The organism is uncultured Treponema sp. (genome assembly GCF_946187725.1).
Classification (GTDB): domain Bacteria; phylum Spirochaetota; class Spirochaetia; order Treponematales; family Treponemataceae; genus Treponema_D.
The window spans coordinates 1-57,671 of record NZ_CAMHSK010000008.1; the positions used below are offsets into that span (position 1 = coordinate 1).

Annotated in this window: 50 protein-coding genes, 1 tRNA gene and 1 pseudogene (1 of these 52 running past the window's edge); 44 read left to right on the forward strand and 8 right to left on the reverse strand. The window is 41.7% G+C overall.

Annotated elements, in window-relative coordinates; all coding sequences use genetic code 11:
* The 24 genes from Q0Q74_RS04850 to Q0Q74_RS04965 form a co-directional block, all read left to right on the forward strand.
* On the forward strand, positions 1 to 223 hold a 223-nt coding region (locus Q0Q74_RS04850), incomplete at its 5' end, for a PD-(D/E)XK motif protein (protein WP_294429077.1).
* Positions 217 to 1,473, forward strand: a complete 1,257-nt coding sequence (gene dcm, locus Q0Q74_RS04855; protein ID WP_294429079.1) for a DNA (cytosine-5-)-methyltransferase — start codon at positions 217 to 219, stop codon at positions 1,471 to 1,473. The genes Q0Q74_RS04850 and dcm, both read left to right, overlap by 7 nt.
* 10 nt (positions 1,474 to 1,483) lie before the next feature.
* The gene (locus Q0Q74_RS04860; protein ID WP_294429081.1) at positions 1,484 to 1,993 is read left to right on the forward strand and encodes a hypothetical protein; all 510 of its coding nucleotides are present in this window, start codon (positions 1,484 to 1,486) and stop codon (positions 1,991 to 1,993) included.
* A gap of 113 nt (positions 1,994 to 2,106) precedes the next feature.
* Positions 2,107 to 2,256, forward strand: coding sequence for a hypothetical protein (locus Q0Q74_RS04865; protein WP_294429083.1), 150 nt, complete (start codon positions 2,107 to 2,109; stop codon positions 2,254 to 2,256).
* 84 nt (positions 2,257 to 2,340) lie between these two features.
* Positions 2,341 to 4,992, forward strand: a complete 2,652-nt coding sequence (locus Q0Q74_RS04870; protein WP_294429085.1) for a TrlF family AAA-like ATPase — start codon at positions 2,341 to 2,343, stop codon at positions 4,990 to 4,992.
* Positions 4,980 to 6,128: an RNA-binding domain-containing protein gene (locus Q0Q74_RS04875; protein WP_294429087.1), complete on the forward strand. Its 1,149-nt coding sequence runs from the start codon at positions 4,980 to 4,982 to the stop codon at positions 6,126 to 6,128. The genes Q0Q74_RS04870 and Q0Q74_RS04875 overlap by 13 nt, the downstream gene beginning before the upstream one ends.
* 261 nt (positions 6,129 to 6,389) lie before the next feature.
* The gene (locus tag Q0Q74_RS04880) at positions 6,390 to 7,784 is read left to right on the forward strand and encodes an OmpA family protein (protein ID WP_294429089.1); all 1,395 of its coding nucleotides are present in this window, start codon (positions 6,390 to 6,392) and stop codon (positions 7,782 to 7,784) included.
* 3 nt (positions 7,785 to 7,787) lie between these two features.
* Complete coding sequence (locus Q0Q74_RS04885; RefSeq protein WP_294429090.1) at positions 7,788 to 8,690, forward strand: InlB B-repeat-containing protein; 903 nt, start codon at positions 7,788 to 7,790, stop codon at positions 8,688 to 8,690.
* An 11-nt stretch (positions 8,691 to 8,701) separates the two neighbouring features.
* Positions 8,702 to 12,073 (forward strand): InlB B-repeat-containing protein, encoded by a 3,372-nt coding sequence (locus tag Q0Q74_RS04890; RefSeq protein WP_294429092.1) that lies wholly within the window; start codon positions 8,702 to 8,704, stop codon positions 12,071 to 12,073.
* A gap of 18 nt (positions 12,074 to 12,091) precedes the next feature.
* The gene (locus Q0Q74_RS04895; protein WP_294429094.1) at positions 12,092 to 16,126 is read left to right on the forward strand and encodes a hypothetical protein; all 4,035 of its coding nucleotides are present in this window, start codon (positions 12,092 to 12,094) and stop codon (positions 16,124 to 16,126) included.
* Positions 16,127 to 16,305: 179 nt separating this feature from the next.
* Positions 16,306 to 16,542 (forward strand): hypothetical protein, encoded by a 237-nt coding sequence (locus Q0Q74_RS04900; protein WP_294429095.1) that lies wholly within the window; start codon positions 16,306 to 16,308, stop codon positions 16,540 to 16,542.
* A 12-nt stretch (positions 16,543 to 16,554) separates the two neighbouring features.
* Complete coding sequence (locus Q0Q74_RS04905; protein WP_294429097.1) at positions 16,555 to 17,874, forward strand: HAD hydrolase-like protein; 1,320 nt, start codon at positions 16,555 to 16,557, stop codon at positions 17,872 to 17,874.
* 31 nt (positions 17,875 to 17,905) lie between these two features.
* Positions 17,906 to 19,756: a hypothetical protein gene (locus Q0Q74_RS04910; RefSeq protein ID WP_294429099.1), complete on the forward strand. Its 1,851-nt coding sequence runs from the start codon at positions 17,906 to 17,908 to the stop codon at positions 19,754 to 19,756.
* A gap of 39 nt (positions 19,757 to 19,795) precedes the next feature.
* Positions 19,796 to 20,962, forward strand: a complete 1,167-nt coding sequence (gene thiI, locus Q0Q74_RS04915) for a tRNA uracil 4-sulfurtransferase ThiI (protein WP_294429101.1) — start codon at positions 19,796 to 19,798, stop codon at positions 20,960 to 20,962.
* A 150-nt stretch (positions 20,963 to 21,112) separates the two neighbouring features.
* A complete protein-coding gene (locus Q0Q74_RS04920) occupies positions 21,113 to 22,123 on the forward strand; it encodes a LacI family DNA-binding transcriptional regulator (RefSeq protein WP_294429102.1) in 1,011 nt (336 codons plus the stop codon).
* A gap of 32 nt (positions 22,124 to 22,155) precedes the next feature.
* The gene (locus Q0Q74_RS04925) at positions 22,156 to 23,370 is read left to right on the forward strand and encodes a maltose ABC transporter substrate-binding protein (protein ID WP_294429103.1); all 1,215 of its coding nucleotides are present in this window, start codon (positions 22,156 to 22,158) and stop codon (positions 23,368 to 23,370) included.
* A gap of 1 nt (position 23,371) precedes the next feature.
* Positions 23,372 to 24,688 (forward strand): carbohydrate ABC transporter permease, encoded by a 1,317-nt coding sequence (locus tag Q0Q74_RS04930; RefSeq protein ID WP_294429105.1) that lies wholly within the window; start codon positions 23,372 to 23,374, stop codon positions 24,686 to 24,688.
* Positions 24,685 to 25,527: a sugar ABC transporter permease gene (locus Q0Q74_RS04935; RefSeq protein WP_294429106.1), complete on the forward strand. Its 843-nt coding sequence runs from the start codon at positions 24,685 to 24,687 to the stop codon at positions 25,525 to 25,527. The genes Q0Q74_RS04930 and Q0Q74_RS04935 overlap by 4 nt, the downstream gene beginning before the upstream one ends.
* Positions 25,528 to 25,600: 73 nt before the next feature.
* Positions 25,601 to 27,799 carry a beta-galactosidase gene (locus tag Q0Q74_RS04940; protein ID WP_294429107.1) on the forward strand — a complete coding sequence of 733 codons (2,199 nt, stop codon included), beginning with the start codon at positions 25,601 to 25,603 and terminating at the stop codon, positions 27,797 to 27,799.
* A 24-nt stretch (positions 27,800 to 27,823) separates the two neighbouring features.
* Positions 27,824 to 29,782, forward strand: coding sequence for a glycosyl hydrolase 53 family protein (locus tag Q0Q74_RS04945; protein ID WP_294429108.1), 1,959 nt, complete (start codon positions 27,824 to 27,826; stop codon positions 29,780 to 29,782).
* Positions 29,783 to 29,797: 15 nt separating this feature from the next.
* Entirely contained in the window at positions 29,798 to 31,621 is a 1,824-nt protein-coding gene (locus Q0Q74_RS04950; protein ID WP_294429109.1) for a hypothetical protein, read from the forward strand.
* Between the two features lie 14 nt (positions 31,622 to 31,635).
* Positions 31,636 to 32,157 carry a hypothetical protein gene (locus tag Q0Q74_RS04955; protein WP_294429110.1) on the forward strand — a complete coding sequence of 174 codons (522 nt, stop codon included), beginning with the start codon at positions 31,636 to 31,638 and terminating at the stop codon, positions 32,155 to 32,157.
* 64 nt (positions 32,158 to 32,221) lie between these two features.
* A complete protein-coding gene (locus Q0Q74_RS04960; RefSeq protein ID WP_294429114.1) occupies positions 32,222 to 32,986 on the forward strand; it encodes a hypothetical protein in 765 nt (254 codons plus the stop codon).
* 129 nt (positions 32,987 to 33,115) lie between these two features.
* Positions 33,116 to 34,663, forward strand: a complete 1,548-nt coding sequence (locus Q0Q74_RS04965; RefSeq protein WP_294429115.1) for a glycosyl hydrolase 53 family protein — start codon at positions 33,116 to 33,118, stop codon at positions 34,661 to 34,663.
* 12 nt (positions 34,664 to 34,675) lie between these two features.
* Here the strand turns inward: Q0Q74_RS04965 and Q0Q74_RS04970 are convergent, their stop codons facing one another.
* From Q0Q74_RS04970 to Q0Q74_RS04985, 4 genes are all read right to left on the reverse strand, one after another.
* Positions 34,676 to 36,604: a hypothetical protein gene (locus tag Q0Q74_RS04970; RefSeq protein WP_294429116.1), complete on the reverse strand. Its 1,929-nt coding sequence runs from the start codon at positions 36,602 to 36,604 to the stop codon at positions 34,676 to 34,678.
* 186 nt (positions 36,605 to 36,790) lie between these two features.
* Positions 36,791 to 37,867: an ABC transporter ATP-binding protein gene (locus Q0Q74_RS04975; protein WP_294429117.1), complete on the reverse strand. Its 1,077-nt coding sequence runs from the start codon at positions 37,865 to 37,867 to the stop codon at positions 36,791 to 36,793.
* Between the two features lie 9 nt (positions 37,868 to 37,876).
* The gene (locus Q0Q74_RS04980) at positions 37,877 to 39,583 is read right to left on the reverse strand and encodes an iron ABC transporter permease (RefSeq protein ID WP_294429119.1); all 1,707 of its coding nucleotides are present in this window, start codon (positions 39,581 to 39,583) and stop codon (positions 37,877 to 37,879) included.
* A gap of 154 nt (positions 39,584 to 39,737) precedes the next feature.
* The gene (locus Q0Q74_RS04985; protein ID WP_294429121.1) at positions 39,738 to 40,844 is read right to left on the reverse strand and encodes an ABC transporter substrate-binding protein; all 1,107 of its coding nucleotides are present in this window, start codon (positions 40,842 to 40,844) and stop codon (positions 39,738 to 39,740) included.
* A gap of 176 nt (positions 40,845 to 41,020) precedes the next feature.
* Here Q0Q74_RS04985 and dut point away from each other — a divergent pair, with 176 nt between their 5' ends.
* From dut to Q0Q74_RS05000, 3 genes are all read left to right on the forward strand, one after another.
* Positions 41,021 to 41,464 (forward strand): dUTP diphosphatase, encoded by a 444-nt coding sequence (gene dut / locus Q0Q74_RS04990; protein ID WP_294429122.1) that lies wholly within the window; start codon positions 41,021 to 41,023, stop codon positions 41,462 to 41,464.
* A gap of 100 nt (positions 41,465 to 41,564) precedes the next feature.
* Positions 41,565 to 42,989 (forward strand): LptF/LptG family permease, encoded by a 1,425-nt coding sequence (locus Q0Q74_RS04995; RefSeq protein ID WP_294429123.1) that lies wholly within the window; start codon positions 41,565 to 41,567, stop codon positions 42,987 to 42,989.
* Positions 42,986 to 44,056, forward strand: a complete 1,071-nt coding sequence (locus Q0Q74_RS05000) for an LptF/LptG family permease (RefSeq protein ID WP_294429125.1) — start codon at positions 42,986 to 42,988, stop codon at positions 44,054 to 44,056. The genes Q0Q74_RS04995 and Q0Q74_RS05000 overlap by 4 nt, the downstream gene beginning before the upstream one ends.
* A 29-nt stretch (positions 44,057 to 44,085) precedes the next feature.
* On the opposite strand, the pseudogene Q0Q74_RS05005 reads toward Q0Q74_RS05000, so the two are convergent.
* Positions 44,086 to 44,817 (reverse strand): annotated as a pseudogene (locus Q0Q74_RS05005) (Fic family protein); the annotation flags it as partial.
* Between the two features lie 723 nt (positions 44,818 to 45,540).
* Here Q0Q74_RS05005 and Q0Q74_RS05010 point away from each other — a divergent pair.
* Positions 45,541 to 46,782, forward strand: coding sequence for a site-specific integrase (locus tag Q0Q74_RS05010; protein WP_294429126.1), 1,242 nt, complete (start codon positions 45,541 to 45,543; stop codon positions 46,780 to 46,782).
* A gap of 346 nt (positions 46,783 to 47,128) precedes the next feature.
* Here the strand turns inward: Q0Q74_RS05010 and Q0Q74_RS05015 are convergent, their stop codons facing one another.
* The gene (locus Q0Q74_RS05015) at positions 47,129 to 47,767 is read right to left on the reverse strand and encodes an XRE family transcriptional regulator (RefSeq protein ID WP_294429127.1); all 639 of its coding nucleotides are present in this window, start codon (positions 47,765 to 47,767) and stop codon (positions 47,129 to 47,131) included.
* Between the two features lie 266 nt (positions 47,768 to 48,033).
* On the opposite strand from Q0Q74_RS05015, the gene Q0Q74_RS05020 reads away from it, so the two are divergent.
* From Q0Q74_RS05020 to Q0Q74_RS05045, 6 genes are all read left to right on the forward strand, one after another.
* A complete protein-coding gene (locus Q0Q74_RS05020) occupies positions 48,034 to 48,246 on the forward strand; it encodes a hypothetical protein (protein ID WP_294429128.1) in 213 nt (70 codons plus the stop codon).
* A 7-nt stretch (positions 48,247 to 48,253) separates the two neighbouring features.
* A tRNA-OTHER gene (locus tag Q0Q74_RS05025) sits at positions 48,254 to 48,350 on the forward strand.
* Positions 48,351 to 48,619: 269 nt separating this feature from the next.
* Positions 48,620 to 49,420: a hypothetical protein gene (locus tag Q0Q74_RS05030; RefSeq protein WP_294429129.1), complete on the forward strand. Its 801-nt coding sequence runs from the start codon at positions 48,620 to 48,622 to the stop codon at positions 49,418 to 49,420.
* Positions 49,413 to 49,646 (forward strand): helix-turn-helix domain-containing protein, encoded by a 234-nt coding sequence (locus Q0Q74_RS05035; RefSeq protein ID WP_294429130.1) that lies wholly within the window; start codon positions 49,413 to 49,415, stop codon positions 49,644 to 49,646. The genes Q0Q74_RS05030 and Q0Q74_RS05035 overlap by 8 nt, the downstream gene beginning before the upstream one ends.
* A 19-nt stretch (positions 49,647 to 49,665) precedes the next feature.
* On the forward strand, positions 49,666 to 50,106 hold the full coding sequence (locus Q0Q74_RS05040; RefSeq protein WP_294429131.1) for a hypothetical protein: 441 nt from the start codon (positions 49,666 to 49,668) through the stop codon (positions 50,104 to 50,106).
* Positions 50,107 to 50,137: 31 nt separating this feature from the next.
* Entirely contained in the window at positions 50,138 to 50,281 is a 144-nt protein-coding gene (locus tag Q0Q74_RS05045) for a hypothetical protein (RefSeq protein WP_294429132.1), read from the forward strand.
* Here Q0Q74_RS05045 and Q0Q74_RS05050 read toward each other — a convergent pair.
* Both Q0Q74_RS05050 and Q0Q74_RS05055 read right to left on the reverse strand, forming a co-directional pair.
* Positions 50,278 to 50,619 (reverse strand): helix-turn-helix transcriptional regulator, encoded by a 342-nt coding sequence (locus Q0Q74_RS05050; protein ID WP_294429133.1) that lies wholly within the window; start codon positions 50,617 to 50,619, stop codon positions 50,278 to 50,280. The two genes, Q0Q74_RS05045 and Q0Q74_RS05050, sit on opposite strands and share 4 nt — an antisense overlap.
* A 79-nt stretch (positions 50,620 to 50,698) precedes the next feature.
* A complete protein-coding gene (locus Q0Q74_RS05055) occupies positions 50,699 to 50,971 on the reverse strand; it encodes a helix-turn-helix transcriptional regulator (protein ID WP_294429135.1) in 273 nt (90 codons plus the stop codon).
* Between the two features lie 310 nt (positions 50,972 to 51,281).
* Here Q0Q74_RS05055 and Q0Q74_RS05060 point away from each other — a divergent pair, with 310 nt between their 5' ends.
* From Q0Q74_RS05060 to Q0Q74_RS05105, 10 genes are all read left to right on the forward strand, one after another.
* Positions 51,282 to 52,169, forward strand: coding sequence for a BRO family protein (locus tag Q0Q74_RS05060; RefSeq protein ID WP_294429137.1), 888 nt, complete (start codon positions 51,282 to 51,284; stop codon positions 52,167 to 52,169).
* Positions 52,166 to 52,516: a hypothetical protein gene (locus tag Q0Q74_RS05065; RefSeq protein ID WP_294429138.1), complete on the forward strand. Its 351-nt coding sequence runs from the start codon at positions 52,166 to 52,168 to the stop codon at positions 52,514 to 52,516. The genes Q0Q74_RS05060 and Q0Q74_RS05065 overlap by 4 nt, the downstream gene beginning before the upstream one ends.
* Positions 52,513 to 52,710, forward strand: coding sequence for a hypothetical protein (locus Q0Q74_RS05070; protein WP_294429139.1), 198 nt, complete (start codon positions 52,513 to 52,515; stop codon positions 52,708 to 52,710). The genes Q0Q74_RS05065 and Q0Q74_RS05070 overlap by 4 nt, the downstream gene beginning before the upstream one ends.
* An 11-nt stretch (positions 52,711 to 52,721) precedes the next feature.
* Positions 52,722 to 53,774: a YqaJ viral recombinase family protein gene (locus tag Q0Q74_RS05075; protein WP_294429141.1), complete on the forward strand. Its 1,053-nt coding sequence runs from the start codon at positions 52,722 to 52,724 to the stop codon at positions 53,772 to 53,774.
* Positions 53,764 to 53,961: a hypothetical protein gene (locus tag Q0Q74_RS05080; protein WP_294429142.1), complete on the forward strand. Its 198-nt coding sequence runs from the start codon at positions 53,764 to 53,766 to the stop codon at positions 53,959 to 53,961. The genes Q0Q74_RS05075 and Q0Q74_RS05080 overlap by 11 nt, the downstream gene beginning before the upstream one ends.
* Positions 53,958 to 54,557 (forward strand): 3'-5' exonuclease, encoded by a 600-nt coding sequence (locus tag Q0Q74_RS05085; protein ID WP_294429143.1) that lies wholly within the window; start codon positions 53,958 to 53,960, stop codon positions 54,555 to 54,557. The genes Q0Q74_RS05080 and Q0Q74_RS05085 overlap by 4 nt, the downstream gene beginning before the upstream one ends.
* 116 nt (positions 54,558 to 54,673) lie before the next feature.
* On the forward strand, positions 54,674 to 55,678 hold the full coding sequence (locus Q0Q74_RS05090) for a recombinase RecT (protein ID WP_294429144.1): 1,005 nt from the start codon (positions 54,674 to 54,676) through the stop codon (positions 55,676 to 55,678).
* Between the two features lie 11 nt (positions 55,679 to 55,689).
* A complete protein-coding gene (locus tag Q0Q74_RS05095) occupies positions 55,690 to 56,484 on the forward strand; it encodes a hypothetical protein (RefSeq protein WP_294429145.1) in 795 nt (264 codons plus the stop codon).
* Between the two features lie 9 nt (positions 56,485 to 56,493).
* Positions 56,494 to 57,135: a ParB/RepB/Spo0J family partition protein gene (locus Q0Q74_RS05100; RefSeq protein ID WP_294429146.1), complete on the forward strand. Its 642-nt coding sequence runs from the start codon at positions 56,494 to 56,496 to the stop codon at positions 57,133 to 57,135.
* A gap of 11 nt (positions 57,136 to 57,146) precedes the next feature.
* A protein-coding gene (locus Q0Q74_RS05105) for an adenine-specific methyltransferase EcoRI family protein (protein WP_294429147.1) crosses the window boundary here: on the forward strand, positions 57,147 to 57,671 show its 5' portion. 93 nt of this gene lie beyond the right edge of the window; only the first 525 of its 618 coding nucleotides appear in the window; the start codon lies at positions 57,147 to 57,149; its stop codon lies off the right edge, out of view.

Sequence of the window (57,671 nt, forward strand, 5' to 3'; positions counted from 1 at the left end):
CAAAAAGGATTTAGAAGATGATTTGAAATGTTTAGGACTTCCGTATGGAAATAGTTCTAGAAACGAAAAATTTAGTATAATTGAAAAGAGAATGTATCCTGTTACAGAAGATTTTCCAAGAATTGTGCCAGAATCATTTAAAAATGATGTAATTCCAAATGGTATTACCCATATTGTTTATAATGTTGATCTAGGAGCAGTTAAGAATTATACATCATGGTAAGATCTCAAAAGTTTAAAGTTATTGAAACATTTAGTGGTATAGGAGCACAAGCGAAAGCTCTTAAGAATATAAATGCAGATTTTGAAATTGTTCATACCGCAGATTGGGATATAAATGCAATACTAGCCTATTTTGCAATTCACAAAGATACTATCGACTTTTCAAAATATAAGTCTGTAACTTCCAATGAAATTACAAATTTCCTCAAATCGTGTTCACTTAGTTCTGATGGGAAAAAGCCAATTACAGAAACTATGTTTAACAAATTATCAGAGCAAGTAAAAAAATATTTATATATTGCAATAAAAGAATGTAATAATCTCGTAAGTATAATGGATGTAAAAGGAAATGAAATTCCAGAGGTAGATTTATTTACTTATTCATTTCCTTGTCAGGATTTATCTTTGTGTGGTGCATGGACTGGAGGAATATCTGGTATTTCTCGTAATGCACACAATCGTTCTGGATTACTATGGGAAGTTGAAAGAATACTCTTTGAAATGAATGAAAATAAACAAAAACTGCCAACTTTCTTATTAATGGAGAATGTCCCAAATATTCTTTCTCCAAAGCATTTACCAGATTTTAATGACTGGAAAAAATCGCTTGAATCCCTGGGATATATTAATCAAGTATACGTTCTAGATGCTCGAGATTTTGGAAAGATTCAAAAAAGAAGAAGAGCATATATGATCAGTGTACAATATGGGGCAGATGAGGAGAAAAAAAGAAAGCTTCAAAAGTTTTTTATAGAGAATAATCTTGAATTTAAGATTCCGAATAGAAAGGCTAAAAGAAACTTATCTGATATTCTAAAAATTGATTATTCAAATGAAATTTATCTTCAGGAAGCGTTGGCAAGTACACCAAATGATACACCGTCACGTCAGGTAATTTATAATAAAAATGCACATTTACTAAACAATGGAAAACCAAAAAATATGTTAGTAGATTGTGTTACAACAAAACAGGATAGAAATCCAAATTCAGGAACAATAGATTTACCTGAGGAATTATATAGAGATGGAAAAGCAAAGTGGCGCTTCTTGACTCCAAGAGAATGCTTTATGCTTATGGGGTTTGATGAGGAAGATTTTTCAAAGGTAAAGAAATTAAATACGTCATTATCAATAAGAAAAGATTTCATGTCACCAGAAAGAATGGTAAAATTAGCTGGTAATAGTATTGTTGTAGATGTTCTAGAAGAAATCTTTAAGCAAATACTTTATATAAAAGAAAGCATTTTGTAGGAAGGTTCAAATGATTAGTTATCAATTATTTCCAAGATCTGTTGCAATAACACCAGAAATAAAAAAAGTAATTACTTGCTTTGAAAATGTGGCAACTCTAATTGATTCAACGGTATTTGATACCTTAGTTTCTAATGATGTTTTAAAAATTGTTGAACCAGAACTTACAAAGATTGGGTTTCAAGTTGAAACAGGAAAAACGGCAGCGGAAATGATAAATGTACCTGTATTATTTGGTAGAAATAATGTACCAGATAAGTATTTTAATGCTGATGCTCTTAGTTCAGATGGTAGGATTGTTATTGAGGTTGAAGCAGGAAGAGCTGTTGTTAATAATCAATTCTTAAAAGATATATTTGAAGCTGGCTGTATGTTTAATGTTGAGTATTTAGTTCTGGCGGTGAAGAATCTTTATCGTGGTTCTAATGACTTTGAAAAAGTATATACATTTTTAGAAACATTGTATATTTCAAACCGAATTAAACTTCCAATGAAAGGAATTTTGCTATTAGGATATTAATTCTCCGGGCGTTGCGGGGTGTTCCCGCAGAAGGGGTAGCGGAAAACGCCGTAGGCGGTTGGAGCGAGGGGAAGACTTTCCCCTTTATCAATTAATACAAGAAGGCACTGCTATTGAATAAATCTTATCAAATCCCAGATTTACCACTTTCGTTCAATTTTGAATCTGTTGCGATTTTCAAGCAACTTACACTTGCTTCTCGTGCGCTTGCTGAGTTGAAAGAAAACCATCTTATTGAAAAATATGTACCAAAGGTGATTTAATATGGGTAAAAAAGTTTTGAAAAAAATATCAAAAATAAATCGTGGAAACATTATGTTTTATGTGTAAAATATAATTGTTTTGGAGTGGATAATATTATGTTTGAAAATGGTTCTATATGGATAAAAGCAGATTTTCACTTGCACACAAAGGCTGACAAAGAATTCGGTTATACTCAATCAGAAGAAGATAGAAAAAATGGTTATTCACCAGAAAACACTTTTTCAAATGATTATGTTAACTCGTTAAAGACAGCAAATATAAATATTGGAATGATTACAAACCATAACAAATTTGATAAAAATGAATTTGACTGTTTACGAAAAAAAGCTAAAAAAGAAAACATATTTTTAATTCCGGGAGTAGAGCTCTCTGTAAATGAAGGTGCCAATGGTGTTCATGTTTTGATTGCCTTTTCAGATGAATGGATTTCAGATGGAAAAGACTTCATAAATCCTTTTTTAACGAGTGTTTTTGCGGGGAAAATCCCTGAAGCCTATGAGAATGAAAACGGGAAAACTGATAAAAATCTTATAGATGTTATTCAGAGCCTTAATGGTTTTAATAAAGATTATTTTATCATTTTTGCGCATGTCGAACAATCTTGCGGGCTTTTTAATGAATGCAAAGGTGGAAAATTGCAAGAATGGACGAATGATTGTTATGCATCTTTACGAGCGCATACTTTAGGATTGCAGAAAGTTCGTACTGAAGAAAAGAGAGATAACTTTAAAAGATGGCTTAATGGTTGGTATCTAGCAGAGGTTGAAGGTTCTGACTGTAAATCACTATCTGAAATAGGTGCTAAATCTGGTGAATGTTGGTTAAAACTAGGGGAATTGTCTTTTTCCGCCGTAAAATATGCTTTGCAGGATTATTCCGAGCGTGTAAAAAAAATGCCACCTAAAAAAATACAACATTCCTATATCAAAAGCATTGCATTTGATGGTGGAGTCCTTGATGGTAAAAAAATTTCATTTTCCCCAGAATTAAATACTCTTATCGGTATTCGTGGTAGTGGAAAGTCTTCTGTACTTGAGGCTTTGCGTTATGGTCTTGGTATAAAAATGCAAGCTAATACTTCTGACAAAGATTATAAGGAAAATTTGGTCAATTATATGATTGGAAGTGGTGGTAAAATAACCATTGAGGCAGTTGATAGGTTTGGACAAGAATATATCGTTTCTCGAATTATGAAAAGCTTACCAGATGTATATATAGACGAAACTATTCGTCCCGGACTTTCAATTTGTGAGACAGTCGTTCATAAACCCCTTTATTTTGGTCAAAAGGAACTTTCTTCAAGCAGCGAGAGTTTTGGCAATGATTTGGTTGAAAAACTTGTCGGAAATAAACTTTCTGATATTCACATAAAAATTGAAAACCAAAAACAAAAAATTCAGAATCTTGTTTTTTCTCTTTCAAAAACAACAAATGTTGAAGAAGCTCTTGCAGAGAATAAAAAGAAACTTGCAGATGCGGAATATAATTTGCAGAAATTTTCTGATTTTGGCATAGATGAAAAATTAAAAAAGCAAACGGCATTTACAGCAGATGAGCATTGGTTATATTCTGTAACAGAATTGTTTGCAGATTTTGAAGACAAAAATTCATTCTCTATGGAACAACTGAAAAATAAATTAAATGAATTGTTAACATATTCCTCTCAATACAATAAAGAGAATCTTTCTGCAATAAAGGATAATCTAACTCAATTATATGCTTTGATATGTGACCTATATTCTGTTTATCAGAAGATTTTTGATAAAATAAATGCTTTCTTCGACTTGTCTGATGAATTTATGAGCAAACGAAAAGTTGCAGAAGAAGAGTTTGCAAAAATCCGGCGGGAATTAGAGACAGAAATCAGAAAAAATGGACAAACTCCACTCAATATCGATGATTTTAAGAATCTGAATACACGCATTATTCAAACAAAAGAAATGATCGAAGCTCTGAAATTGCAGAAAGATGAGAGTTCGAGGTTGCATTCAGAATTGCTTAATGAACTGTCCGTATTAAATGAGCTTCACAGAGAGGAGTTTAAAATCATTCAATCAGAACTCACCAAGATAAACTCGACAGAGACAGGTTTATCAATAAAGGCTGAATTTAAAGAGGAAAAAGATGCCTTTTTGGCCCTGATGAAAAATACATTCCGTGGAACAAAAATTCGCGAAAATTTATATAAAGAAATTGTCGACGAGTATACTGATTTTTCCGCAATATATAGAGATAAAGATTTTTATTCAAAATATCCTAATATAAAGGTTGCTTTTGAACCTGTTTTTTCAGCACAACTTTCAGCCTTATTGACTTATCGAGTTCCAGATAAAATAACTATATTGTATCGTGGAAAAGAATTACGACAACATTCATTAGGTCAACGTGCTTCTGCTTTAATTTTGTTTATCCTCAGCAGTCAAGAAAGCGATGTCATAGTCATAGACCAGCCAGAAGATGACTTGGATAACCAGACAATCTACAATGATGTCATAAAATTATTAAAAAAAGTCAAACCAAATGTTCAGTGTATCTTTGCAACCCATAACGCAAATTTTCCAGTTCTTGGTGACGCGGAGATGGTTCATTCTTTTGATTTTTCAGATAGCAAACTTTCGATTTTGTCAGGAAATATTGACAGTTGCTCAACACAAAAACAGATAATTGGTATAATGGAAGGCGGTAAAGAGGCATTCTCAAAAAGACAGGAGATTTATCAATCATGGAAGCTGTAGAAGTTCTTAATATTATTTCGCGTGGAGAAGATTCAAAGCATCAGTTTAAAAAAGAAATATCAAATCCTGAAAAACTTGCGTCAGAACTTGTTGCATTCAGCAATACTCTTGGCGGGCAATTATTTGTCGGTGTGAATGACGATGGTACTATTGCTGGATTAACTTCAGAAGAGGTAAGAAAGTTGAATCAGCTAGTTTCAAATGTTTCATCTCAGTGTATAAATCCATCAATAAATGTTGAAACAGAAAATATACAGCTTCCAAGTGGTTTGATTGTTGTTATAACTGTTCCAGACGGTATAAGCAAACCATATATGGATAAAGACGGTATCATTTGGGTAAAAACTGGTAGCGATAAGCGCAAAGCTACAAGTCGAGAAGAAATACAAAGAATATTTCAGCGACAAGGCCTAATTCATGCTGATGAAACAGAGGTTAAAGGATTGTCTTTTTCCGATATAGACCTCGAATATTTTAAGGATTTTTTTTACAGACAATATGGATATGACTTAGATAATCAGCCTAATCCTTTAGAAAAAGTTCTCGAAAATATGAACCTTTCTCATGATGGCTATTTGGATATTGCAGGAGCAGTTTTGTTCGGGAAGGATATTTCATATAAACTACCTCATCTTATTGTGAAAGCTGTTGCATTTAAAGGGAAGGAAGAAACCGATTCTGAATATAAAGATAAGCGAGAATTAAAGGGAAAACTAGGTGATATTTTTCAGCAATCTGTTTCTTTTGCATTAGATTATTGTGAACATCAGCAAGGAAAACAAGATTTTAATTCAAACTCAATGCCTACTATTCCTCGTCAAGTAATAGAAGAACTTGTTGCAAATGCTCTTGTTCATAGAGATTATTTTGTTCCTGCGACCATCAAGCTTTTTGTTTTTTCAGACAGAATCGAAATAATCAGTCCTGGACACCTTCCAAATAATCTGACTATTGAAAATATAAAATCGGGAAATTCTGTATGCAGAAATCCAATTATAGCCTCGTTTGCTTCAACTTTATTGCCATATAGCGGGATTGGAACTGGAATTCGTAGAGCAATAAAATTACACTCTCATATAGATTTTATTGATGATAGAGATGGCAATCTTTTTAAAGTAACAATTTGGAATGAATAAGCATATCGAATTTTTTAATTATCGTACCCCTGTCACGACAATCTATCAGGGTGTTGCGTGCTGAAGACCTTGCTGATGCGCAAGGGGGTGTAAGGGCCGCGAAGCGGAACGCCGCAGGCGGTCGGAGGCGAATAGCCGTAGCCCTGAAAGACCCGGCGGCGAAGCCGATGCGCCCTATGATATCTTAAAATTACATTACCCCTCCGCTTTTCTTTTGATATTTTCCTTGATTTTTGGTGTTTTGGTATTAAAATTATCTTTATGAAGCAAAGAATCATTATATTTATTACTGCTTTTGTAATATTGCCAATTTTCAAGCTTCCGCTTTTTTCTGAGTCTTCGGGGGGTGGGCATTCGTTTTTTGCTGGTCTTCATGGGGATTTTACACTGCCGGGAATTTGCGGTCTGGATAAGACTTTTGGTTTAGGCTGGGGGCTTGATGCTGAAGCGGGGTTGTATATCCAAAATTTCTCTCTTGGGCTTACGGCTGGGCGTTCACAGGTTGATGATGAGGGCTCGCTTGTAAAAACTATGCAAGAAACAAAATTCGGTGTCGAAGCCGGCTATACTTTCGATAAAACGGTGATTTCTTTTATGCCGTACTGGCTTGGTTTGCGGCCAAATGTTTCGGTTTTACTGGATTTGTACGAGTCGGAGGGCTATCGCTCAGAAAGCAAAAAATTAATCGGGCTGAAGGAAACTTCAAAAGGTACTTCGATTGCCTTTGAGGGCGGCCTTTTTGCTGATTTTATCAATCTTATTCATAGTGAAACCTTTTCTTTAATTCCTGTTCTGGGATACAAGGAAACGGTGCGGCTTGAAGATGACGGGCCGGTTCTTTCGGGAAATCTTTCGCTGGGATTCCGTCTGACTTATACGCCGCCGCCACCGGTTGATTATGATGAATGGCTTGCTGGTTTGAGCGGCGGTTCGCTTGTTGTTAAGGCTCCGACTCGTTCAAAAACCTTCAGTCCTGATGGTGATGGGGTTGACGACATTGTTGTGTTTGATGTTTCGAGCGATGCTGATGAACACGGTGGAGTCGCAACTTGGGAACTCCGTGTATATGATCCTGGAAACAATCTCTTCTGGTCTCAGAAAGGCAAGGGCGAAGTTCCAGCAGGCTTTACATGGACTGGAGAAAGCATTAAGGGCGATCCGGTTGAAAGCGGTTGTCTGTATCAATATGTTTGGTACATCAAGGCAAAGGACAATGCTGACGGCTTTATTCCTGGTCTTATCTCTACCGGCATTATGATTAAAGAAAATGACGGTATTCTTTCATTCTCTCTTTCTTCAATTCAGTTCGGGCCGAATTCTGCTGAATTTGACAACATTAGCGCGGAGCAGGCTCAGCGTAACCATGAACTGTTTGATGCTGTCGCTGAAATCCTCAAGCGCTATAGTGATTATGATGTTACCATTGAAGGTCATGCAAACAATGTTTCTGGTACGGAACGCGAACATATAAAAGAGCTTCTGCCTCTTTCTCAGGCTCGTGCCGAAACTGTCAAGCGAGAGCTTATTGCACGCGGAATTGACGGTGAGCGCATTACGGCTGTTGGACGCGGTTCTGAAGCAATGGTTTCAACCAAAAAAGAAGACTGGTGGAAGAACAGGCGTGTTGAATTCCACATGTCTAGGAAAGGGAGGTAGAATATGAAGCATTTTAAAATCTCCCGGTTTATTTCATGTTTTGTCTGTGCATCTTTATTTCTGATTACGGGTTGTATGGACTTGTATGACGATGATGAAGTTCCGACTAGTTTTACCGTAACCTTTGTTGGAAACGGCGGAAGCTATACAAAAGACGGAAATCCTGTGCTGGAATATACTCAGGGCTTTTATTACGGTGTTGAAGTTGCTCTTGATGATAATCTCTTTAAGCGTGAAGGATATAATTTCAAGGGCTGGTCACTTGTGCAGGATTCAGAAACTGCAAAATATGCAGACAGAGCGAAAATGCAGGTTTCGGCTGACATGACTCTTTATGCGGTTTGGGAGCAGATTTTCTTGACAGTAACCTATGCTGATGGGGTGGAAAGTCTTCCTGATGCGAGTACAGAACCTCTTACGGTTCCTGCTACTAAAACATATGCTTATGGTTCAAGTGTTACTGTTGATTTCGAGACTGTGCCATCGCTTGATGGCTATACATTCATCGGATGGTTTGATGGTGCAAACAATGTTCTTTATAAAAGTTCTGATGAAGTAAAGTATTTTATTGTTACTTCACATGTTGTTCTCCGTGCCCAGTGGCTTGAAAACAGCATTGACGGAAGCGGAATCGACATCATTTGGGATGACAGTTACAGCGATATTGAACTTTTCAGCTGTAAAATCAGTGGCGAAAAGGGTGAGGTCTTAACCTTTACCCCAAAACAGGAGTATGAAAGCTGCAGCTGGTGGATAAGCAACAGTCAGGATAAAAAATCAACTGACAAGATTTTTGTCTGGAATACAAGTGAAGAAAAAGCGGGTACATATTATGTAACGCTCGTGGCATCTGACGGCTCTGATTCTTACAGGGCTTCGAGTATGATTGTAGTTGTCCATAAGTAAGTGAGGTGGCTATGAAGTTTTCACAATTATCACATTTATATAGAAGCATTTTGATTTTTCTCGCCGCTTTTTTGTGTTTTGCCTGTACGGATGTGTTAAGCGACCAAAAAAATCAGCAGGAATCTGATTCTGCCCTCTGTGAAGTCAATTTTGCAATGAAGGATGCGGGAAGTTCTGTCGCGAGAACTGCTCTGCCGCAAAAACTTGACCTCGAAAAGCTGTATTACACTCTTGATGTTGAACCTGCTTTTGAGGGAGTTGATAGCAAGCATTATCCTGAAAGCGGTGAGTGGAACTATGCTTCCATTCGGACGGCAAGGTTTCTTCTTACTGCCGGAACATGGAAATTCACGCTGAACGCTTACAATGATGCAAAAATGTCTGTTCTGCTTCTTTCAAGCGGTTCCACAAGTGCAGAAATTAAATCTGGTGCAAACACAATCACCTTTAAGATGCATGAACCTGAATCTGGATACGGTGAATTCAATATGGAGTTGAAGGTCGCTTCTAATGTTACGGCGGCTTCTGCAACTCTCTGTCATATCGATGGTGAAGATGTTACCGCAGAAGAATTAGGCTCTGTCTGGAATGCAGAAACTGACGGCTCGATTACACAAAGCTGGACTGCTGAAGAGCTTATTCATGAACAGGAAGAAAGCGAAACTTTGTATTATGCAGCTTATTCAATCAAAAACATTAAGAAAGGCTGCTATATGCTCCGCTGGGCTCTTACATACGGAAGCGGCGAAAATGCTGAAACTAGGACATTCCGTTCACTTGCCGTCATCGCTCCTGGAAATACGAGCAATGAAAGCTATGATGTTAGCGATAGTGAATCAAATACCAATGTAAGGTCATTTTATACAGTTACATATAATCTTGCTGCTGAGGGCGATGAAGTAAGTCCTGAAAAAGTAGTTGATGAATCACTTTATGAAGCCGGAGATTCTGTAATCATAAAAACATTTGAGCTTACGCGTACAGGCTATGTTTTCAGTGGCTGGATTAAAGAATCTACTATTATTACAGCATCTTCTGACGGAAGTCCTTTTACATTCAAAATGCCGAACCACAATGTAGTTCTTACGGCACAATGGGTACAGACTGATTTTACTCTTACTTTTAATGGCAACGGTGGCAAAACTGCTGCAGGTGTTGAAGAAGTAGAGCAGTCTTTTGCAAAAGATGTTCCTCAGACTCTTCATAGTAATCATTTCGTAAAAGATGGCTATGGCTTTGTAAAATGGAATACAAAACCTGACGGTACAGGTATTTCTTATCCTGACGGTCATTTCCTTTCAATTTCAAAAGACACTGTTTTGTATGCTGTCTGGGGCAAAAATCATACCGTTACCTTCAATGGAAACGGTGGCAAAATACCTGAAACTAATGAAAGCGAATATTCTCAGGAATTCATTTCAACTGTGTCAGCTAAACTTTATGAAAACCGATTTGAATACACAGGAATGAGTTTTGCGGGCTGGAATACTGATAAAGATTCAGAAGTGACTTTGCCTGAGTATTCTGCAGAAAAATCACTCGTTTTTGCAGATTCAGATTCTGATTTGACTCTTTATGCTATATGGAAAGTAAATAATGTCACGGTAACATTTAATGGAAACGGTGGCAGCTTTATGCAGGATTCCGAAGAAATTACTGAAACGATACAGAATTTTGCAGCAAATACTACTAAAAAACTGGACATAAATCCATTCTCTAAGGAAGGATATGTCTTTGTTGAATGGAATTCAGAGCCTGATGGATCTGGAACTGAGTATTATACAGACGGGCAAGACTCTCAGTTTACAAAAAATACTGTGCTGTATGCTGTCTGGAAAAAAGTCTATACGGTGACATTCAATGCAAACTACGAAGGAAGTTCACAAGAAGATGTAGTGCAGAAGTTTATTGAAGGTGAGACTGCTCCTCTCAATTCTTTTGCAGAATGTAACTTCAAGCGTTCAAATTACAATTTTATCGGCTGGGCAGAATCTCCTGAAAGCGATAAAGTTGTTTACGAAGATAAGAAGGAACTTTCTCTTACTGAAGATATAGTTTTGTATGCTGTCTGGGAAAATCAGATTGTACCTTACACAGTAAATCACTGGCAGCAGAAATTGGATGCAATTGACGGTGAGTATGATAACAATAATTATGTTAAGGTTTATACTGATGACTTAACGGGTAAGGCTGGAAGTTTTACAGCGGCAACTTCAAAAGGTTATCCTGGTTTCACTGCCTTTACGGTTACAAACGGCGTACGCGATGAAAAAATTGAACAAACAACGATTTTTAATGATGGTACGACGGTTGTGAACATTTATTATGACCGAAATGTTCATACCGTAAGCTATGATAGGGCTGTTGAAGAAAGTGAAATGAGCGAGGGCGAAACAATAACGATTCCTGAGACAATCAGTGTCCGCTATGGAGCTAGAGTAAACATCTGTTTTGATGCTGAGAGAACAGGATATACTTTTGACAGCTGGGTTGTTGCTGATGATGACAATGAAACTGTATATCAAAGCAGCGGAACACAGGCTTTCACAATGGGCGACGAAGATGTAATTCTCAAAGCAAAATGGAATCCAAGAAGGGATACCGTATATAATGTCTGCCACTATAAGCAGGAACTGGATTCTAATAACTATATGCGGCCTAAAATCGTTCCTTTGCGTGGTACCACGGCAGATATTATCATAGTTGAATTAGAGAATTATGAAGGCTTCACTGCAAAAAATGATACTAAGGAATACAGAATTTTGTCAGATGGAAGTCAGGTAATAAACATTTACTATGATAGAAACACGCATACAGTCACTTATGACGCAAATGTTGCAGGCTCTACAATAGCAGTTCCTGTTGACAACACTCTCTATCGTTTTGAAAAAGAAGTTGAGGTTAACTTTGACGGAATGAGTGATGTTGGGGTAAGAAGCGGCTATACATTCCTGGGCTGGGCATTAAGCAAAACTGCGACAGTGCCTGATTATTCTGATACTGAATCTGGAGAGAAAACCTTTATCATGGCTGACAGTGATGTAACTTTGTATGCCGTATGGAAAGCAAATGAACTTTCTGGTGAAAGCATTACTGTTGAGCCTCCAGAGTACAGTGATAAAGATTTGGAGCTTTCTGTAACAGCAAATACAGGCTCTTCCGTTACATTTACAGTTGCAGCTGGCTATCAAAGCTACGCCTGGTTTGTTGACGGTCAGCCTGTAGCATTTACCGGTGGAACTCCTGTTGAAGGAGCAGATACGCGCTCTTATACATGGGATTGCTCAAGTCTTGTTGCGGACAATTACAATGTCATGCTCATGGTTACTGATGATGCTGGTCACATATATACAGCTACCACTTATGTACAATTGGCGAAATAGGAGGGAGATATAATGACGATGAAAACAATTAAATCATACTGCCGTCTTGCACTTCTTTGTATGATGGCGCCACTTTTCTTCTCCTGTGACAACATGGAAATCTTTGAAGGTGCTGATTCTGGCAATAAAAATCCTGTGCGAGGAACTGTCACTTTTTCACTTGAAAAAGACGAGCGCACTGTCCTTCCAACATCAGTTGACACATCGAGCCTTTCATTTGTCTTAAGGGCTGTCGCACCAGAGGGCGAGGGCATTACTGCTCCAGAAGATTTGACTTCTGGAATAAAATATCCTTCAATTAACGAGCTTAAAGCGGCAAATTTTAACCTTGATGCTGGTGAGTGGATTTTTAACCTTTATGCTTACAAAAATCCTACACTTTATCAGGCAAAAAATGAGGATAATGAAAGCGAACATTATGGAGAATACACATATTCTGGTGAGTACAATGAGACAGACCTTGTGCTTACAGGTGAAAAGGATGTAACCATATCTGATGGTGCAAATTCTGTTGTTTTTCAAATGGTTGCTGCCGAAAGCGGAACAGGAAGCGTAAGCGTCACTCTTAACTGCGATCTTGGTGAGGAGACTGTAAGTACAATCACTGATGTAAAAGCTGTTTTGTCTAATACAAACGGAACTGCTCTTGCTGAAGGAATTGTCACACAAAAAGACCCGGAACTTACCCCTGCTGCAAGTAAGGGAAAGTATACTGTTAGCTATGAAAACGACTCTGTACCGAAAGGTTCATATCTTCTGACATTTACATTCACTCTTGAATATGGAGATGCAGAGGAAATCAAAAGCTACTACAGCACAGGTGTCACGGTAGAGCCAGGCACATTGAGCAAATCAACAGAAGAAGTCAAAGAACTCAAAGAACTCAAGCAGAGATATACGATTGTTTATAAGAATGTAAAAGATGACGGAACTGTAGAAGATTTTACTTATTGGAAAGATGGATATACTCCGCCTTTGTCTTATAATCCTGCTTCAAAAGCACTTGTGACTTTACCTGGAAAAGATGATATTCAAATGGCTGATAAAAGTTTTGCAGGTTGGTGGAAATCTTATGACAGTACAAACAAAATATATACAGGAAAAATTTCTTCATTCAGACCAACAGATGATACTGGAAGTTCAACGGCATATACGAAAGGAATACAGGTTTACTATGCAAAGTGGGGCGACCTTGCTGTGTATGTGTCTGAAATAAAGGGAAATGATAGTTACTATTTGGATAATTCAGATATTTATGTTTCTTCAGAGACTCTTCCGCTTAAGACTCTTGGAACAGCTTTGACTTATATAAAGAGTAAGGCAACTGCAGGAAATAAATGGGAAATCTATATTGACGGTGCTGTCAGTGGTACGGTTATTTTTTCTGACTCTTTGGGAAATAATGTTACCGAACTTACAATTAAAAGCTACAACAAAGATAAAAACAACGATATTACTGATTCTTTGCTTGGAAGTTCTGGCAAGTCGGCACTTTCTGTTCCTGATGTGGAAATTCCTGTTATGGTACAAGATTTAACTCTTAAAGGCGGTTCTGGAGTTGAGGGTGCTGGCTTAAATGTTGGAACCAAAGCATGGGTCTATCTTGATAATGTAACGCTTACTGAAAACAAAACAAACGCAGATGGAGATACAATCGTTAAGAGTGGCGGTGCTATCTTGAATGCGGGAACATTGACCTTAAACAACTGTGTGCTTACCAAAAACACAACTTTGGGAAATGGTGGTGCTGTATTCAATCAGGGCACACTTTATATCTGTGAAAAAACTGTAATTGGCGGTGAAGATAACGGTAATACTGCGGTAATATCTGGTGGCGGTATATACAATGATTCAACTGGTAGGCTTTATATCGGATATAATGTTACTTCTATAGATGATGAGAATCCGATTTCTAATCAAGACGCATTTACAGGAAGTATTTCTTATAACTCAAGTACAACAGTCGGTGGTGGTATTTACAATCAAGGCCGCATGTACATGGCTAGTGGTTCTATCAATAATAATGAAGCTCCTGCGGGTGCTGGTGTCTACAATACTGTTGGCTCGGGAACTGCCCCTGGTATCTGTACTATTACGGCTGGAACAATAAGTGCTAACACAGCCACAACTGGGGCCGGTGGCGCTATCTGGAATAACGGAACTTTGACTGTTTCGGGAACATTTGACCAGAATATTGCAGCCGGTTCAGGTGGTGCGATTTACAGCGGAAATGCCCTTACCATTGGTACTGCAACATTTACGAACAATGAGGCAACAGCAGGCTCTGGTGGTGCTGTTTATGCAGACGGTGCAGTCTCGATTGTTCAGGGAACATTTACGAACAATAAGGCACTGGCAACAAACTGCTCTGGTGGTGCAATTTACGGCGGCAGCACGGTTACTGTTAGTGAAAGCATAATTGCAGAGTCAAATACAGCAAGCGCTTCTGGCGGTGCAGTATATGCTGTTGGAGCTGTAACAATTAAAACTGGTTCATTTACTTCAAATACTGCAACAGGTGGCTCTGGTGGTGCGGTTTACAGTGAAATTTCATTTGAGTCAAGTGCACTCATTACCATGAGCGGAAATAAAGCCGAAAATGGTTCTGGTGGTGCGATATACAGTGCTGGAGCAGTTACTGTTCCAAACGAAAGCATGATTAGTAATAATACAGCATTGACTGCAGGTGGTGGTATTTATGCAGGTGGTGTTGTAACGATTGCTGGCAGTACATTCAGCGGAAACAGCCTGACTGCTACTGCTGACGGAAAGGGCGGTGCAATCTATATTGGAAATTCTTCCGATGAGTCTAACATTACAGGCGTTACGATGACAGAAAACTCAGCGGCTAACGGCTTGGGTGGTGCTGTCTACACAGAAGGAAAGCTTAACCTTGCTTCTTGTAATGTTGGTGAATCTGAACATGGAAATACTGCTTTGAATGGTGGCGCTGTATATAATGCCGGAACTCTTACCCTTACAGGCACAAGTTCTGCTCCATGCTCTGTAAGCTACAATTCTGTAAGTGGCGATGGTGCAGGTATTTACAATGCCTCGCTTGCAACTTTGACACTCAAAGGAAACAGCGTGCTTGAACACAACAATGCCACAAGCGGAAACGGTGGCGCTGTTTACAATGAAGGAACATTTGTGATGTGCATTGACGGCGGCCAAACCCCTGTAATTTCAAACAATACCGCCGCAAACGGTGGCGGTGTATACACAGGCGGTGCAAGTGCAACATTCACAATGAGTGCCGGTGTAATAAAGAGCAATTCAGCTAATACAAACGGTGGTGGTGTATACAACACTGGAAGTATGTTTATGTATGGAACTGCGGTCGTTGGTGACAGTAATGCTAATGATTATGCTACTTCCACATCTGATTACTACTCAAATATAGCTAAAGATGGTGGTGGTATTTATAATTCTGGTAAATTGTATCTTGGATACAGTTCTGAAATACAAGCAGAAATATTACTTACTGGGGTTTATTATAATCTTTCTGCAAATACAAAGAGTGGTGCTGGAATATATAACTCTTCGAGCGGTGTTGTTACAATGAATTCTGGAAATCTGGCCTTTAATAGGGCTACTGCAGATGGTGGCGGAGTATATAATGCTGGTACATTTGTTATGTCTGGAGGAAGTATTTATAGAAACTGGGCGAAAGCTGGAGGTGGTGTAAATATTGCTGAGGGAGCTACAATGACAATATCTGATAAAGCTCTTATAGGTGATGCTTCACTTGTTAATACTGTTTCATATTCTAACTATAGTAAAACTTATGGTGGTGGTATTTATAATTCAGGTACTTTAATAATTTCAACTAGTGCTGTGCAAGATGATTATGCTGGCATTTACTGTAATAAATCTAGAATTGGTGGTGGAGGAATTTATAGTATGGGCTCGCTAATCATTAGAAGCGGATATGTAGTTGGAAATATGAGAGATAAAGACGAAACGGAAGATGAAGGCGATGAAGGAGATAAGGCTGGTGTACAAGGAGTTGTTTCAGTAGACAGTGTTTTAACAAATGTCCAATCCGACTAGCCCAGCCCAGAGTCTGCGTTAGCAGGCTCGAATCCGTGTGGCAGTTTCACGAATCCGTGACTCATTAGCCCAAATTCCCCGGACAGGCAATTCCGTGTGACAATACCTCACATCGAACTGCCTGTCCGTTTTTTTTGCCTTGACGATGCGGTAGGGATAGTAGCCGCGTCAGTTGCGTAGTGAGCCCTTTTGCGAGGCAAAATGAGCGAACGGAGCAATGGAGCGATAGCGGAACGGCGGATAGCCCGGCTCCGACTGTTTCAAACAAGACGGCATATTGCTTTTACAGGGCGGCATGGATGCCGCATTGCCTAAAAGAGCAGGAAAGCCGCGAGTCGCTTGCGACTCGTGATGACATGAATGTCGGAGACCGCCCTGATTTTTTCGTCATTGTTCAAAAAACTTTTTTGCACTAAAATCATCCTGTTATGGGAATCGAAGTATATGTTTTTGACTGTGACGGTACAATCATTGATTCGGGTGAAGACATTGCCTCTTGCGTGAATGCTTCGCTTAAACAGTTCGGATTTTGGACTGTCGATGTAAATAAAATAATTACTTTTTTGGGCGACGGAACTAAAAATCTTCTTCTCCGTTCCCTCAGTTTTTCCACAAAAAATCGCTTTAATCTTGAAACGCCTTATAATCAGAATCAGTTTGCGCTTCTCATGCAGTTTTACCTGAATCTTTATCATTCAAATCCTGTTGTCAAAACCCATCTTTACGCAGGAATCAGGGAGCTTTTAAAAGTCCTCAAAAACAAAGGCAAAAAAGTCGTTCTTCTTACGAACAAGCCGGAAAGCATCGCCCGTCAGATTCTTGAAAAACTCGGCGTGCTTGAATATTTTGACCTTCTTGTAGGCCCTGAAACAAAATGGGAAGACGGTTCATCTCTAAAAATGAAGCCTGAATGCGACGGTCTTGAATATGCACTTGATTTCTTCAATAAAAACTCTAGCAAAGCCTATACTAAAGAAAATTTCATCATGATTGGAGACAGTGCGCAGGATATTCTTGCCGGTAAAAACTTCGGATGTAAGACCGTTGCGTGCCGTGGCGGAATCGGTGACAGGCAGAAGCTTATTGACTCAAAACCCGACCTCTGTTTTTCGGTCGCAAGTGAAATCGAAAAATTCATCGATATTCTTTCGGAAGACAGCTGTGACGATTTTATCAAGAATTTTGCGATGAAAAACGAAATTCCAATCATGCAGGATGAGGGCAGTGACTTTATCTGCGAATACATAAAATCGCACGGTGTAAAAAGCATTCTCGAAATCGGAACGGCAATCGGCTATTCGGCGGTAAGATTTGCAAAACTTGCGGATGACATTAAAGTCACCTCAATCGAAATCGACGAAGAACGCTACAAAGCGGCATGTGAAAATGTGTCAAAAAATGACCTTTCTGAGAGAATTACGCTCCTTTTCGGCGACGCATTAACTGCTCAAATCGAAGGAAAATTCGACCTTATCTTTATTGATGCGGCAAAGGCTCAGTACATCAAATTCTTCGAAAAATACAAGGAAAATCTTTCTGAAAATGGCGTGATTGTGAGCGACAATCTTTCTTTCCACGGAATGGTCGAAGATTTGAGCCTTACGAACAACTACAGCACAAAAAAACTTGTAAAGAAAATCCGAAAATACATTGATTTTCTAAAGACGAATGAAGAATTTGACACGGAGTTTTTTGACAAGGGAGACGGAATTTCTGTGTCGAAGCGCAGACGGCAAGACAAAGCTTGAAATCTGTGTTATATTTTCGGAGGTTTTGAATATGAAAAAATATTTGTCACTTTGTGTTTTTTTTGTTTTTGGAACGCTTGCTTTTTCGCAGGTTTCGGTCGAAATTAATGATTTTTTCTATAAACAGGCTCAGATTTGGGAACTTCGCGGATTAACAACAACTTTGCCGCAGATTCGTCCGTATCCCGTAAATGTGATTAAGCGTATTCTGGATGATGTAATTGAAAACGGCTCTGAAAAGGATGCTGAACTTGCAAAAGGCGAGTATGAGAGGATTTTTCAGAAAAGCTTTTCTCCTTACTTCAAGGCGACTGGCGGCGCAAAAATCAGTCATGAAGAAAATGATTTTGATTCTGACAATTCTGTGAACAAAGATTTTCACACCGAAGTAGGAATCGGCGGGGATGTTATTCTTCATGATTTGGTTTCGGTCGGCTACAAATTCGGAATTTACGCTCAAAAGAACGAATTTTCCGCTCATTCACAGCTTTATACTTCTATGGAAGAAGATTCAATTTTTGATCCAGTCGATGCAGGTCCTCTGACGGCTTATCTCAACTGGAACATGAATGTTGCCGTAGGAAATCAAAGCGTTTACGGAACAGGCGGCATGAATCGTCTTGGTTTCGGGCCTTTTATTGCTGACGGTCTGGCATTAAATGATGCGGGTTATCATTCGGCAAACCTCACTTTCAATGCGACTACTGAAAAATGGAGCTATGCTTCTGCTTACGAGACAATCGGTGCAACCCGTAACATGGGCGCAGAAATTGACAGTTCCTGGCTTGATTCGGGCAAATATCTTGCTTTCCATGCGATAAAATGGCACGCCTTTGAGAAATTCAACCTCACTTACTACGAGAATATCATTTTCGGACCATACAACAACCTTTCGTACATCACACCAGCACCTTATTATGCGGTTCAAAATATCGGCGGTGCAAATGATAACCTTCAGATGGGGCTGCTTTTTGAAGTGAAGCCGGTTAAAGGCCTTGATTGGGCAACAGATTTCTTTGCTGATGACATTGAGCTTAACGAGGTCTTGAAATTCAACTTTGATACGAAGTTGCGTTTTGGATTCCAGACAGGCATTGTTTATGCCCCGGAAGAGTCGCTTTGTGAACGGCTGACTTTCAATTACACTGCGGTCATGCCTTATGTTTATGCTCATTGGCAGTATGATGATTCAAGGACTGGAGCTTTTGACGGAAAAACCTGGAACCGTCAGAACTACACGAATTCAGGCGTTAATATCGGTTCTGCCCTTGACCCAAATTCTGATAAGATTTCGCTCACTGCTCAGTTTGCACCCGCTAAAAACCTTAAATTGAATCTGTTCGGAAATTTTATCCGTCATGCTAACGGTGCCGAAGATTTTTCTGATGACGAGGCTGCGGAGTATATGCTTGCCAAAAAAGGCACATATGCTACGAACGGCACTTTGTATATGACTCAGATGTTCGCCGATGCAACCAGCTCACATGGAAAGCATGTTGATTCTGCATGGAAAAAACTGGGCTTTATGACAAGCGACCACAAGATGTATGTCACACAGCTCGGTCTTAATGCTGAATATTCTTTCGCACGCACAAAATATGGAAAATTCTCTCTTTGTGCTGGATACACCTTTGAATATGTCAAAAACAACGGAGTCAACGCACATATTTACAAAGGCGGATTGATTGACGATTTGAAGATAACCACAACCGAAGATGGAAAATACAAAATCGGGGGCGGTTCAACTGAATACACATGGGATGAACTGAAACAGAGCAAAGAGGTTCAGACAGCGGTAAATGCGGCCCGTGAAAACTGGGTAAGCCAGCTTTACGACAGCCTGAATCACTACATCAGCGTGTCGATGAAATACAGTTACTAAATAAGACACAGATCTGTGTCTAAAATTTGAGGAAGAATTATGGAACTGAATAAATTTTATATTGGAAAGATTGGTGAGCTTATCTTAAAAGGCTCTAACATCAAGATTTTTGAAATGCAGCTTGTAAAGAACACTAATGCCTATTTAAAGAATGTGAATGCGCGGGTTCGGCTCAATTCGGGCAGGCTTTATGTCGAATGTGACGAGGACGCACAGGAAAGGGTTGAATTTGCGCTCAATCATCTGATTGGAATTACCGGCTGGGCTGAGGCAGTTGTCGTTGAAAAAAACATCGAGGCAATCAAGCAGGAAGTCCTGACCGAAGCGATTAAGGCTCGCGACAACGGAGCAAAAACTTTCAAGCTTGATGCCCGCCGAAGCGACAAATCGTTCCCGCTTGACCATTATGGAATTTGCTGTGAAGCTGCAGAGCTTGCTTACGGTCAGAAAATCCTTGATGTCGATGTAAAAAATCCAGATGTTGTGATTATGATTGAAGTCCGCGACAAGTGCTTTGTTTACTCAAACCGCACAAAAGGCCGCCGCGGATTGCCGGTTGGCGTGAGCGGAAAGGGGCTTCTTTTGCTTTCAGGCGGATTGGATTCTCCGGTTGCAGGGTATCGTATGCTTCGCCGTGGAATGACCATTGATGCCGTTTACTTCCATGCTTATCCGTACACGAGTGATGAGGCAAGGGAAAAGGTTGAGCATCTTGCAGAAATCCTTTCTCATTATGGACTTCGCGTACATATCAACACCGTTCCGTTTACTGAAGTTCAGATGCAGATTAAGAAAAAATCTCCTGAAGCATACACAACTTTGATGCTCCGTCTGTGCATGATGAAATGTGCCAACATGATTGCAGAGCGAATCGGTGCTTCATGCTTGATTACCGGCGAAAGTCTTGGTCAGGTTGCAAGCCAGACAATCGAGAACATGAGCTGTACCGAAAGCATGGCCGAATTCCCGCTTTTGCGTCCTCTCGTAGGCACTGACAAAGAAGAAATCGTAGAAATCGCCAAGGAAATCGGTACTTACGAAACATCGATTTTGCCGTATGAAGATTGCTGCGTTCTTTTCAGTCCGCGTCATCCAGTTTTGCGCTCAAGTGTCGAAGAGGCTCAGAGAATCTACAAGGAGCTTGAAGTAGACGAGCTTGTCAAAAAAGCCTACGAAGAGCGTGAAATCAAGCGATACGAAGTTTAGAAACTTGAATATCGAGTTTTCAAAACTCGATATTCAAACTCTTTACAATTCATAAGATTTATCAACAAATAAAGCTTCAAATTAAAAAAAATCCCTTAAAATTCACTTCTTTTTATTGACTTTTTGCGCAATCGGTTGCACAATATAAGTATGAGCAATCGGTTGCGCAATTCTAGTTTTACAATGGATGACATCGCACAGGAGCTTGGCCTTTCCAAGAGCACGGTTTCTCGCGCTTTGTCGGACTCTGGAAGAATCAGTCTGGAAACAAAAGAGAAAGTTCGTGCCTGTGCGCAAATGCATGGCTTTAAGCCGAACCTTGTTGCAAAGGCACTGGCAGGGCAAAAAACTTTCAATATTGCGGCAGTCATGCCTTATGAAGCAAATGCCACTCAGATGATGTTCTTCCACGACTGTCTTTCCGGCATTGTGAGCAGGGCTGCAAAGGATGGCTACAGTGTGCTTGTGTGCATGACTGAGAGCGATGACAACGAAATCCTCAAGAGTGTTCTTGAAAACGGTAAGGTTGATGCGGTTATTCTGACTCAGTTAAAGCATGATGATAAAAATGCGGCTCTTGTAATTGAATATGAGATTCCTTTTGTCATCATCGGTTCTGGTTCACTTGAAGGTGCGGTTTATGTCGATTCACGCATGAAGGAAAATTGTGCTGAATTTACAAGACTTTGTAACCGCGCTCTTAGTGAGGGCGGAAATGTTCTTTTTGTATGCGGTTCTCTTGATGTCGAGGCGAACAACAATCGTCTTTCGGGATTTTTGAGTGGCATGGAGAGCATTAAAGAAAAATCGCTCAATTATGCAGTCTGCACTGATTTTTCGGACATTGCTGATGAGCTTTCCCTTAAAAACTGGAATCTGATTCTGTGTTCAGATGATGTGGTTTGTATTCAGGTGCTGGAGATTCTTAACGCAAATGGAATTCAGGCTGGAAAGGACATAAAAATTGCTTCTTTCCATGACAGCATTCTGCTTGAATCACACATGCCTCCAATTAGTGCACTTCAGGTCAATGCATTCAGTTTGGGAGAAGTTTCTGCGGAGCTTTCTTTGAAGGCTTTGAAGGGAATTGATTTTGAAAAGCTTAATTATGTGGACTGCTCGTTTGCAATGCGGGCATCTACCGAATCAATCGATTGTTGAACTAAGCGATTTACTTTTTAAAGGAGAATAATATGAAAAAATGTGCTGAATTTGGAATGAAAGTTTTTTGTGTGTCATTATGTTGTCTTGCTGCGTCATTTTTTATTTCCTGCAACGAGAAAAAGGCAAATGACGGAAGCATTACTTTGACTGTCTGGGAATCAACTAACGGTCCTGATGAATTCATTAAAAAGGCTGGTGAAGCATTTGAGGCAAGTCATCCGAATGTTAAAATCAAATTTGAAAATGTAGAACTTGGTGATTCAACAGGTCAGATTGCGCTTGACGGACCGGCCGGGAAGGGCGCTGACATTTTTGCAGCTCCTCATGACAGACTCGGTTCACTTGTAACAGGCGGGCATGTTCTTCCGACGGCAAATGCTGATGAAATCCGTTCGCATATTCTTTCTTCATGCGTAAAGGCACTCACTTATGACGGAACTTTGTACGGATATCCAGTTTCGGCAGAAACCTACGCTCTTTTTTACAACAAAAAGCTCGTAAAAGAAAATGAAGTGCCAAAATCATGGGATGAGCTTGTTAACTGGACTTCAGATTTTAATGCAAAAAATCCTGGAAAATACGGTTTTGTAATGGATACAGGCAATGCCTACTACACGATTATTTTTACTACAAAAAACGGCAACCGTCTGTTCGGAATCAATGGAAATGACCGCAACAATTCAAACATCAATAATAAATATGCTGTCGATGGCATGAAATTCTTTCAGGGCTTAAAGCGAATTCTGAATGTTTCTTCTACCGACTTGGGAACTGCGACCGTTGATGCTGCCTTCCAGACAGGAAATGCGGCAATGCACATAACCGGACTTTGGAATGTTGTTCCTTTTGAAAAGGCTGGCATTGAATTCGGTGTTGCGCCGCTTCCGTCTCTTCCAGGGGACTCAAATCCTGCGGCTTCGTTCAGCGGAACTCGCGCGATGTTCGTTTCGGCTTATTCTGACCATCCTGCTGAAGCAAATGAATTTGCCGCTTTCCTTGTAAGCGAAGAGATGCAGCGTCTCCGCTTCGAAATTACGGGTGCAATTCCAAGCATCGATATTCCGCTCGAAAGTCCGTATGCACCAGGTTTCTTGAAGCAGCTTGAATATGCTTTCCCTATGCCAACAATTCCTGAAATGGCTATGTTCTGGGAAGCAATGAATAGTGCAAGCAAAAACATCTGGGATGGAGCTGATGTTCAGAAAGAACTTGATGCCTGCAACACTGCAATGGTAGGAAAGTAATATGGATATAAAAAACGATATGTCAGAGATGAAAAAAATTCGTGTGTCCGCTTCCTGCTTTATGGGGCTGGCGCATCTTCTCTACCTCAAAGATTATGTAAAAGGCATTTTCTTTGCTCTTTGTGAACTTGCTTTCATCGTGTGCCTGCCTTTTACAGTTAAAAAACTGGTGGGCCTTATTACGCTCGGAACTCCGCATCCGGAACTCCCAATCAAAATGCGTGACAACTCAATTTTCATGCTGATTGACGGCATTCTGATTCTTGCCTTGGTTGCGATTTTTGTGATTGTCTATGTCCTGAGTGTTAAAAGCGCACAGGCAGGATATGCCGAATATTGCAGGACTGGAAAATTCAGAACTCAAAAAGAGCAGCTCGATACCGCCTTGGGAAAATCATTTCCGATTTTCGGTCTTGCGCCTGGTTTTGTGATGGTCATGGTTTTTGTAATCGTTCCTCTAGTTTTCAGCGTTGCCGTTGCTTTTACGAACTATTCTGATCCGGCGCACATTCCGCCAAATAATACGGTTGACTGGGTAGGATTTCAGAATTTCGTGGAGCTTTTGGGCGGGCAGAAAACCTGGTCTGTGGGATTTTTGCGTGTCGCTGTCTGGACTTTGGTTTGGGCTGTTCTTTCGACCTTTACCTGCTATTTTGGCGGGCTTATTGTTGCGGTTCAGCTTCGTGAAATCAATTTCCGGATTGCACCGATTTTTCGCTTCATTTTCATTCTTCCGTATGCGGTGCCGGGCGTTGTTTCGATGCTCGTTTGGAAAAATCTTTTGAACGGCTCATTCGGAATTGTAAACAGAACGCTCATGGCAATCGGCATTATTTCTCAGCCGATTCCATGGCTTGGAACTCCGGTGATGGCACAGTTTACCTGCGTGGTCGTAAATCTTTGGGCTGGTTTCGGATATTTCATGCTTCTTTCGATGGGTACAATGACCGCAATCAGTGAGGACATGAACGAGGCTGCAAAAATCGACGGTGCAAATCGCAGGCAGATTTTTTCTAAAATCACGCTTCCGCTCGTTCTGTATCAGACTTTGCCGCTGATTATCATGAGTTTTGCTCATAATGTGAACAACTTCGGTGCAATCTACTTCCTTACGGGAGGAGCACCAACTGTTTCAGATTCTACGATTACGCTTGCTGGCGGAACTGATATTCTCGTATCATGGATTTACAAACTCACAATTACGCTCATGAAGTACAACTATGCTTCGGTAATCGCAGTCATGATTTTCATTGTGCTTGCTCCGTTCGCGATTTTCAACTTCAGGCAGACTAAAGCATATAAGGAAGGTTCGGTATGATAAAAGAACATGAAATGCACCAGTTCAACAAAACGATTATCTATTTGATTTTCTTGATTGTCTCTGTGTTCGTTATTTATCCTCTGGTTTATGTCGTAAGCGGTGCTTTTGCTCCTGGAAACTCAATCGCCTCGCTTAACATCATTCCGTTCAAAAACGGCATCACATTTGAGCATTTCGTCGATTTGTTTACGAAAAATGATTACGGAAAGTGGTTTTTGAATACGCTGATTATCGCCGTGGAGACCAGTGCTGCCACCGTCGTGATTTCTTCGCTTTCGGCCTATGTTTTCAGCCGTTTCCAGTTCAGATTCAAAAAATCTTTTTTGATGAGTCTTTTGATTCTTCAGATTTTCCCGAGCTTTGTCGGCATGATTGCAATTTATGTAATCCTGCTCCGAATCGGCGGCCTGGATACGCTTTGGGGACTGGTCCTGGTCTATGTGGCCGGAAACATTCCATATAACACATGGATGGTTAAAAATTACATGGATACAGTTTCAAAAAGTCTTGATGAGGCGGCCCGAATCGATGGTGCAAGTCATTTCCGCGTATTTGCCCAGATAATCATGCCGATTGCAAAGCCGATTATCACTTTCCTTGCGATTACGAGTTTTACTGCACCGTGGATGGACTTCATTTTCCCGAAGATGGTTTTGCGAAGCCCTGAAAATCAGACGCTTGCGCTTGGACTTTTTGCCTTCGTTTCTGACAAAAAGAATGAATTCACGATTTTTGCGGCAGGCTCTCTGCTCGTTTCGATTCCCTTCGTTATTTTCTTCCTTATCACGCAAAGAACGCTGATTTCAAGTTTTGGCGGCGCGGCGGTCAAAGAGTAAAATGAAATTTGAAAACGGAAAATGAAAATTTAATAAATTGTGCAACCGATTGCATTACTATATAGAGGATTTTATGAGTTACAGTTTTGATAATATAAGCATTAAAAAAGACGGAAAACGAATTTTCCCGATTATGGGCGAGATTCACTATTCACGCGTGCCTCGCTCTGAATGGGCGGAACGGCTTTATAAGATGAAGTCAGGCGGTGTTACGCTTGCGAGTTCCTATGTAATCTGGATTCACCATGAGGAAATTGAAGGAGAATATGATTTTTCGGGTCAGCGTGATTTACATGCTTTCATGCAGACCGTAAAAGACTGCGGAATGAAGATACTGCTTAGAATCGGGCCGTGGTGTCATGGTGAGGTTCGTAACGGCGGATTCCCGGACTGGCTTTTAAAAAAGGAATATGAGCCGCGTACGAATGATGAGCGTTACTTTGAGCTTGTGAGAAAGTGGTATTCAAAAATCTATGAGCAGGTAAGCGATTTTATCTGCAATCCTGAAGACGATTCTACGGGCGAAAATCCGATTATCGGCGTTCAGATTGAAAACGAATACGGTCATTGCGGCGGCCTTTACGAAAAGGAATCAGGTGAGCTTCATATGCAGACTTTGCAGAAACTTGCGAAAGAATGTGGCTTCAATGTCGCATTGTACACGGCAACAGGCTGGGGCGGAGCATGGACTGGCGGAATGCTTCCTGTCATGGGCGGATATTGCGATGCTCCGTGGGATCAGAGGACTTCGGAAATCGAGCCGAGCGGTAACTACACTTTCACGCATGAGCGAAATGACCACAACATCGGAAGCGATCACGGTTTTGGCTACGGAATCACTTTTGACATCGAAAAATTCCCTTATCTCACGGCAGAACTTGGCGGCGGACTTCAGGTGACAGGTCACAGAAGAACGATTGCAAGCGCAAAGGACATTGCGGCAGTCGCTCTTTCAAAACTTGGAAGCGGCGTGAATCTGCTCGGATTTTATATGTATGCGGGCGGCACGAACCCGGAAGGAAAACTCACGACTTTACAGGAATCGCGCGCAACCGGCTATCTGAACGATTTGCCTGTCAAATCCTATGATTTCCGTGCGGCAGTGCGAGAATTCGGTCAGGTTTCGGACACTTTGCGTGAACTTAAATTGCTTTCGTACTTTACTGCCGAGTGGGGCGAAGAATTGTGCGCTCTTCCTGCCTTGATTCCTGTTGAAGTGAAGCCAGACGATTTGAAATCGCCGAGATTTGCGTTCAGATTCGGAAAAAATGAGCGTTCTGAAAAAAGCGGCTATGTTTTTGTGAACAACTATGTCCGCCATCAGAAACTGAATGAATGGAATCTTTCTGACTATAAAAAAGAATATGATTTCCTTCCGGACGGAATCACGGTTCACGGCGGGGAATTTTTCTTCCTGCCATTCAATATGGCTTTTGGGTCTTCCTTTGTCAAAAACGCAAAAGTCACTCCGTTTACAAAAATCGCTTCGGGTGAAAATGAGCTTTTCGTATTCTACAAGCGCGAAAATGACGGTGAAAGCGCGAATCTGTTTGATTTTGCTGACGAAAAATCAGAGAATCTGGCAAAAAAGAACTTCCTTGTCCTTGAACGGAAAGACGCGCTCAATTCATGGAAAATCGGGAAGCGCCTTGTGATTACAGATTCAACTTCTTCTGCAATCGAAAATGCTGGGGGCGGAATCGATATTATTTCTCGAAGCTGTTCTGAGATTTTTGTGTATCCTGATTTTGAAAAAGCTCCTGAAGGATTCAAAAAAAGTGGCATGGTGAATAAAAATGCCGCCAGTGATTTTAACCAAGTCCTGTTCGCGAAATATGAGCCAATTTCAAAAGAAGAGGACAAAGGTCTTCTGATTTCGGAAAAAGCGGGAACTGAAAACGGCTCGGTTTTCTACAAAATCGACTTGAGTTCTCTCATTGAAAAATTGCGTTCAAAATCTTCTGACTCAGCCCTTTCTGACATCTTTGTTTCTTTTGATTACACAGGCGACAAGGCAAATCTCTACGAAGTAAATGACGGAAAGCGAAAACTGCTTCTTGACCATTTCTATCTTGGTGAAGAGTATCCCTGGGAAATCGGCTTGAAGCGTTTTACTGAAAGTGAAATTGATTTTAAGAATCTGGAACTCGAGATTGTACCGCTCAAAAAAGACGCGGAAGTCTACATAGAAAAATGGCCACAGTTCAGCGGAAAGGAAATCGCAGTTCTTCACTCACTGAATTACGAAACTGAAAGGAAATTTGAAATATAAGGATTCCATAAGGAGGAAAAAGTTATGAAAAAAGTACTTGCTGCTGCAATCACTTGTGCTTTGATTTCGCCTTTGTTTGCTGTATCGGGAAAGGCTTCTGATGCAGTAAAACAGAAAATCGTCGTGGAAAAGGTTGACGGACTTCGTGATGATTTTATGAAGGGCGTTGATATCAGCATGGTCGATCAGATAGAGAGGACAGGCGGAAAATTTTACAACGCTCGTGGTGAGGAAGAGGACATTTTTAAGATTCTCAAAGATCATGGCGTAAATTATGTCCGAATCCGTCTCTGGAACAATCCGACTTATGAAGAAGATCAGTATGACAAAAACGGAAAACTCGTCGCGAAAAAGGGTGAGAAACGAGGCGGCGGTGACAATACAATCGAAACCGACCTTCGAATCGCCAAAAGAATAAAGGCCGCGGGCTTACAATTCATGCTCGACTTCCATTATTCGGATTTCTGGGCGGATCCAGGAAAGCAGTATATGCCGCAGGATTGGAAAAATCTCAGCGCGAAGGAACTTGAAAACACTGTAGAAAAATTCACCCGCGAGACGATTGACCGCTTTGCTGCAGAAGGCGCGGCTCCAGATTCTGTTCAGATTGGAAATGAGCTGAATTCGGGCTTCATGTGGCCAATCGGTCAGACCTGGAGTGAAGACCCCAAAGCGAAAATCGGCGGAATGAAGCAGTTTATGCGTCTTCTTGACCGAGCTTCAAAGGGCGTTCGCTCTGCAAAAGGCGGCAATGACATAAAAATCATCATTCACCTTGCAGACGGCGGAAAGCAGGACTTGTATAAATATGTCTTTGATGAAGTCAAGAAAGCAAAAATCGACTATGACATCATTGGTCTTTCATTCTATCCGTACTGGCACGGCTCCATTGCAGAGCTTACAGCAAATCTTGAGATGATTTCAAAGCGATACGGAAAAGAAATGGCTGTCGTGGAAACGGCATATGCTTTCACTGAGGAAAACGGCGATTTTCAGGGCAATGTCTTTCAGGTCTATTCTGATGAGGCAAACGGCTATGTTCCGAGCGTTCAGGGACAGGCGACTGAATTGCGCGACATAATTGCGGCTGTCAGCAGCGTAAAAGGCGGATGCGGCGTATTCTGGTGGGAAGCGGATTCAATTCTCTGGAAAGGCGCGAATCTTTCTGCAACTGAAGGAAATACCTGGGAAAATCAGGCTTTGTTCGATTTTACAGGAAAAGTTCTTCCGTCAATGGCTGTCTGGAATTTGGTGAGCGGCAAGGGCGAGGTCGAGAATGTCTGGGGCGGTTCTGCCAAAAATGGCTCAGGCTTTACTCCATATGCACTCGCAGATTCCCTTGAGATTACGGCAAAAACTGGGGAAACACCTGCTCTTCCGTCAAAAATCAAGGTAATCTACACAAACGACAGTGAAGGTCTGGTCGATGTCAAATGGGAAAGCATCGACTGGAAAAACCAAAAAGCCGGAATTGTGAGCGTTGAAGGCACGGTTAGCGGTCAAAGCTTTAAGGCACGGGCGAGCGTTGTTTTGAGCAACCGTATGAATTTGATTGAAGACCCTTCGTTTGAAAGCGGAAAAATGGGAAAATGGAAACTCAACGGACCCGGGGCAGCCTGCTTTATGGAAAACAACAAGGGCAATGCAAAGAGCGGAAAATGGACTTACAAATACTGGCTTGGAAACGGCTTTAAGTCTGTGCTCTCGCAGACAGTCAGCGTTCCAGAAAACGGAACATACGAGCTTTCTGTCTGGGCGATGGGCGGCGGCGGCGAAAACAATATCCGCTTGTTCGCGGCAAATTTTGACGGAACAGAAAAGCAGGTAACATCAAAAATCACGAATACCGGCTGGACAGACTGGCATCAGTACAAGATTCGCGTTCCTGTAAGCAACGGAAAAGTTACTGTCGGAATCTATCTGGACACGAATCCAGACTGCTGGGGCAACTTCGACGACATTGAGTTGATTAAAGTGGATTAAAAAGGGGATTTTACAATGAAAAGAAATGTTAAAATGAATAAAAAAATCTCTGTGCTGCTTGCTCTTTCTCTTTTGATTTCAAGCTCTTATGCACAGGAAGCGAATGACGGTTTTGTGGTTCCGCTGAACGAGGATTTTTCTAAGGCAGTGAGTGCGGCTCCGGCTCAGGCAAGCACTGCGGGAAATTCTTCTGTGGCACAGGGCGCATGGATTGAGCTTACTTCGAGCAACAAGGCGATTATCCGCGACATTGCGACGAACGAAAAATCGGGATACGAATTCGACAATTCGCATCTTCTCTCAAACCTCAACTGGTGGTTCTGGGGCGACATAACGCCATCGTTCCATCTTGATGCGGAAATTTCGGTTTACGATTTCGACAAGACTATCTACCAGTCGAACAGCTATGCCGATAACGACCCGACCGTGAGCTGGAAAGACGGATTCCACGAGCTTTACTCAATGCCGTTCAGCTTCATGCACAATGGGAATGATAATACTGTCGGCTCGTTCAACAAATTCGGATTCACGCTCATAAATCCTTACTTTGAGACAAAAATCGGCTACGGAAAGCTCAAGGCGGGCGGAATGCTTGATTTTGACGGAATCTATCATGTCATTGACCGCTGGGAATCTGTCGAAAAGGGCTTCACTGAACTGTCGCTTGGAAAAGACCTTCAAAAAATCGGCGACTTCACCGTAAACGCGACTGCAGCACTCAGCATGATGCGGGGCACTTACGGTCTCTATGATTTGCTTGATGTAAAATATGGTGACGAAAAAGCACCTTTGATTGAATTCGCCGCAACATTCGGAAGCAAAACCGAATCTGAAAAACTCTACGACTACAACAAGGACAATATCAACGCGTTCTCTACATATCTTGCCGTCGCTCCAATCGAGCCTCTCAAAATCGAATTCCATATGCTCGGAACATTCGGAACGGATCTTGACCTTGAAAAAGAGACGCTTGCCTTTGCGGGAAGGGGAAGCTGGCAGGCAGAAAAATGGAGCCTTCGCGTCATGGAAAGTCTTGCCGGTTCCAGCGTGAATTCGGTCTGGGGAAGCGATGGCCAGGCTTACGATGACATCAATGCGGGAAAACTTTTTACCCAGGCGGATTTTGCTTTCGCTCCTTTGGAATGGTTTTCTTTCGGTCTTGATGAAGGTCTTACTCTTCCTTCTTATGATGACGAGACTTTCGCGCTCAGTTTTGCATCGGACACGAGCGCGGAATATTCGCTCAGAAACGAGCCTTATTTTGACTTTGATTTGGAACGATTTCTTGCGACTCCGCTCACGCTTGCTTCTTACGGTGTAATTTATGCTGACAAGGCAGTCTCCGGGAAAAAGAACAAGCAGATTATCACGCTGCAGGAAGCCGGTGCCGAACTTGCATGGGCTCCTGATTTCAGCATGATGAAAAAACTCAAATTCGATTATGCGACCAGCTCTTCATACAATAAATGGACGAGCAGCGCAGGCTCAAGCTACAAAAAGAATGTCACATATCACAGTATGATTTTGAAATCTGATATTACTGATAACTTTAATGTTTTCGGCGGAATGCTTTATCGTGCCTATGAAAATAAAACTGACAAAAATCAGCCGCTCGGATTTGCGCTCGGGTTTGCGGTCAACAAAACGCCTCTTCCAGGGCATCCGAAACTTTGGGCTCACTTTGCCTACGGAATGGATCCGTTTGAGGACAACAACTACAGCCTGTACCGTGCCGACGACCCGCTCAATAAGCCGATTCACCGCACATATCTTCTTAACACGCTTGACGATAACAACTACAACAGTTTCGTCCGAGTCGGCTTAATCTGGGATTTGTAATGGAGGATAGGAAAATGAAAATTGAAAATGGAAAAATGAAAATGGAAAACGAGCATCGATTCCTGAATCTGGCGAAAGTTAGAGGTTTTTTGGTATTGATATCTTGTCTTTTTCTGGGGGTTGGGCTTTCTTCTTGTGCTGATGCGGACGGACTTCATAATCAGCCAGAGCTTCTTGTGACTTTTGAATTTTCGGGATTCGGGGATATTTCGGGAAATTACTCGATTCCTGGAAATTTTGACGGAAACAACGGCTGGGACAACACAAATATCGATGTCGTGATGAAAAACGGAAGGGGCGTTTCAAATGAAATTTCTGTGACGACGGCGAACATTCAGTTCTCGCTCTGTCCTACAAACGACTGGTCACGCCCATGGTATTCTGCAGGAGCTTGTGAAGGGAACGGAGCAGACGGCTCAAACGGAAACCGAAATTTTTATATCGATAATCTCGATTTGAGCAAAGGAAAAGCCACCGTCGTCGTGGAAGTTAAAAACGGAGTCGCGACACCCACAAGCACTTCCGTATCAAAATAAGGAAATGACTGTCTTTCAAAAAGGCAGATATCAATAAAAGTGATTCTATAAGGAGGAATCTATTATGAAAAAAAGCATTTTTGCACTGGTCGGTGCGGCACTCATGCTCGCATCAGGATTTGTTTTCACAGGCTGCTCTAGCAGTGATGATGAAGAAGAAGGCTCTGCTACCATGACGGTGAATTTTAAATTCAGTGATTTTACGGCTACAAGTGTAAGCGTTAAATACGGAAATGGTAAAAACAAAGATGACTCGACAAAAACAAGCACTATTACTGCGAATCTTGCCTCTGATGGAAAAAGTGCGACTTTCACCGCTTCTGATAAGTATGTAAATGATGACGGATATATGGACATCATAACTCTGACAGTTTCTAACAGCGATGGTGAAGTTGAAACAACTTTTGAAAGTAATTCAAGCGGAGAAACTGGTGCTTGGTTCAAGTTTGTTGAAGATGGTTCTGTCACAATTACTTACAAGAAAAAGGCAGCCGAAGCAGGTTCTTCTATTTATTCTGCAAGTTACACAGGAACTGGAGCATATCCTGAAACAGCGACAGTTGCTGCCTCTGTTTTCTCAAGCCTCACAATAAATAAACTTAAAGTAAAGGCAGCAAATTATTCTGCAACTGATAATGATGCCTGGTGGGTTAATGTAAACTCCGCTGCTTCTTGGGATAATCAGGTTACGCTGGGATGGGACGATGACATTAGCGGTTATTCTGCTGAGATTTCAGATTCTGCTGTCATTTCTGCAATTAAATCAAACGGTTTGTTCGTTGTCGCTGGAAATGGTGCAACCTGTACTATTTCCGTGCTTTATGAATAATAGAACTGTTCGGAAAACGCTAGTCGCAAAGCGACCTCAGTTTCCGAACACCTCTAATATATAGCCCCTTGCTTTCCCGCGTCATGTCACACGCTGGCGCGGGATTTCTTTCAAAAATGGAGCAATAATATGACACTCCGAAATCATTCTTTCTTAAAAATCTTCTTTTTCTGGGCAATGCTCTTTTCTTTTTTCGCCTGCACTGACGATTCCGAAGATTCCACTCCTTCGATGGAACTTGTGTTGGCTTTTTCTGGCGAAAATGCTGAATCTCTGACAGGCGTGAGCCTTACTTACGGTGCTTCAGGCGATGAGTCAATAAAGACAAATGTAATGGCAGCTGTTTCTGGCACTAAGGCACTTTTTACCCTTAGCAGTGAATACGCAGATTCTTACGGATACTTTAAAATTTACGGAATAAAAGTCTATGCAGGCGAGACTTTGCTTTCTGCTGAGACTGATGATAATCTCTGGTTTAAGTTTAATGAGGATCAGACACACACAATTTCTTATAAGCTGAGTAAAAATTCAGACAATTCTATAAAAATAGAAGGGCTTTCAATGAAACTTGGTGAAACATTTATCAGAGGTTTTGATGCTTCTGAGGTCGATTTTTATGAGCAGGAAAATAATGTCATCTGGACTGATTCCGATGGCAAACAGAAGGATTTCTTTCAGATTCTTGCAAATCATGGTGTAAATACCGTTCGATTGAGAATCTGGAATGATCCAAATCAATTCGCAAAAAGAATAAACACAGGCATGAACAGCCTAGAGCGCACAATTTCAATGGCAAAGCGGGTAAAGGCTGCAAATCTCGATTTGATGCTTGATTTTCATTATTCGGACACATGGGCTGACCCTGGCCGTCAGCTTGTTCCTGCCGCATGGAAAAATTTGAAGAGCGTTGATGAGGTCGCAAGCTCACTTTCTTCTTATACTACAGAAGTTCTCCAAACCCTTAAAAACGAAGCTGGCATTGTTCCGAAATATGTTCAGATTGGAAACGAGATAAACAACGGCCTGATGACTCATTATGGCACTGATTCAAGCGACAACAACAAAAAAGAAGAATTCGCATTTGCCGGAACGAGTTGGGGTGAAAATCGTGCGAATTTCATAACCTATCTTTCAGCAGGCTGCCATGCAGTTCGTTCTTTTGATTCGGGGATAAAGATTGTCCTTCATGTTGCGCATTCAAAGTATGTGACCTGGATTTTTGAGCCATTGAAAGAAGCCGCTCTTGATTACGATATAATCGGTCTTTCGTATTATCCCTGGGAAGAAAGCCATGAATCAATCGCTGTTTTGAAAAGCAATATCGAGGCTCTCAAAAGCGAATTCGGCAAAAAGATTTTGATTGCTGAGTGTTCCGCTCACTGGCATGATGATTCAAATCTTTCCGCTCAAAATCAAAGCTATATTCATCTTGTAGATCCGCTTACTTCAAAAGTGTATTCAGACCTTGAAACTGGTGAAAAGTCGGGCGTGAACTATGTCAAAGGCACTGTCCAGAATCAGGCAAACACAATCCGCCATATCATCGAAGAATCTGCAAAATCAGGCGGATGCGGCGTTTTTGTCTGGGGCGGCGACCTCTACGGGAATTACAAATGGGGTATGTTCGATTCCAGCGGAAAAGCTTTGCAGAGCCTCGATGTGTTCAAGATTGAGTAAATGGTTATGCTTTTATTCAACAACTAAGTATACTTTCTGTGATGAAGAAAAGCCTGTCGTGTTGAAATTTACTGTCACGCTTGAGTTTGTAACAGTTCCAACTTTGTGAACGACAATTCCGTATGGCCTGAGTGAAACCTTTGAATTATATCCGTAAAGATAAGGACCATCGAACTTATAATAAGCAGTTGTGTCTTTGTTTGCTTCATAGGTTTCGCTCAGAAGGTCTTGAAGATTCCATAAATCCACTGCTTCAAGCGAATATTCATATTCTCCAAAACAAAGTTCACTTGAAGCAAGATTTGACTGAAATCCTTTTTCTTCTTTGCCGAGCGTGCATGCTAAAGAATATTCTTTTAAGAGAGCTTCCATGCTGCACGCATTTGAGCCGTTTTTGCTAAGTGCATTCAGAATTGCCTTTTCGTCTGCATAACCGTTTGTCGCAATTTCATGAAGAAGCGGAATGCCTCCCTGTGTGCGCAAAAGCCATGATCCGAAAGCGTAATTGTTGGAATAAGAATAATAGATTTCGGGTGAACTTGAATTGAATTCAAGGCCGATGTCTGCATAATGACGGTTGAACAGCGGAAGCCGTGCGAAAGGACTGTCATCTTCGTTGAAATTTGAATCCAGCGAGCAGAGCGTGGAATACATAATGTCTTCGCAGAGCATTGATTTCATTTCGTTGTAGGAACTTGATGTACTGATGCCCTGATTCATAGATTTTACGCCGAAATCAATCATATGCTGGAATTCATGGGCAAGTGTTGAATAGACTTCGCTCGTGTAGTTTGCGGCATAATATCCGTCTACATAGAAATATTTTCCTTTGTTCGAGTATTTGTATACGGAATTTGTATTTGAGAGATAAAAATAATCTTTTGCGTAGAAATAGCCTACTGTGTCGCCCGAATTTTCTCCTCTTGAATAGTCTTTCCCTATGTCATAGATTACGATGTTTACGATTGTGCCGGTTTCGCTGTAGTCATTCATGCTGATTTTACTAGACATGCTGGAATTTGCGGCCAGCTCATCAGATTCTTCACCGAAAACATTGCGGATTTTTTCATACATTTCATCGAAATTTGAGGCTATTTTTTCTGCGATTTCTGAATTGATTTTTTCACCTGTGGCACTTGAAGATGACCAGTTATCCGGCATGACCCAGACATTGCAAAATGTTCCGACTGCACGGAGAGTCGCTGTTTCAGCCTTGAAAGTTGAAATGTTTGAATCCTGATCGACATAGATTGAGCGGGTTGCACTTCCGACATCGCTTTGCGTGTAGATTTTTGGCGTAACTTTTGTGAGTGAATAAGTCGCCGCACGAGAAGCCGATTCTGCGGTTTGGGGGAGAGAGATGCCCAAAGAAAGGGAGGTGCAGTGATGTGGTCCGAATCCGCCGGGGCCAAAAGACAGGAATCCTGTGCTGCTTCCTGTTGAAGAAGTTGAATCTGAATCGCCTTTTGAAAGAGACAATCCGGATGCTGAAGTGACATATCTTGAACTGTTTGAAGAAATTGTGCTCGAATTCGGGTTTGTTCTTGTGAGAAATACCGTTCTGCCTGTCGGAATTCCTGAAATTGTTATGTATGAAGAAGATGCTGATATTTCGAATACATTCGGGCTAATTGAGTTGTCGTAGGATAGACCTCCTTCAGAAGAGGTGCCTGTTCCTGATTCGCTTTCTTGTTGGCTTGTCTCAGATGAACTTTCTGATGAACCAGATGATTCTGATGATTCTGATGATTCTGATGATTCTGATGATTCTGATGATTCTGATGCGGTTTCCGTCGTTTGAGATGAATCGGTTTGTGCCGTATTGTTTATTTCGTTTGAAGTGGAGGAAGAACTTGATTCTGATGATTCGCTTGAAATGGAATCATCACATGAACAGATTAAAAATCCTATGGTCAAAAGAGAAAGTAAAATCTTTTTCATAAAACACCTCACTTATTCTGTATACCCTGATTATATTCCGTCAATTTTGTAAAATCTTGTGAGATGCGTGAGAATAAAATAAGAGAAAATTAAGGGGAAAAAAACTGGACTTATCGAACATCCTTCGTTTCTAAGAGAAAAGTTCTCAAAAGTCCAGCTTTCCGTTTTCAATTTTCCACTTTCCGTTTAAAGAATATAAACTCCCTTTGTGTCGAAGTTGAGGGCGGCTTTTTCACCAGCTTCGTAGACTTTTCGGCCGAGCGGGTTGTAATCGGTGATGTTGACATTTTTTCCGCCGACATCTACCTGATAGTACTGATAGCTTCCCATGAATGTGCTGAAAGTTACAGTGCCGTTCAGGATTCCTGAGTCTGAAAGCGTGACATTCTCAGGGCGCAGTACGAGAGAGGCTTCAGAGCCGGCAGCAATTCCTGCATAGTTGAGAACTTCGAGCTGAGTTCCTGCTACCGTGATTTTCGCTGTTTCTCCGTCTGTTGAATCGACTTTTGCGTCAAGGAAATTTGCCTCACCGATAAAGTCAGCGACGAATTTGTTTTTGGGGCGGTAGTAGATTTCGCGCGGACTTCCGATTTGCTCAACTTTTCCCTTGCTCATGATGATAATCTGGTCGGAAATGCTCATTGCTTCGCTCTGGTCGTGTGTGACATAAACTGCCGTGATTCCGACTTTCTGCTGAATCTTTCGGATTTCGGTGCGCATCGTAACACGGAGCTTTGCGTCGAGGTTTGAGAGCGGTTCATCAAAAAGAAGGACTCCCGGCTCCATTACGAGTGCTCGGGCCAATGCGACTCGCTGCTGCTGACCGCCTGAAAGCTGGTTTGTCATGCGGCCTTCCATTCCTTCCATTTCAACGAGTTTGAGGATGTCCATTACCTTTTTCTGAATCTCTTCTTTTGGAAGTTTTCGGATTTTGAGACCGTAAGCAACATTGTCAAAGACATTGTAGTGCGGCAAAAGCGCGTAACTCTGGAATACCATTGCCGTGTCGCGTTTGTTCGGCGGAAGGGCGTTGATTGCCTCGTTTCCAAGATAGATTTCGCCTTCGTCCGGGCTTTCAAATCCTGCAATCATGCGGAGGGTTGTTGTTTTTCCGCAGCCAGAAGGTCCGAGCAAAGTGACGAATGTGCCCGGCTTGATGTCGAGGTTTGTCTCGTGGACGGCATAAAAGTCTTTGCCTGTCTTTGGGTCCTGATAGATTTTAGATATATGATCAAGGCGCACGCCTTTTTTTTCTGTAGACATAAAATTCTCCTATTCTTTAATTTTGCGGCTAGTTCCGAAGAAGCGGATTCCCAGTTTCATCAAAAGAACCGCGCCGTATGTGATGAGGATGAGCACCGTCGCATAGGCACAGGCGATTCCGTAGTTGCCCTTTTCGGCCTGCTCGTTAATCTGGCAGGTGATGAGAAGGAAGTCTGGCGTGACAAGCAAAATGATTGCCGAGATTGCCGTGATTGAGCGGACAAACGCCGTGACAAGACCTGAGAAGAACGAATCGCGGATGAGCGGAAGTGTGACCGTCATAAAGACTCGCGCGCTGCCTGCTCCCATATCGTATGCACTTTCTTCGATTGACTTATCGATTTGGCGAAGGGCTGAAATTCCGCTTCGGGTTCCGGTCGGCAATGAGCGCACGATGAAGACGATAATCAAAATCAATCCTGTTCCGTAAAGGCTTGACATGATTCCTGTGCGGAAAAGACCGTTTGCAAAGCCGCGGATGTAGCCGATACCCAAAACAGTTCCTGGAACCGCCATCGCAAGCATAGAGACAAATTCGATGAATCCCTTTGACTTGAACTTCTTTTTAACGACAAGGTATGAAATTACCATCGAAAGAAGGGCTGTGAGAGGAGCCGCTATAAAGGAAAGCACGAAAGAATCTTTGAATGCCTTGATACCGCTTGTGCGGAACATGTAGTCGAACCATTTGAAGGTGAGCGAGTAATTTCTTCCCCAGAGCTTAAACAGCGCTCCAAACGGAACCATTATATATAGAAGAAGAACGAATGCACTTGAAAGGCCACAAAGCACTGAAAGCGGAATGCGAACGCTTGTGTCCGTAATGAGCATTCTAGCACGGCTTGCCTTTCCTGTGAGGGTTGCCGCTGTTTTCTGCTCAAGATAGTATTTTTGAATAAGGAAGAGAACGACAGTGAGTGAGAGAAGCACGACGCTCATTGCCGCCGCACCAGTCGCATCGTAGGCACCTGTGACCTGCAAGTAAATCGTGGTCGCAAGTGTGTCGTAGCTTCCTCCGATGAGCATCGGGTTTGCAAAATCAGCTACGGACTCAATGAATGTGACCAAGAATGCGTTTCCAAGACCTGGCAAAAGGAGCGGGAAAGTAACGCTTGTAAAGACCTTCCATCGGCTTGCACCCATGTCACGAGCTGCCTCTTCAAGCGACGGGTCAATGTTCTTTAAGAGCCCCATGAGCATGAGGTAGCAGACAGGAAAGAAAGTCATAATCTGAACGATTGCAATTCCTTTGAGACCGTAGATGTTTGAATCATTGATATGCAGAAGCGCACGCGTGATGATACCGCTACGGCCAAAAAGCATAATCATGGAAAGAGAGAGGACGAAAGGCGGTGAAACAATTGGAAGCATTGAAACCAGCCTGAAAAGTCCTGTGAGTACCTTTGTCTTTAGTTTTACATAGACTTCTACATAGGCAAAAAGAAGACCAATTGCCGTAGAAGCAATTCCTGTTATAAAACCGAGAGTTATTGTGTTTGTAAATGCCGTCCTGAACCGAGCCATGCTCAAGATTCTTTTGAAAACCCCGATTGTAACCTTTCCGTCAGAAATAAGACTGTCCAAAAGAACCATAAGAAGCGGGTAGAGGATAAAAAGAGCCAGAAATACAAGCAGTACGCCAATCATGCTGATGAGCACAGGATCAGCAAAAAACTTTTTCCTGTCGAGCGCACGGCCCTGATTTTTATTTTCCATATAGTTTCCTTATTTTATGCAATACATCGAAATAAACTAAGAAAAGTGATTAAATGCAAAAAGCAAAAAAATAGACGCAGATTAACGCAGATTCACGCAGTTTTTATATCCGCGTTTATCTGTGTATATCCGCGTCATAACCTAGATGCTTGTTTTATTTTGTCTTGAAGCGATCGTCGGCTGCACTTTCGAGTGCTTTGAAGAAGTCTTCTACATATTTAGCACTGTTCTTTTTTGCATCCTCGAAGTCATATTTGATTGTGTTGTTCATGTCGAGTCCGAACTGAGCTGCTTCTTTTGGCTGCTCTGCGTTGCTCAAAACGAGGAACTGATATGAACCAGCGTCTTTTGCCTGATTTACGCAGTCTGGAGAAAGCGCATATTCAATCCAGAGTTTTGCTGCATTTGGATGTTTTGCACCCTTGAAGATTGCAGTTGCACCGACCTCAAATGATGTGCCGTCTTCTGGAACGATGAGCCCGATGTTGTCATATCCCTGAAGAATCTGATAGATACCGTCGTGAAGGAATCCAACGCCGATTACACACTCGTGAGGTCCTACCATTTTTGATGGGCCTGAACCTGATTTTGTGTACTGTGCGATGTTTTTGTCCAATGCCTTGAAATATTCCATTGCGGCATCGTGGCCTTTCATCTGAATCATTGTGTTGATTACGAGTTTTGCAGTACCAGCGGTGTTCGGGTTTGAAAGCATGATTAAGCCCTTGTATTCTGGTTTCAAAAGGTCATCCCATGTTTTTGGAGCTGCGAGATTGCGGTTTTTAAGTTCTTCCTGATCGACCATAAAGCCCAGGATTCCCTTGTAGATACCGAACCAGCAGTTTGTTGTGTCCTTGTAGTCTGTGCTGATAAGATTTTTTGCGTTCTGAGCGTCGTATGATTCCAAAAGGCCTTTAGCTACAGCCTCATTGTATGGGTCTGTTGTGCCGCCGAACCAAACATCAGCGGATGGATTGCCATTTTCTTCAGAAATCTTTGTGAAAACTTCTGATGTTGAAAGACGCTGATATTTTGTAGGAATTCCGTATTTCTTTTCAAATGTTTTTACTGCAGCAGAAAGATATTCTTCTTCGCACGAACCGTAGACTGTAAGTGCTCCTTCAGCCTGGGCAGCAGCGATTAGTTTTGCGAATTCACCTTCGCCTGAAGATGCCTGTGTTGTACCGGCAGCTTTTTTGTTACATGATGCAAATGCAAAAACAAGTGCAAGACCCGCAACTATAGAAATGACTCTTTTCATGTTACCTCCATGCGTCCATTTTTAATTAAGTGAACGCTTTTTCAATTTATATAATTGTAAGTCTGACTTTGAAATCTTGCAAATTTTTTTAAAGAGAATGCTGAACTTTTCTTTCCGTGCTGAATCTCAAGGCAATTCTTATTGATAACACTCTTTTTCTTCTATATAATAACCGCATGAACAAAGTAAACATCAAATGTGTCGCGTCTTCTGGTGCGGTAATTCCTCAATATAAAACAAATGGTGCCGCTGGTGCCGACATTTGCGCTCTTCTTTCCGAAAGCGTTGTAATCAAAAAAGGCGAAAGGGCAATGATTCCTACAGGGCTTTTTTTTGCAATTCCTGAAGGCTATGAAATTCAGGTTCGCCCTCGTTCAGGTCTTGCCGCAAAAAATGGTGTCACAGTCCTTAACACTCCAGGCACAATTGATTCTGATTATCGCGGTGAAGTCAAAGTCATTCTTGTAAATCTCGGAACCGAAGATTTTACCGTCAATAACGGCGATAGAATTGCACAGATTGTTGTTGCTCCGGTTACAATTGGTGTTTTTGAACAGGTAACTGAACTTGATGAAACAGAGCGCGGCTCAGGCGGATTCGGCTCAACGGGGAGCAAATAAAAGCCGCCCCGCCGTGTAGCCCCTTTAGTAGCCGTAGGCTATGAGCGTGAGCGAAGGGCGAAAGGGCGGTCAGCGAGAAAATGTTGGCGCAAAATAAAATATGGCAAGTCCTATCTGGAGGCTCAAACGCTTCCTAAACGGAAAAATAACGGAACTTCTCAAAAAATTTCGAAAAACAAAGGCCTATCTTCCCATAAAGCGTGTGCTTGTTTCTATCATATACTACAGGCGCACTTGGGCAAGAAGTAAGGCCAAAAAGAATCTCGAAGAATTTGGGAAAATTCTCGTACAAAAGTACAATGATTTCAATTTTCTCAATTTCCTTTCAAAATCGTTTTCAAAGGCTGCAAAACTCTTTCATCTCAAGCGCCTTTCTTCCTTTTGGGAAACCGCCATGCAGGAAGAAAACGGCGTCAACCGTCATGTTCTTTTCCGCTACTTAATGAAGGAGCTTTTTCTATATTTTTTCATCGCATTCATCTTTTTTTTCATGGTATTCTTTGTAAATCAGATTCTTCTGGTCGCAGAAAATATCCTCAAAAAGCGCGTTCCTGTCATTGATGTAATGAGGCTTATTACATATTCGCTCCCAATGGTCATCGCTCAGTCAGCTCCTTTTGCAACTTTGGTCGGATTTTTGATGTGTCTTGGCCGTCTTGCAAGTGAAAACGAGATTCTGATTCTGCGTGCTTCTGGCCAGAACTACCGTGTGATTTTAAAACCGGTCCTCATCCTTGGAATCCTGATTTCAATTGCGTCTTTCTTCGTGAACGACTATCTGCTTCCTCTTGGAACAATCAACTATAACAAACTGTATCGCTCTATCCTCACTTCAAATCCTGCCGTCGAGCTAGAATCCAACTCAATTAAAAGGACTAACGATAAAACTCTTGTAATCGGCGAAGTTGAAGGCGAAAATGTGAGTGATTTGATTTTCTTTGACACTGATTCCGATGGCGGTCAGAGAATCATCGTGGCGGACGCTTCCGTTGTCAAAAAATCAAGTGCGGCTGGTGTTCTCATGAAGCTGATTATGAATGATGCGAGCGTCGTAATGTTCGACCGCGACAAAAAAAATGACTATGATGTACTTACAAGTGAAAATGTTGAGCTTAATATCTTCGAGTCAACTTTCCTTGAAAATGACCGTGCAATTTCTCCGCGTGAAATGACGAGCTATGACTTGTACAAGCAGATTAAGGCAATGAAATATGATGCCGATGTAACGCAGAAAAAAAGGAATCGTTATAATCTCGAAATGGCCAAAAAATTCTCAATGCCTTTCGGCTCGATTTTCTTTGCTTTCTTTGCAATGCCTTTTGCTCTTATCTTCGGAAAGCACAACGGCCAGACAATCGGACTCATAATCGGGCTGTTCATCGCGTTGCTGTATTGGGCAATGAGCATCGTCGGTCAGATTTTCAGCTCTCGTACAGGCGTTTACGGAGTCAGCACCATGTGGCTTCCAAACCTTTTGATTGGTCTGGTTGGTTTAATTGCTTATTTCAGGTTGCTTAGAAAATGAAACTCATCGAATATCTTTTCAGAAAGCTTATTCCTCTTTTCATCGGAGCACTTGTTTTTTTCGCCATTGTACTTATTCTCGTTGATTTGATGATGAATCTCTGGAATTTCATCTCAAATGGTGTTTCCGGCCTCAAAGTCCTTCGAATCATGCTGCTTTATCTTCCGAAATGCCTGTGGTATGCCACGCCGATTGCGATTCTTTTTGCGGTTTCATACACTTTAAGTGACTTGTATGCGAACAATGAGCTGATTGCAATTTTTGCCTCAGGGGTTTCGCTCACACGCTTTACATTTCCGCTGCTTGTTTTTGCCTTTGGAATGAGTTTCGCGCTTTTTTTCTTCGATGACAAAATTGTCGTCCCCACCTATGCCAAAAAGACCGCCGAGCAGGAAGCCGTTTTGAACAAGGACAAATCCCTGAACAATGACAAAATCGTTATCCTGAGCGAAAACGGTAAAATCTGCTACAAGGCTGAGTTTTACGATGACAGTACTAAACGACTCACTTCGGTTTTCATTATAATTCGGAACGAAGACAAGACACTTTCTTCTATAATAAGGGCTGATTCTGCTGCCTGGCACGACGGAAAATGGATTCTCACAGGTGGAATTCAGTACACGCAAAAAGACGGAACAATTCACGCTGGTTATGTTACTCAGGACAATCTTGAGCGCTTGATTGAGCCTCCAGAAACATTCCAGAACAATGTAATCAGCGTCGAAACAGTAGATTCTGCCACAGCCAAGGTTTACATCGAGCACTTGCAGAAAGCGGGTTTGCCTTTCGCCGAGCCAATGAGTCTTTATTACAAAAAATTCTCGTTCCCGTTCATTTTGTTCATAGTCGTATTCCTTTCCGTAGGTTTGAGCGGAAAAACACGAAAAAATGTCATGCTCATGAGCCTTGCCTCATGTATCAGCGCGGCCGTTTTGTTCTATGTCACGCAGATGATTACAATGCTGCTAGCAAAGTTCGGCGCAATTTCACCTTTTATGGGCGCATGGTTCCCGGTGTTCATGTTCGTTGTAATTGCGGCGGTGGTTTTGAGATATGCGAGAACTTAAAACTCACACACGCTGTAACTCGTGCTTCTTCAGCCGGCTTCTTCCTTTTTTAAGATTCCCCTTGAAGTGAGGGCCTTGATGTCACGGGTGGCGGTGTCCTGGGAGCACTTGCAGATTTTTGCCCATTTTGATGTAGTTAACTTTCCCTGCCAGCTACTATCCAGGACTCTTGAAAGCATGTTCTTTTGCCTTTCGTTCAGAACTGTGCGGCGGTGGGCTTCTTCCCAAAATCTTCTTATCGATTGCGTTCGCTCAATCTGGCAGAGGGAGCTTTCGATTGCTCGGGCCATGCAGCCCAAATACCAGTCGAGCCATTCTGTGATGTCGGTGCTTCCGCTTTGTGTCTTTTCGAGCATGGCGTAGTAGTCCTTTCGCTCGATTAAAAGCTGAGCACTCATGCTGAAAAGCCTGTCGTTTCCGTCCTGAGAAAGAATCATATCGGCGAGGATTCTTGAAAGCCTGCCGTTTCCGTCGTCAAAAGGGTGAATCGTTACGAAATAAAGATGTGAAATCGCGCTCTTTAGGGCAAGTTCTATCCCGGAATCTTTTGCACTCCTGTTGAACCAGTGGAAAAATCTGTTCATTTCTGACTCCAGACTGCTGGCTGGCGGGGCTTCAAAATGAATCCTTTCTTTTCCCATGTTGCCCGAAATTACCCGCATTGGGCCGTATTCGTCACGCCTGTAAGAGCCTGTGGTAATCTTGAAGCCTGCAGAAAAGCCTTGCGGAAAAAGAAGTGAGTGCCATGAGCAGAGCCTTTCCTTTGTAAGCGGTTCCTATTAGCAATAATATTCTCCGCAAAAAGTGCGGATATTAGTGATAATATTCTCCGCATAGTTTGTACGGATGACTGCTTCGGCATGTTAGAACTTAGTAAAATAAAAAAAAGCGAGTACATAAATGTGCACCCGCTTTGAAAATGTATTCTAGCTTACTAGAATGTAAAACTCATACCAGCTTTAGGCACGAACAGAAGACCGGAAATGTCAAGCGATTCAGATCTTTCATAAAGTTTATTACCAAGAGCTTCTGCTTTATCTTTATAATCTGCACTACCAGTCGCATAGAAAAGTCCGACATCAGCAAATGCACCAAAATGTTTATTAAAACGGTAGGTAAACGCTACTTCTGGTCCGAAGTAAAATTCGGTAATAGGATTGAGTTTCCTTTCCCGTTCCGCAAGAACTTTAGAACCGGTATATGATGTAGTAATGGGCGCTTATAAATCTCCGCAATGACGGGGTTTTAGGGGCTTGCCCCTTAGGCGAGAGGGTAGCGACCAAGACCGGAGCGAGCAACGCGAGTGAGGACTTGGGAGCGAGGGGGAGACTTCCCCTCTACGGTAATTTTAGCACATTTTACTTAATCTATGCAATATAACAAATTAGACAATTTTTAATTCTGTAGAAAAATCACTTTTTGCCGAAAAGAGAATAAAAAGGGAATAGAATTTTTATTTTTTTTAGATTACGCTAGAGGTGGTTATGAAAAAAGAAAGGCACTTGTTCAAAAGGACTGAAACAAAGAACGGCAGGAAAGAAACACGGTGGTATTATTGGTTCTATGACGAGAACGGAAAGCAGGTCAAGAAGTCATGCGGTCAGCATGGAAAGCCTTGTTATCTGAAAAAAGAAGCCGAAGCCTATTTAGCACTTCTGGAAGAACAGGACAGAAGGGAAGAAGAAGAGTACAAACTAGCCCGGCAAATCCGGCTCTATGATGTCGGCTCTACTTTGTATGACGATGATTCGCTTTTTATGAAGCTGAAAGCGGCTCACGGAAAAGCATTGCAACCGCAAACGATAACACAGAAAAAACGGCTGATGAAAATTATTCTTGATGAATTCGGCGAGAGAATCCCGGAAACAATCGAAGAAGGTGAGGTTGAGAATTTCTTGATTTCGCTTGAATATAAAAACTCTTACAAGAATACGATTCTAGGCGTTTTGCGTGATTTGTTCGGAGAGTGTAAAAGATTGCAGCTCGTAAAACATCGGCTTGATGTTGACGGCTTTATCAGAAGTGACAGGCAGAAAAAAGACATTCTGACTATGGAGCAGCTTTCTTTATTGTTCCCGGACGATGTAGAAAAACTTACGGAAAATTGGAGCGTAAAGGGAACTGATAAATACATCGGTATTGACGGAAAACCTCACGCTTACGGCTTTATGTTCGGTGTTATGTTTAGGCTTATGGCAAGTACAGGATTAAGACCGGGCGAAGCAAGGGCAATCTGCATAGACCAGATACAGGACAGCGGGCTTTTTATAAATCGCATGATTGACAGTTACGATGTCGAAAGACCTTATTTGAAAAAAGGAAGCATTGAAAACCCAAAACAAAGAACCGTTTTATTGCCGTCAAAAATGGCGGAATTGCTGAATGAGTATCTTGAAGTAAGACCACCGTGCAAACTGAATTACATTTTTTCAAAAAACGGAAGTTTTATTTCACAAGGTTTGATTGATTCAAGGTTTAAGAATTGCCTTGTGAAGCTGGGAATTTATGACGCTTCAAAGGTCATAACACCACACTCATTGAGATTCACATACAACACTTACACGGTGAATTCTAACCTCATTCCGGCGGAAGTTTTGCGGAAAATGATAGGTCATAACTCGCAGATTATGACGGATTACTACACAAGACCAGACCTTGAGGCACAGTTGCAGGGCTTGCAGCCGTACCAAAAAAATGTTGATGAAATCTGGAACAAAGTGAAATAAAGACCGCTGCTATTTTACTTTTTGGCTTGAATGTAAAATAACGCTTGAAAGCTCTCTTTTTGGAAGAGGGCTTTTTTTATTGTCAAAAGCAATTATGATGTTTCTATAATGTAGTCACGATTTCAGCAAGTAAAATCAAGATGTTACTAGATTTAATCAGCGGTCAGTCATTAGTTATTATTGATTTAATCAGCACTCTATCAATGGCTAGTCAAGATTTATCATGACAAAATCATGATACTATCATGCAAGATAAGAATAGATTAGATAAGATTAGACTAGAAGAGATAAGAGAAGATGAGATAAATTTAAAATACTTACCGCCGTAATTTTTTTTTCGGCAAAATCAGTCGATGTGTTTCAAGACATAGTGAACTCTTCCGACAATTCCTAAACACTGTGAATCCTGTGGTTCTTCTTTTGTTGGATAAAGTGGATTGTCTGACTTGATGATGAACTTCCCGGAATCTTTATAAACTCGTTTTACATAACCGTCACCGTCACGCATTATTGCGTAAAGCCCTTCGCCGCTATAACCGCATGAATCGCAAAGCACCAAGTCACCGCGCCTTAAAGTGGGTTCCATGCTGTCACCGTCAACATAAAGCAAAGCTAAGTTTTCGCCGAATTGTTTTAAGTATCGTGGCACTTCCATGTAGCCGATTACTTGCGGCTCTTCCTGTAGGTACTGACCGTACCCGGCTGAAAGTTTTTGATTAAGTACAGGCACAAAGAATTTATCTGTGTCGGAATTTCTGACAACTCGCCTTTCGTTTTCTTCCAGACCGTCAATCAAAAAATTAAAAGATACGCCAAAGATTTCAGAGAGCTTTTTTAGTTCCGCAATGTTCGGCAGGCTGTTTCTCTGAATTTTGATTTCAAGATTACGCGCTCCATAGCCCAATTTTTCAGACAATTCTCTTTGAGTTATTCCGTTGCTTTTGCAGAGATTTTGTATTCTTTCCCAGAATGAAGTTATTTCCATGCTCAAATTTTCGGCAGAAAACATCAAAAAAAGCACTGTTTTTTAAGAAATGTTGTGAAAAAGCACAAAAAGGTGTAAAAACTTATTGACTTTAAAATCAAACAGGTGTAAAAACAGAATCAAGACAACATCAAAATGATGTAACGACAGAGCCATTAACATTACAGCGCGTTGTTAATTGCTTTGGCAATTTGGGGAAACCCGGAAAGCCTGTTGGTTTGCGCTGAAACTGACAGGCTTTTTTTTGTTGCAGGGGGATTGAAGGTATGACAGACGCTAGAAAAGATGCGGTGTTGGCACTGACCGAGCAGATTTTGCGTGAAGCTGATGACGAGTTTAAGGGCATGGCTATTCATAAGGTCGGGGATATGTACGACAGCGTAGATATTTTCAAAGGCGTGGGCAAGATAAATGTCCGTATTGCCGGAGATAGCCCTCTTGCAATCTTCAAGGATATAGCAAGGGCGATACCTTGTTAAAAATATGGCGCGTGTAAGCCGCTAACGGTTAAGCGGTGTATGTTCTTTTTTCAAAAGTTTTTCCGAAAGTAAATAACTTGCAGGTTCAAATCCTGTCACGCGCAAGAGGAGTTGGCGAAAGCAGGGGCGCAAAGAGTATGCAGAGGGTGTGAGTAGAGTATGCAAAGGGTATGCGAAAAGAATAACAAAGGGGCTGTAGAGTTGCTCAAAGGCTACAGTGAGTATGTTATCCCGGACAAGCGAGGAAAAAATCTAATCCTTGCCACGCGCTCGCAGCGGAGTTTTCGGTGTAGGTAGTGTTTTGTCTGTTCAAGAGATGTAGAGTGCCAGACCGCAGCAATGCGTTAATTGCAAAAAAAACAGGAGAAGAAGAATGACCAACGAGAACATTTTAGAGAACTTGAAAAAACTGTATCAGTGCAAGACCGAATTCACGGTAACGCAGACAGGAAAGCAGAGCAAAAAAGTAAACGGATTTTATAAGCCGCTGACACATGAAATATTCTTGCATAACAAAAACTTCAAATCCGACAACGCCGTAATGTTCACGGCGATTCATGAGCTTACGCACCATATCCAGAATGAAAACGGCGTAAAAGCTGCAAGAGCGCACAACAACGCTTTTTGGAGTACATTCTACAACCTTCTTGATGAAGCTGAAAGAATCGGCATTTATTCACGCGAACGAAGCGAAAGCGTAGCGGCAAAAACAAAAGAACTTACAGACATTCAAAAACAGATTATCGAATTGCAGAAAAAACAGGGAAAACTTCTTGCCGAACTTCACAGGGAATGTGAAGAGCAGGGCGACAGATACGAAGATGTACTTGAACATGATTTGCAGATTTCCAGAAACAAGGCAAAAGAATTACAGAAACAGGCTTATTTGACTTCTGATGTTTCTGATGAAATGTCAAAGGCAATCAATTCAGCAAAAGACGCAATGATGAAAAACGCTGCAATACAGGCGGCTGACAGCGGGGCAACCGTTGAGCAGGTAAAGGCGATTGCAAAAGACACGGCGAAAAAAACTAAGCCTGCAGACGATGGACTTGATTCACCTTCAAGCCTTATGCGCGAAAAGAAGCGTATTGAAAAAACAATCGAGCAGTTACAAGACAGACTTGTAAACATTGACGAACAGCTTATAAGCATGGGGGTAGATGATGATTGACGGTAACGAAATCAAGCTGAATACCACCCAGCAGAGAGTTTTTAATTACATCATGGATTTTGGGTCAATCACGACACTTGAAGCGTGTGTAGATTTGGGCGAAACAAGGCTTTCAGCCCGGATTTTCGAGCTGAAAAGCAAGGGCGTGAATATTTCAAGTGATTGGATTGAAGTCCAGAACAGGTACAAGGAAAAACGCCATGTAAAGCGATATTACATCGGCTAAAAAATAAAGTGAGGTGACTATGAAAAAGATTTTTATGATTCTGCTGATTCTTGCAACTTGCCTTATGGTTGGTTGTACAGGTAACGATTGGGCGGAAATGAATTATAACCGCGAAGCTCGTTCCGCAAGGTTTCAGTCGGAATATGCGACAACAGTAAACAAGCTGGAAATGAAAGAGGGCAACTTCAAGACTTACAGAAGAGTGATTTTCTACAATGTCCGGCTTGGTGAAACCGTCTTTGCCTGTGAGGGATATTGTCATGTGCAGGTCGATAATGACGGCGACATTGAGATTGTCGTTAAGACAGGTGATGAAGAATACTTGCGCCATTACTTAGGGCAGAAACAGGATATTACATACTTTTCGGAACAGTTGAAACCTGTAAAACAAGACGAATACCGCTATCAAATTGTCTGGAATCCTAAATTGTGGTTTCCCGAATTCAAGGTAGCGCACTAAATAACTATCGGGCAAAAAGTGAGGTGGGAAAATGGGAAGGAGAATCTATGTAGAACAGTACACACCGAAGATGTACACAATGCACAAAAACGGCGTACAGACTAGGCGCATTAGCTTTATCCGTTACCTGTTTTTGAAGCTTTGCGGTAGCAAGGATATTAAAGTCCTTCGCTAAAAATCCTGCTGCTTTTCAGATTGCTTTTTGAACAAGTCAATCTGGAATTGCAGAGAGGACATGAGGAATGATTTTTGATTTTCATTCAGCGTGTCTAGCTCTGCAAAAAGAAGCCGTATTTCTTGCGGAAAATCACATTTCTCTTGACCTGTAATCAGAAAATCAAGGGAAACTTTGAAATGCTTTGCGATTGCTACTAAATCCGGGAGAGCCGGGAAGCGTTTAGCCTGTTGGCTGGAATAGTAAGACGATTGCACGATTCCGTTTTTTTCAAGCATTTCTTTCAGCGAGATACCTTCTTTTTTGCAGAGTTCTTTAATCCGTTCGTAAATATCCATGCTTTTATGTTCGGAATAATTGCTTAAAAACATAACTATCAAACAGTTTGATAGGTGTACTTTACTTTCAAGGTAAAGGCTATTTAAGCAGGTTGATTATTTCTTGTGCAAGTGCGGCGGCTTTTTCTTTGGATTCGTCTTTGGGAAATGTCGGGGTATTGCCGGAAACTAGAAATTCGACAGAGGTGTTTAGGGCTTCGGCGATTTTTATTGCTGATGTTAAATCTGGTAATCGTTCGTTATGAATCCAACTAACGAAGGTTGCAAGACTTATATCACAAGATTTGCAAAGTTTATCTTGTGTAAGTTTTTGAGATTTTAGAAGTTCTTTTACTCTTTGCCAAAATTCCATAGTCAAATTCTTTGCGAATACAAAGATTTGATATTGACAAACTTTGCAAACGCATATATAAACTAAGTATAAAACTTTGCAAACGCAAAGTAAATAAAAAATCGGATTGTTAATCCGTTTAGGCATTTCAACAATATTTTTCGGGTACATTGTTGAACTGCTTAGTTCATAAGCCTTGTGGCTTTGCACTACCCGAACATTCATGTGTCGTAGCGTGAATGAGTGCATAAGCTACAGGGCTTTTTTATTTCAAGCGGTTAGGGTGTCAGATTCTTGCCGGAACTTCACCCAAAACCGCAGGGAGTTACTAATGCAGAACTCACTTAGTTTGTCGGCTGAAAACGGTTTGACTTTAGCACAAAATCAGAAAGTCCAGATTGTAAGACAGGAAAATGTCTTAGGACAGGAATTCACGGTTTACGGAGATTTTGAAAATCCGCTTTTCCTTGCGAAAGATGTAGCAGCATGGATTGATTATGCTAAAACTTCACAAGGTTTTTATGATGTGTCAAATATGCTGAAAAGTGTAGATGATGATGAAAAAATTAAGATTTTTACTACTACGAACAATCTTCGTAGTGGTTGTGAACAATGGTTTTTGACTGAAAACGGCTTGTATGAAGTTCTTATGTTGTCAAGAAAACCTATCGCAAAGGATTTCAAGAAAGAAGTAAAAAGAATCCTTCACGAAATAAGAACTACAGGCGGCTATACAGTGCCTAGAAGCTATGCGGAAGCATTGCAGATTGCCGCAGACCAAGCAAAAAGAATCGAAGAGCAGAACAAACAGATTGAAGTTATGAAACCTTCTGCTACATCTTGGGAAACTTACGCCGGAAACATGGAGCATAGGAATTCCGAAAAGTCATTCCGGGAAGTTGCAAAACTCTTGAATCTGAATCCGCAGAATTGCCTTACAAATTGGTGTGAGAAAAACGGCTACATCTACAGGAACAAGGGCGTTTACACGGCAAGTCAGAAAGCAATCACAAAGGGAATTCTTGTAAACAGAATCGTAAACGCTGAAAACGGTTGGAGCGGCGAACAGTGCAAAATTACCGCTTACGGCATGAGGTTCTTTTCTGAAATGAAAGCGCAGGGCGAATTCGGTTATTGCGTTCTCACAGACAAGCCAGAGGACGGAAGCAAAAGACCTGCAAGACCTTCTAGGGATTACCGCAAGCGAGGCGATAAATGACACTACAGATTGATGATGAAGGGGAACTTGGAAAACTTCTTCAACTTCTCCCGGAAGCGATAAACACATTCAAACAGGCTGCAAGCGTACAGAACAATCAGCTTACGGCGCAATGGTACGACTTGGAAGCCTGTTATAACTTGCGCGGCGTGGGGGCTTTTTCGACCTTCAAAAATAACAGGTGGTATCAACCGAAGGGCGGAATCCCGGACGACATCGTACAGGGGCGGCACGCTTGGAGCAGGGAAACGGTGGCGGAATGGCTGACTTATACGGACAAAACGCTTCCAGAATACCACAAGAAATATTGCACAGGTGCAAGAAATCCGAAGGGGGCGCAGAAATGATGTTGAAATGCACTACAACGAAGTTTAACGGCAAAGACATAAAACTTTACGAATCTTCCTACAAGGGCAAAAAGCAGACCTTCGGAAGCATGAGAGAAGCACTTTTATACAGCATGGGTTACGGTTCTGACCAAGCGGCAGAATTGCGCTACATGATGAAAAAAAAGATAGACGAGAAATCCAACGAAGCATAAGGAGGCAAAAAATGCTTTATGAAGAAATCTTGAAAAACGGATTCTGTACGGCTGAAAGTACGGAAGGTATGAGCGAAGATGTATGGCTTGATAAACGCCGTGCAGGTATCGGCGGCAGTGATTCCGGGGCAATCCTTAACATGAATCGCTTTGCTACACCGTTGAGCGTTTACATCGCAAAGAAAAACCTTCTTGATTCTGATTTGAATAAAAACAATCAGTCTATCAAGTGGGGAAAAATGGCAGAAGCTGCAATCAGAAAAGGGCTTGCAGATGATTTGAATTTGCAGATTGAAACCGCACCTGTAATGTTCAAGAGCGTTAAAAATCCGTTCATGCTTGCTGATTTGGACGGTGTGATTTTTGTGCCGGAAGCAAGAGAAATCAACGGAAAGACCGTTAAGGGAATCGGCGGGCTTGAAATCAAGACCGCAACTTCACGCAATACGGAATTTGGAAGTGATGAAATTCCCGACAGTTATTATTGCCAAGTCCAGCATTACATGGCTGTAACCGGGCTTGATTGGTTCGTCCTTTGTGTGCTTATCGACAAGGCAGACGGCAGAATCTACACAGTGCCTAGAAATGACGACTTCATTATCAACTCTCTTATTCCGGCTGAAAAATCATTCTGGAATGACTATGTACTTGCAGAAGTAATGCCAGCTCCAACAGGCAATGAATACGAATCAAAGATTGTTGACGGCGTTTATAAAGAGTGTGCCGCAGAGGTTGAGCTTCCCGAAGAGGTTTCTTTGCTCTGTGATGAATACAATCTTGCAGCACAGGAAGAAAAAGCCGCCGGAGAGAAAAAAGAAATCATCAAGGAAAAAATCAAGATTGCCATTATGAAAGCCTCGCCGACCGCTGATGTCGAGAAGCAGAAAATCATCGCAAAGGCGGGCGGTGCAAAAATATCTTGGAACAAGCAGGTTCGCAAGATTGCCGACACTGACAAGCTCAAAAAATCCGGGCTTTTTGATGAATATTGCAAGGAATCAGCAAGCCTTGTAATGAGAATCACGGCAGAGAAAAAAGCAGCGGGGGCGGCTGATGTATTCTGATGATGAAGATTTGAGAGTGGATAGGTGCTGTTGTGGTGGAAATCCGCAGGTAGAAAGTAAGTACGGCTCTTTCTTTGTCATTTGTAAAGAGTGTGGTTGCTCTGGTTCTTCATATCCAACACAGAAACAGGCAATCCGCTCTTGGAACAAGAAAAACAGACGGATTAAGGGGGAATCTGAAAAATGAAAGTTCTTTGGTGTGACACAGAAACAACAGGATTAAAGCCGGAAAACAGCGGAGCTTTTCAAGTCGCAATGCTTTTTAAGCACGGCATGGATAAAACAAAAGTTTGGCAGCGGCTTTTCTTTCTGAATCCGCTGGACGAAGAAAAGGGCATTTTATACCACGAAGAAGCATACGAAACCCACGGCGTAAAGAAAGAAACGATTGAAGGGTACGCAAAGGCGGCGGAAGTTATGCCGAAAATCGCTTCATTCTTTCTGGAATACGGAAAAGGTTTTACCGATGAAGGAAAGTTTGAAAAGATGTACTTTGCGGGCTATAACCCTTCTTTCGATTGGGAACATCTGGACGAGCTTTTTAAGCGTTACACCGAATACAAGATGTCAGACTTCTTTGAGCCGAAATTGCTTGATGTTCTGGAACAGGTAAAGCGGGCAACGGCAATGGGGAAACTGAATACCGTAAACAAGAAACTTACAACGGTTTGCAAATCGCTTGAAATTCCGCTTGTAAACGCGCATGACGCTATGGGCGACATCGAAGCGACAAGAGAATTGGCGGTAAGACTTCAAAGAATTGGTGTACCTTTGGTTTTGTAAATTTGTGCAAATTTGCACAAATTCGTATTGACTGATACGATAAATAGATTTACAATCGTATTAGATACGAGAAAAAGTATCAAACCCAACGATATATAGACATGGAGGCATTTTTTATGAAAACAGACGGTTCTGACGCACAGAACAGACAAGTTGCGACACAGACACAGCAGAAGCAGGGAACTTTGAGGGATTGGCTGGAAGTTCAGCAAAAAAGGGTTGCTTCATCAATTCCAGCTGGAACGGTAAGCCTTGAAAGGTTTATGGAGAGCGTGAAATTCGCTATCTTAGACCCTAAAAATCCGCTCTTGCGTACTTGTGACAAGGAAAGTTTGCAGCGTTCTATTGCACAGGCAGCAAATTACGGTTTGGAACCGGGCGGAGTTTTAGGACAGGCTTATTTTATCCCATACAATGAATCTGTCAAGTTGCCAAACGGACAGTGGCAGAAAGTTATGACCTGCCATTTTCAGATTGGTTATAAGGGATTGGTCGAACTTGCCAGACGCTCAAAGACAATCAAGACTATCGCCGCAGAACCTGTATATGCCAATGATGAATTCGAGTGTGAATTGGCAAGCGGACGGAGCATACACCATAAAATCAACATCTTCAAAGACCGAGGCGAAGTTGTAGCTTATTACTGTCTTGTTGAACTTACAAACGGCGGTGAGCAATTCGCAATCCTTACAAAATCAGACGCAGAGAGATTCCGCGATAAGTATTCAAAATCTTATGTCATGGCAAAGAACAGCGGCAAAGGGCTTGAAGAAAATAATTGGGTGAAGAACTTTGACGCAATGGCTTTGAAAACTTGCGTTATTAAAGCTCTTAAACTCTGTCCTATCAGCATTGAAACATTGCGGGCAGTCCAGACAGAGGAAAGCGGAGATTACAACGATACAGCCGTTGAAGTTACTCCAGAAGCTGAAACTGTTACCTATTCGGTAAGTGAAGAGCCTAGTCAGATTGCAGCTCCTGCACAGACAGAAGAGCCTGCACCTAGCGATTTGGCACAGGAAGCACTTGAAAGTGGAATGTCAGTTGAAGATGAAGCTGCAATGAACGCCGCTTTTGATTCAATGCCATCACAGGCACAAGACCCTAGTGAGATATTCTAAGGCGGTAGGGAATGAAAGTCACAGGCTATTTTCACGGCATACTTTTCAAAGATAACTCAATTATTTTAAGACCGAGTGATAGCCGTGACTTAATCCCTATTAGAAAGGTTTTCAAAAGCAAGAAAGACCGGGAAGAAAGAAGCGGGCTTGAAATCCTTTTGAGGTGTGAAATTGACGCACCTTTACAGAAACGGAGCATAAAAGAATTAAACACAGCTTGGAAGTTGATTTCAATTATTTATGAATCAATGGAACATCGGCGCGGAACGGACGAAGAGCTTTACAGGTTGTATGAAGATTTGCTGACCGAATACGCCGAAAAGACACCTTGCACACTGTACCCGAACAGATTGCGCCCGGTACGGTTGAGCGAAGCAAACACGGTACAGGCTGCAACTTTCATTGACGGCTTAATTTATCACCTGTGTATGCTTTGTGACTTGAAACAGGATTTACAGGCTGATGTACGAATGGTTATTTACGAATTCGAGGAATGGCGGGGAAAGCAGAAAGAAGATTTTACCGCCACAATGACAGAATCGAAGTGGAGAGAAAGGGCGGTTTATTCCGAAGCGAGCGGAATAGGAACAGATATAGACCTTCATCACATGATGGGAAAGGGAGCGCACGAGATTTTACGGAATGACCCGGAAAATTGGATTGCGTTAAACCGTGTGGAGCATGACGAATTCCACAACGAAGGGGAAGAAAAGTTTTTGCAGAAATACCCGCACTTAAAGGGGCGTTTCGAGCATATACATAAAAAGGCGGCGAGCCTTTACGAAGATAAAAGAAATTTGGGGTGACAGGTAAAAATGACAAGAGAAATACCATTGAGCCGGATTCTTTACGGCACGAATGTCAGAAGCGAGCGTGACGAGGATGTTAGCGAACTTGCAAAGAGCATTGAAGCACATGATATTTTACAGCCTTTAGTTGTAAGACCAAAGGGCAACAAGTATGAAGTTATTTGCGGACACAGACGACTTAAAGCCTTGCAGCTTGTCGGCGGTGATATTTCTGTACCTTGCATTATTCGTGAGGATATTCCAGATTCAGAAGTTCTCAAAGTTCAGCTTGAAGAGAATATTCAGCGTAAGCAAATGAGCGCGGTTGAACTTGTAGAAGCGTTTGACAAGATTAAGGCACAAAGCCGGGTAAAAGTTACGAATGAACGGCTTGCCACAATGCTGAACAAAAGCGTTAGTTGGATTTTGAATCAGTATTATGCGGTAAAGAACATTGAAAAAGTATATGGCGACAACGGCAAGGAGTATGTGAGAAATAATCACATCGCTGCTGGGAAGATTATCGGAGATTTGCAGAAAAAGAATCGAGAAGTCACAAAGGTTCAGAAAGACGGTTTTACCATTGAACATAACGGAAAGACTATCACAGTCAAATGTGAGAGCGTTGATGTGGTGAATTATGTTGTCGCAGAACTTAAAAAAATCTAAGGGGAATTGATATGTCAGAAGAAAAGCCGATTGAGAAACCTAGAGCCGTAAAGCTCGTTTACAATCTGAATGATGATTACAGGACACCGCGCTATCTTGTTTCGTGCCTTGATACATTCATCTTTGATTTTATGCAGCGTCATAACATCAACCGTAAATTGGTTGTGTACTGTCCTTTTGACACCGAAGAAAGCGAGTATGTACGCTACTTCAAAGAAAACGGCGCGGAAGTAATTCATGGGGATATAAAGACAGGGCAGGATTTCTTTGAGAATCCTATCCCAGAATGTGATTTAGTTATCTCAAATCCGCCTTTTTCACGGAAGCGTGAGATTTTCGCTAAACTCTTTGCGGCGAATGTTCCTTTTGCTTTGCTCTTGAATCTGCAGGCAATGCAGTATCAAGAAATGGGGCAGTTGTTCTTTGAGGAACAGCAGAGAACGGAAGCGATTCAGTTTATTATCCCGGATAAGAAAGTGTCTTTTGACGGTCACACAGCGGCTTTTTGCAGCGGTTATTATTGCTGGAAGTTCGTT

What these genes read in the sequence shown, in the direction of transcription:
- dcm (WP_294429079.1), top strand. Translation starts at nt 217, where the DNA reads ATGGTAAGATCTCAAAAGTTTAAAGTTATTGAAACATTTAGTGGTATA.
- Q0Q74_RS04860 (WP_294429081.1), top strand. Translation starts at nt 1,484, where the DNA reads ATGATTAGTTATCAATTATTTCCAAGATCTGTTGCAATAACACCAGAA.
- Q0Q74_RS04875 (WP_294429087.1), top strand. Translation starts at nt 4,980, where the DNA reads ATGGAAGCTGTAGAAGTTCTTAATATTATTTCGCGTGGAGAAGATTCA.
- Q0Q74_RS04880 (WP_294429089.1), top strand. Translation starts at nt 6,390, where the DNA reads ATGAAGCAAAGAATCATTATATTTATTACTGCTTTTGTAATATTGCCA.
- Q0Q74_RS04885 (WP_294429090.1), top strand. Translation starts at nt 7,788, where the DNA reads ATGAAGCATTTTAAAATCTCCCGGTTTATTTCATGTTTTGTCTGTGCA.
- Q0Q74_RS04890 (WP_294429092.1), top strand. Translation starts at nt 8,702, where the DNA reads ATGAAGTTTTCACAATTATCACATTTATATAGAAGCATTTTGATTTTT.
- Q0Q74_RS04895 (WP_294429094.1), top strand. Translation starts at nt 12,092, where the DNA reads ATGAAAACAATTAAATCATACTGCCGTCTTGCACTTCTTTGTATGATG.
- Q0Q74_RS04905 (WP_294429097.1), top strand. Translation starts at nt 16,555, where the DNA reads ATGGGAATCGAAGTATATGTTTTTGACTGTGACGGTACAATCATTGAT.
- Q0Q74_RS04910 (WP_294429099.1), top strand. Translation starts at nt 17,906, where the DNA reads ATGAAAAAATATTTGTCACTTTGTGTTTTTTTTGTTTTTGGAACGCTT.
- thiI (WP_294429101.1), top strand. Translation starts at nt 19,796, where the DNA reads ATGGAACTGAATAAATTTTATATTGGAAAGATTGGTGAGCTTATCTTA.
- Q0Q74_RS04920 (WP_294429102.1), top strand. Translation starts at nt 21,113, where the DNA reads ATGAGCAATCGGTTGCGCAATTCTAGTTTTACAATGGATGACATCGCA.
- Q0Q74_RS04925 (WP_294429103.1), top strand. Translation starts at nt 22,156, where the DNA reads ATGAAAAAATGTGCTGAATTTGGAATGAAAGTTTTTTGTGTGTCATTA.
- Q0Q74_RS04930 (WP_294429105.1), top strand. Translation starts at nt 23,372, where the DNA reads ATGGATATAAAAAACGATATGTCAGAGATGAAAAAAATTCGTGTGTCC.
- Q0Q74_RS04935 (WP_294429106.1), top strand. Translation starts at nt 24,685, where the DNA reads ATGATAAAAGAACATGAAATGCACCAGTTCAACAAAACGATTATCTAT.
- Q0Q74_RS04940 (WP_294429107.1), top strand. Translation starts at nt 25,601, where the DNA reads ATGAGTTACAGTTTTGATAATATAAGCATTAAAAAAGACGGAAAACGA.
- Q0Q74_RS04945 (WP_294429108.1), top strand. Translation starts at nt 27,824, where the DNA reads ATGAAAAAAGTACTTGCTGCTGCAATCACTTGTGCTTTGATTTCGCCT.
- Q0Q74_RS04950 (WP_294429109.1), top strand. Translation starts at nt 29,798, where the DNA reads ATGAAAAGAAATGTTAAAATGAATAAAAAAATCTCTGTGCTGCTTGCT.
- Q0Q74_RS04955 (WP_294429110.1), top strand. Translation starts at nt 31,636, where the DNA reads ATGAAAATTGAAAATGGAAAAATGAAAATGGAAAACGAGCATCGATTC.
- Q0Q74_RS04960 (WP_294429114.1), top strand. Translation starts at nt 32,222, where the DNA reads ATGAAAAAAAGCATTTTTGCACTGGTCGGTGCGGCACTCATGCTCGCA.
- Q0Q74_RS04965 (WP_294429115.1), top strand. Translation starts at nt 33,116, where the DNA reads ATGACACTCCGAAATCATTCTTTCTTAAAAATCTTCTTTTTCTGGGCA.
- Q0Q74_RS04970 (WP_294429116.1), bottom strand. Translation starts at nt 36,604, where the DNA reads ATGAAAAAGATTTTACTTTCTCTTTTGACCATAGGATTTTTAATCTGT.
- Q0Q74_RS04975 (WP_294429117.1), bottom strand. Translation starts at nt 37,867, where the DNA reads ATGTCTACAGAAAAAAAAGGCGTGCGCCTTGATCATATATCTAAAATC.
- Q0Q74_RS04980 (WP_294429119.1), bottom strand. Translation starts at nt 39,583, where the DNA reads ATGGAAAATAAAAATCAGGGCCGTGCGCTCGACAGGAAAAAGTTTTTT.
- Q0Q74_RS04985 (WP_294429121.1), bottom strand. Translation starts at nt 40,844, where the DNA reads ATGAAAAGAGTCATTTCTATAGTTGCGGGTCTTGCACTTGTTTTTGCA.
- dut (WP_294429122.1), top strand. Translation starts at nt 41,021, where the DNA reads ATGAACAAAGTAAACATCAAATGTGTCGCGTCTTCTGGTGCGGTAATT.
- Q0Q74_RS04995 (WP_294429123.1), top strand. Translation starts at nt 41,565, where the DNA reads ATGGCAAGTCCTATCTGGAGGCTCAAACGCTTCCTAAACGGAAAAATA.
- Q0Q74_RS05000 (WP_294429125.1), top strand. Translation starts at nt 42,986, where the DNA reads ATGAAACTCATCGAATATCTTTTCAGAAAGCTTATTCCTCTTTTCATC.
- Q0Q74_RS05010 (WP_294429126.1), top strand. Translation starts at nt 45,541, where the DNA reads ATGAAAAAAGAAAGGCACTTGTTCAAAAGGACTGAAACAAAGAACGGC.
- Q0Q74_RS05015 (WP_294429127.1), bottom strand. Translation starts at nt 47,767, where the DNA reads ATGGAAATAACTTCATTCTGGGAAAGAATACAAAATCTCTGCAAAAGC.
- Q0Q74_RS05020 (WP_294429128.1), top strand. Translation starts at nt 48,034, where the DNA reads ATGACAGACGCTAGAAAAGATGCGGTGTTGGCACTGACCGAGCAGATT.
- Q0Q74_RS05030 (WP_294429129.1), top strand. Translation starts at nt 48,620, where the DNA reads ATGACCAACGAGAACATTTTAGAGAACTTGAAAAAACTGTATCAGTGC.
- Q0Q74_RS05035 (WP_294429130.1), top strand. Translation starts at nt 49,413, where the DNA reads ATGATTGACGGTAACGAAATCAAGCTGAATACCACCCAGCAGAGAGTT.
- Q0Q74_RS05040 (WP_294429131.1), top strand. Translation starts at nt 49,666, where the DNA reads ATGAAAAAGATTTTTATGATTCTGCTGATTCTTGCAACTTGCCTTATG.
- Q0Q74_RS05045 (WP_294429132.1), top strand. Translation starts at nt 50,138, where the DNA reads ATGGGAAGGAGAATCTATGTAGAACAGTACACACCGAAGATGTACACA.
- Q0Q74_RS05050 (WP_294429133.1), bottom strand. Translation starts at nt 50,619, where the DNA reads ATGGATATTTACGAACGGATTAAAGAACTCTGCAAAAAAGAAGGTATC.
- Q0Q74_RS05055 (WP_294429135.1), bottom strand. Translation starts at nt 50,971, where the DNA reads ATGGAATTTTGGCAAAGAGTAAAAGAACTTCTAAAATCTCAAAAACTT.
- Q0Q74_RS05060 (WP_294429137.1), top strand. Translation starts at nt 51,282, where the DNA reads ATGCAGAACTCACTTAGTTTGTCGGCTGAAAACGGTTTGACTTTAGCA.
- Q0Q74_RS05065 (WP_294429138.1), top strand. Translation starts at nt 52,166, where the DNA reads ATGACACTACAGATTGATGATGAAGGGGAACTTGGAAAACTTCTTCAA.
- Q0Q74_RS05070 (WP_294429139.1), top strand. Translation starts at nt 52,513, where the DNA reads ATGATGTTGAAATGCACTACAACGAAGTTTAACGGCAAAGACATAAAA.
- Q0Q74_RS05075 (WP_294429141.1), top strand. Translation starts at nt 52,722, where the DNA reads ATGCTTTATGAAGAAATCTTGAAAAACGGATTCTGTACGGCTGAAAGT.
- Q0Q74_RS05080 (WP_294429142.1), top strand. Translation starts at nt 53,764, where the DNA reads ATGTATTCTGATGATGAAGATTTGAGAGTGGATAGGTGCTGTTGTGGT.
- Q0Q74_RS05085 (WP_294429143.1), top strand. Translation starts at nt 53,958, where the DNA reads ATGAAAGTTCTTTGGTGTGACACAGAAACAACAGGATTAAAGCCGGAA.
- Q0Q74_RS05090 (WP_294429144.1), top strand. Translation starts at nt 54,674, where the DNA reads ATGAAAACAGACGGTTCTGACGCACAGAACAGACAAGTTGCGACACAG.
- Q0Q74_RS05095 (WP_294429145.1), top strand. Translation starts at nt 55,690, where the DNA reads ATGAAAGTCACAGGCTATTTTCACGGCATACTTTTCAAAGATAACTCA.
- Q0Q74_RS05100 (WP_294429146.1), top strand. Translation starts at nt 56,494, where the DNA reads ATGACAAGAGAAATACCATTGAGCCGGATTCTTTACGGCACGAATGTC.